We start from the raw sequence: 54172 nt of genomic DNA, 5'->3' as shown, positions 1-54172 counted from the left end.
AGCGTAAAACCTCGACCGCGCCGGAGCCGCAGGCAACGACGAGCCGCCCTTCATCCGCGCCCTCGATCACTTCGCCCGCGGCCGCCGGAGCCGCGCCTTGATCCGTGCCCTGATCCGCGCGCGCGCCCGCCGCCAGACGCGAGGCGAGCAGTTTCACCCGCGCCCCGTCCACCTCCACATAGGCGCCAGGAAAGGGCGAGAGGCCGCGGATTTTCGCATCGACCTCGGCGGCGGGGGCAGTCCAATCAATCGCCGCTTCGGCTTTGTCGATCTTCGCCGCATAGCTCACGCCTTCCTCGGGTTGCACCTGCGCGCTCAGGTCCGGCAAATGCGCCAAGGCCTCGACAATGGCCTCGGCCCCGATCTGCGACAAACGGTCATGCAGCGCGGCGGTGGTGTCCTTTGCGCCGATCGCCGTCTCGCGGCGCAGCAAGACAGGGCCGGTGTCCAATCCGGCCTCCATCTGCATGATGCAAACGCCTGTTTGCGCGTCGCGGGCCATGATGGCGCGGTGGATCGGCGCCGCCCCGCGCCAGCGCGGCAAAAGCGAGGCGTGGATATTGAGGCAGCCATATTTCGGCGCATCCAACAGCGTCTGTGGCAAGATCAGCCCGTAAGCGACGACCACGGCGACATCGGCCTGCAGCGCGGCGAAATCGGCGATATCGGCGGGGTCTTTGAAATTCAGCGGATGGCGCACCGCAAGGCCCATCTCCTGCGCGCGGGCATGAACGGGCGTGGGGCGGTCCTTTTTGCCGCGGCCCGCGGGGCGCGGCGGCTGGCAATAGACGGCGGCGATGTCATGGCCTGCGCCGACCAGCGCCTCCAGAACCGGCACCGAAAACTCCGGCGTGCCCATGAAAATGATCCGCATGACCCGCCCCCTATGCGCGCAGTTTCTTGGCGCGGCGCAGCAACATATCGCGGCGCGTCTTGGTGAGGCGGTCGAAATACATCTTGCCCGCCAGATGGTCGATCTGGTGCTGCACCGAGGTGGCCCAAAGACCGACGAAATCGCGCTCTTCGCTCTCGCCCTGCGCGTTCATGAACCGCACGGTGACGGCGCGGGGCCGCGCGACCAAGGCCGACACGCCAGGCAGGTTGGGGCTGGCCTCCTCATGGGGGCGCAATTGCACCGAGGCGTGCAGGATTTCGGGGTTGGCCATGCGGATCGCCTGCCCGCGCGCCTCGGAGGCATCGACCACCGCGAGGGCCAGCGATACGCCGATTTGCGGCGCTGCCAATCCGACGCCGGGCATGGCCTCCATCGTGTCGATCATATCGGCCCAAAGGGCGCGGATCTCGTCGGTAATCGCCTCGACCGGCTGCGCGGGGCTGCGCAGGATTTTGTTCGGATAGGGCAAGCAGGTCCGCGCGGGCATGTGGATTACTCTTCGCTTCTGGGCAGGAATTGCGGGGTCGGCGCGGCCAAGGCGGGGGTGTTGGAGACCGCGTAAACCGCTTCGAGCTTGGCGCGGCGATCCGCCTGCAGACGGTCGAAGGTGACCAGACCGTCGAGGTGGTCGATCTCGTGCTGGGCACAGCGCGCCTCCATCCCCGACAATCGGCGCACCACGCGCACACCGTCCAGATCGGTATAGGCCAGCGTGATCTCGTCGGGTCGCGTCACGGGGGCCAGAACGCCAGGGATCGACAGGCAGCCCTCCTCCATCACGGAGGTTTCGGGCGCGGCGTCGAGGATTTCGGGATTGAGGCAAACACAAGGATTTTGCGCGCCCTCCTTCCATGTGACATCCATCACAAAGAGCCGCGTCAGCACGCCGATTTGCGGCGCCGCCAATCCGCGCCCCGAGGCCGCATACATCGTGTGCAGAATCCCCAGCGCCAGCGCGACCACCCCGTCAGGGGCGCGGGCACCGGCGGTCAATTCGGCCTCTTTGCACGGTTTGGACAGGCGCGGATCGGGCCATTTGAGCACCTCGAAAGCGGGGGCGCGGCCTTCGGATTGCAAGGCAGAAACAAGGCGCGTGACATGGGCCAATGCCGTCGGAAGGGCCTCTGGCGCGGCGTCTGGCAGGGCGTCTGGCGCGGCGTCGGGGCCTTGGGGGGCGTTCGGATCGCTCATCGGGTCAGGCCCGACTGCGTTCGCGTTTGAATTTCACCATCTTGCGGGTGATCATCTGGCGTTTGAGCGGTTTGAGATGGTCGATGAACAGCGTGCCGTTGAGATGGTCGATCTCATGCTGCACGCAGGTCGCCCAAAGCCCGTCGAAATCGCGCTCCTGCGGGTTGCCGTCCATGTCGATCCAGCCCACGCGCACCTCTTTGGGGCGGGTAACCTCGGCATATTGCTCGGGGATCGACAGGCAGCCCTCCTCATAGACATTGGTGTCGCCTGAGGCGCTGAGAATTTCGGGGTTGAACATTACCAAAGGCGCGGGTGCCTCGCCTTGTTCCTTGACGCAATCGAGGGTGATGAGCCGCTCGAGCACGCCGATCTGCGGCGCCGCCAACCCGATGCCGGGGGCGTCATACATGGTTTCGAGCATGTCTTTGGCCAGCTTGCGGCGCGCGTCGGAGAGATCTTCGACGGGGTCGCACTGCTTTTTGAGGCGCGGATCGGGATGTATCAAAATAGGCCGTATCATGGGCTTCATTTAGGCGATGCGGGCGGCGCATGCAACGGGCGCGGCGCGGCGCGGGTGGCAGGCAACGTGGCGCACAGCCGCGCACAGGCCGAAGCGGCGGGGGGCGCGGCGCGGATCGGAGCCTCCGGCGGGGATATTTTTGGAACCTGCAAATGCCGCAGCGGCGCGATCCTTGCCCTTGCGCCTAGGGGCGGATGGGGTAGATTTTGGGGCAAAGGCGGAGCACTTCTCTGCCCATCACAACGAAGGACACAGGATGAGTAATACTGCCCGCGCCGCGACGCAATTTGACGAGGTTATCGACCGTCATGGCACGCATTCGTCGAAATGGGACCTGATGGAGCCGATTTACGGCGTGCCGGCGGCGGACGGGATTGCCATGTGGGTGGCGGATATGGATTTTCGCCCGCCGCACTGTGTGCAAGAGGCTTTGGAGGGGATGCTCGGCCACGGGGTTTACGGCTATTATGGCGATGATGCCTCCTACCGCGCGGCGATTTGTTGGTGGATGCAAAACCGCCACAACTGGCAGGTCGATCCGGCGGCGATTTTCACCGTGCACGGATTGGTCAACGGCACGGCGCTGTGCGTAGATGCCTTTACCGAGGCGGGCGATGGGGTGGTGTTGATGACGCCGGTCTATCACGCTTTTGCGCGGGTGATCAAAGCGGCGGGGCGCGAGGTGATCGAATGCCAGCTGGCGCTTGAGAATGGCCGCTACCAGATGGATTTCGACGCGTGGGATGCGCAATTGGCGGCCCTTTCGGGGCGGGCGAAAATGATCATCCTGTGCTCGCCGCACAATCCGGGCGGGCGCGTGTGGAGCCGCGCGGAACTGGAAGGCGTGGCGGCGCTGGCGCGCAAGCATGATCTGGTGCTGGTCTCGGATGAGATCCATCATGATATTGTTTTTGCAGGGAATACCCATACGCCCATGGCGCTGATCGAGGGTATCGAGGACCGTTTGGTGATGATGAGCGCGACGACCAAAACCTTCAACATCGCGGGCAGCCATACCGGTAATGTGATCATTGCGGACGCCAAATTGCGCGCGCGTTTTGCGGGGCGGATGGCGGCTTTGGGGATGTCGCCCAACAGCTTTGGACTGGCGATGACCGAGGCGGCCTATAGCCCTGCGGGCGCGGCATGGGTGGATGATCTGGTGGCCTATCTGGACGGCAACCGCGCGGTCTTTGACGCGGGAATTGCGGGCATTGCGGGACTTGCCTCGATGCCTTTGGAGGCGACCTATCTGGCATGGGTGGATTTTTCCGGCACGGGGATGGAGACCGCCGAATACACCCGCCGCGTCGAGAAAGACGCGCGCATCGCCGCCAACCACGGCCCCACCTTTGGCGCGGGCGGCGAAGGCCATATGCGGTTCAACCTCGCCACGCCGCGGGTCTTGGTCGAGCAGGCGGTCGCGCGTTTGGCGCAGGCCTATGGCGATCTGCAATAAGGCGCGCCGCGCAAATGAAAAAGCCCCGCGGAGGATTTCGGCGGGGCTTTGTTTATCTCGGCGGTTGGCGCGGCGTTAGGCCGGACCGCTGAGCAATCCTTTGGGGGCCTCGCGCTCGCGCACGAAATCGACCGGTGCGCTATCGCGTGCGGCGGTGGCGCGTTTGTATTCGAAACGCATCTCGCCGCCCTCCTCTTCGGAGGCGATGATCAGGCATTGGTAGATGTGGCGCGGCCCGTCATAGAGATCGACATTGCCGCGCAGATGCGGCGCGGTCTCGGCGTCCAAGGCAAAGCCGTTTTCCCAGCGGCGCAAAACGCGGTGGGTCTCGCCATCCGCCTCCACATGCAGGCGGGTTTTCGCCGCGCTGGCCAGTTTACGGGCGGCTTGCACGCCTTTGCGCATCTCCTCGGTCAAATAGGTGCTCATTGGGTCTCCTCCGGAGGGTAGCATGCCACCTAATTTAAGCCGGTCAAGTAAACCCTTGATGAAATGCCCAGATTTGCCCCGCGCCTACGACTTTTCGGCAACCTTGGGCCGCAAAACATGGGGCATTTTGGGGTCGTAGAGCGCCGAATCCTTGAAATCACCCACCTCGCCCAGCACTGGACCGACGAGAATCAGCGCCGTGCGGGTGATTTTCTCGGAGCGCACTTTGGCGTGGATATCGGCCAGCGTGCCGCGAATGAACATCTGGTCCGGCCAGCCGACGCGGTAGGCGACCACCACGGGGCAATCGGCGCCGTAATGGGGGGCAAGCTGGCGCTCGATCTCGCGCAGATTGCGAATGCCGAGGTGGATCGCGAGGGTCGCGCCGGTGCGGGCGAAATTCTCCAGCGTCTCTTTGGGCGGCATCGAGGTGGATTTCATCGACACGCGGGTGAGCACGATGGATTGCGCGATCTCCGGCACGGTCAATTCTTGGCCCAAGGCGGCGGCGGCGGCGGCATAGGCGGGCACGCCGGGGATGACCTCATAGGGGATGTTATCGGCGCGCAACCGGCGGATTTGCTCGGCGATCGCACCATAAAGCGAGGGATCGCCCGAATGCACCCGCGCCACATCCTGCCCGCGCGCATGGGCGGCTTGGATCTCGGCGTGGGTGTCATCCAAGGTCATCGGCGCGGTGTCCATCACCCGCGCGCCCGTCGGCGCGCCCGCGACGACCTCTTCGGGCACCAAAGATCCGGCGTAAAGGCAGACAGGGCAAGCGGCGATGAGCCGCTGCGCCTTGAGGGTCAAAAGTTCGGGATCACCGGGGCCGGCGCCAATGAAATAAACGGTCATGTCTTTGTCCTTTCGGGGCCATAGGCGCCCCTGATGTTTAACGCTGCGCCAGATCGCCGTCGATCTTGCGTGCATAGCCGCGCGGGGTGAACATGCGCGGGCCTTCGCCCAATTGCGCAAGGCGGCTGTTGGAGGAGCCGATCAGCACCACGGTCAGCATATCGACCTCATCCACCTGCAATTCGCTGAGTTTGCGATAGCGCACATGCTCTTCGGGGCGGCCAAGCGACGAGGCCAGCATAACAGGCGTGTCGGCGGGGCGATGCTCAAGCAAGATATCGCGCGCCTCGGCCAGCAAGGTGCGGCGGGTTTTCGAGACGGGGTTGTAGAAGGCAATGACGAAATCGCCCTCGGCGGCGGCTTTGAGACGGCGGATGATATCGTCGCGCGGGGTCAGAAGATCGCTCAGGGAGATGGCGCAAAAATCATGGCCCAAGGGCGCACCGGCGCGCGCCGCCGCCCCTTGCAGTGCCGAAACGCCGGGCGAGCATTGCACCTCGACGCGGCGCGCCGCATCCGAGACGCCCATTTGATCGGGGCCACGGTCGAGCAATTCGAACACCAAGGCGCCCATCGCATAAATCCCCGCATCGCCCGAGCACACCAGCGCGACGTTGTGGCCTTTGCCCGCCTGTTCCAGCGCATAGCGGCAGCGGTCCTCTTCGCCGCCCAAGGGGAAATCCGAGCGCAGCTTGCCCGCCGCCAATGGCCCGAGCAGATCGATATAAAGCCCGTAGCCGACCAGTTCCTCGGCCTGCGCCACCAATTGGCTGACCTCCGGCGTGCGCCATGCCGCTTGGCCCGGGCCGATGCCGACAATCGACAGATGGCCGCGCGCGCGTCCGCGCATTTCGGTGATCGGCGCGGGGGCCTCGGCCAAGGCGCAGGTGGTATTGGCGGTCTTGACCTTGGGCGCGCGCAATGACGCCTGCGCACCCGCGGCGGCGAGGGCCGCGCCCTCGCTGACCCCGTGGCATCCGACCTCGGCAAAAACCACCTCCGAAGGGTTGGCCAAACGCGGCGCTTCGGCCTCAAGCTCGGCGGCGGTGAAGACCCGCAAAGGCACGCCCAAGCGCCGCGCCAACATATTCATCGCAGGCTCGTCGGCCTTGAGATCAAGCGTGGCCACCGCCGCCACCGCTCCCGCCGCAACGCCCGCCTCGGCGAGCGTCGTTTGCACCAGATCCCAAAGCTCGCCCGCCTCGGCGCCGCGCGCGCATCCCACGCCCAGAACGTATTTTTGCGGATGATAGACCAGCGCCGTCTCGCTGCCCTGCATCGGCGCATCGGTGACGTGCAAACATACGGCTCCGTCCGTTTCATCCACCGCGCCAAGGCCGAAAATATCGCTGCCCACAGGCACCACCGGCGCGCCCGACAACATGCGTGCCATCGCGCCTTTGGCGTCCTCGGGATTGGCCAAACGGTAGCCCGCAGGCGGCACATCCAGCGCCGCGCCGATCGCCAGATCGCCCGCCGTGGTCACCGCCGCCAAAGCGCCGATGGCCTCAGAGACCTGCCGCGCCAAACGGTTCGCGCCGCGATGCCCGCCCAACAAAGGGATCACCGCCGCCCCGTCATCGGAGACCGACAAAACCGGCGGCTCGACGCGTTTGTCATGCAGCAAAGGCGCCACCGCGCGGATCAAGATGCCCGAGGCGCAGACCCCGATGACCGGCACCCCCGCCGCGAACAGATCGCGCGCATGATCGAGCGCATTGGCGAAAAACGCATCGGCCTTGGCGACGCGGCCTTGGCGGCCGTGCACCGGCAGGCCGAGCGCCTCGGCCAGACGGTGCGCGAGCGGCTCGCCGCTGGCGTTGAGGGCGAGAATGACGGGCGATTGCGGTTGCGTCAAAGCCATGGGTCGGCTCCCTTCGTGAGCAAGATCATCGAAAAATATGGTGCGTTTTCAGGCGCATCCGCCAAGGGGCAGACGACTTCCTCGGGCAAGCTGGCCCGCTCGACATAGACCGCGCGCCCCATCAGCCCAAGGCCGTCGATGACACCGCGAATTTTGGCCAGATGCCGCCCGACCTTCATGATCGCAACGCTTTCGGCGCCTTCGATCCGTGCGCGCAATTCGGCTTCGGGCAAGGGTCCGGGCAATACGGTGAGCCGCTCGTTGCGCGCCGCCAGCGGCATTTTCGCCGCCGCCGCGCAGGTGGTGATCGAGGTCACCCCCGGCACGATCTCGGTGTCGAAACGCTGCGAGAGCCGCGCGAAAAGATACATGAAAGAGCCGTAGAAAAACGGATCGCCCTCGCAAAGGCACACCACGTCATCGCCAGCCTCCAGCGCCTCGGAGATTTGCGCCGCGCCGGTGTCATAGGCGGCCTGCGCGGGGCCGCGCGCGACGGTCATCGGCACGTCCATGACGATTTCCCGCGCGTCTTTGGCGATCACATCCGCCGCGATCGAACGCGCGAAACTCGCCCCGCCCGCCAGCGCCGGATAGGCCACGACCTTGGCCCCCGAGATCAAGCGGTGCGCGCGCAGGGTCATCAATTCGGGATCGCCCGGCCCGAGGCCGACACCATATAGTTTACCGCTCATCTTTTGATCAGGCTCCATTGCGTCACCGCCATGGCGGGGCGCCATCCGCGCGGCCCGCCGCGGCCCTTGCCCAGAGGGCTGGCGCGGCTGACGGCGATTTTCGACAATTCGCCGCCGTATGTTTCTTGCAGTCGGGTCAGGAGCATCTCGCTCTCGATCGTGACCGCATTGGCGACCAGACGGCCCAAGGGTTTGAGCACGCTGTGGCAGATTTCGGCCGCCTCGATGCTCAGCCCGCCGCCGATGAAAACCGCGTCGGGCGCGGGCAATCCGGCCAAGGCCTGCGGCACCTGCCCCGCGCGCAGATCAAGCTGCGGCGCGCCCAAGGCCAGCGCGTTTTGCGCCGCCAAGACGCGGCGGTCATCTCGCGGCTCGATGCCGATGGCGCGGGCGTCGCGGGCGCCGCGCATCCATTCGACACCGACCGATCCGCATCCGCATCCCACGTCCCACAACAGCGCGCCGCGCATCGGCATCAGCTTGGCCATGGTCACCGCGCGCACCTCTTGTTTGGTCATGGTCCCGTCCGAGACGAAACAGCCATCGGGCAGGCCCATTTGCGGCAAGACCGACGCGCCCGCGCTAGCGATACATTCGACGGCCAAACTGTTGAAGGCAGGCACCTTGTGCTCCCACCCTTCAGCGATGCCGTCAAACCGCGCCTCCTGCGCGCCGCCCATCGCTGCCAGAACCGTCAGCTTCGACGCGCCATAGCCGCGCTCGGCCAAAATTCCGGCGATCTGCGCGGGGGTCTCGCTGCCGGTGGTCAGGATCAACAGGCGCGCCGCGGGGGCGATAAAGGGGATCATCTGCTCGACGGGGCGGCCATGCACGGTCAATTGCTCGCAATCGGCCATCGACCAGCCCATGCGCGCGGCGGCATGTTGAAAGGCCGAAAGCTGCGGATGAAAGGTGATCTCGGCTCGGTCAATCGCCCGCCCGATCCGCGCGCCCACCGAATACCAAAGCGGATCGCCCGTGGCCAATACCACCACGCGGCGCCCGCGCAGGGCGCGCAAGCGGTCGATCAAGGCGTCAAAGGGCGAGGGCCATGCGATGCGCTCGGCGCTCACCTCAGGGGTCAGCGCATGATGGCGATCCCCGCCGATCACCACCTCGGCGGCCTCCAGAACCGCGCGGGAGGCAGGCATCAAACCCGCCACGCCCTCTTCGCCGATGCCGATGATATCAAGCCAAGGCCTAGTCATGGCGCGCCCCTGCTTGCAGGTTCCAAAAATATCCGCGCCGCAGGCTCCGGCCATCGCCGCACAGGCGGCGGGGGCGGCTCATGCCTGCTCCTCCGGCAATCCGGCGGCCAATGCATTGACCGCCGCCGAGGCGATGGCCGAGCCGCCGCGCCGTCCGCGCAGGGCGACAAAATCGCATCCGCGCGGGTTGGCGGCCAGTTCGGCCTTACTTTCGGCCGCGCCGACAAAGCCGACCGGAAAGCCCAAGACCAGCGCCGGTTTGGGAAAGCCCGCGTCGATCAGTTCAAGCAGGTGGAACAGCGCCGTGGGCGCATTGCCGATACAGACCACCGCGCCTTCGGCATAGGGTTTCCAAAGCTCGACCGCGGCGGCAGAGCGGGTGTTGCCGATCTGTTTGGCGCGTGCGGGCACCGAAGGATCATTGAGCGTGACGATCACCGGATTATCGCGCGGCAGGTAGCGGCGGATGATCCCCGCCCCCGCCATTTCGCAATCGCACAGCACCGGTGCCCCCGCCTCCAGCGCCGCGCGCCCTGCGGCGTAGGCCTGCGGCGAATAGGCAATGCGGTCGGCCACTTCGACCATGCCGCAGGCGTGGATCAACCGGATCGCGAGGCGCTGCATGCCCTCGTCAAAGCGCTCCAGCCGCGCTTCGCGGCGCACGGTGGCGAAGCTCTCGGCATAGATGGCGGCGGGATCGGTGATATAGGGGCGCAAGGGCGGACCTTCGAGATTTGGGGCCACGGCGGGAGCCTGCGGCGCGGATATTTGGGGAACCAGAAAGGCGGCAGATTTATCCAGCAGGTTTGCGGGCGCTTTCGGGGCCGTGGGGGTGTTTGGCGTGCGGATATTCGGCGTGGTGGTGATCGTGATGGTGGTGGTCATGGCTGTGGCCGTGATCATGGCCATGACCGTGGTCATGATCGTGATCGTGGCTGTGATCATGAGAGTGGCTATGGTCGTGCCCATGATCGTGCCCATGATCGTGCCCATGATCGTGGTGGTGATGGTGCCCCGCCGCGCTTTCCAGACGGCACATGCCGGTGCAAAAAGTCTCGCATAGTTTGCAATCGGCGACATTCGATCCAGGTGCCGAGGCGCCTTGGCCTTCGACGTGGTGGTGGTGGCTTTCTTGCACCGCGCCGACCTCGCTCTCGAAGCCCAGAACCTGCGTGCGGTATTTGCACAAGACGCAGGTGGGCGGCGGCACATCGCCAAAGGCGGGGTGGCCCTTGCCGTTTTGCGCGGCTTTGGCGGCGCGTTCGGCGGGGGTGATTTTTTGCGCGCCGATGCCTTCGATTTCCAAAATTTGCGTGCGGTAGGCGCAGGTGCCGCAATTGGGGATCGGGGCGGCGCCGGTTTGCTCCATCACCCGCTCGGCAAAGGTGGCCAGAACCTGCGGGTGGTCATTGAGGTAGCCGGCTTTGACGAACTGGATATCGGGATGCGCGGCGGCGACCTGATCGGTGAAGCCGTAGATGCGGTCGATCAGGATGCCGGTGAAGAGGAAATAGGGAAAGACGATGATGCGTTTATAGCCCAGCTTTGCCGCATGGGTCAGGCAGGGTTCGACCAGCGGGAAGGTCACGCCCGAATAGCCGACCTCGCACCAGCCAAAGCCGATGCCTTCGTGCAGCATGCGGGCGATTTTGGCGACATTGCCATTGGCATCGGGGTCGGAGGCGCCGCGCCCGATCACCACAAGGCAGGTGTCATGCAGGTCCACCGCGCCATGCTCGGCATTGGCGGCGGCGATGGCCTCCTTGATGCGCGCGCCAGCGGCCCCGATCATTTTCGGATCAACGCCCAATTCGCGCCCGTAGGAGACCTCGATCCCGTGTTTTTCGGCATAAGTGTTGAGCACCGTGGGGATGTCGTTTTTCGAATGCATGGCGGCAAAAAGCATGCCAGGCACGGCGAGGATACGGGTGCAGCCCGCCTCGCGCAGACGGTCCAGCCCGTCGCGGATCACCGGATTGGCGAACTCCAGATAGCCGTATTCCATCATCCAGTCATCGGGCAGATAGGCGGGCAGCTTGTCGGCCAGCACCGAAAATTCATCGACGGCCGATTGGCTGCGCGAGCCGTGGCCGCAGATCATCACGCCGGTTTTCGGTGGGGTGGCTGTTTGGCTGCCCATGGCTTACGCCTCCTGCAAGTCTTCGTCGTCTATTTCGTCGCTTTCGGCCGCCTCGTCGGTGCGCGATTTGCCGCGCAGCCCTTGGGCCAATCCGATGGCGATGGCCGCGCCAATCGCCACACCGGCGAGCCAGTGGCCGTGGCCTGCGACCTCGGCCAGATGGCCGACATGGGCGAAGGCGGCGGCGGGCGCGGTCGCGGCGACGCCAAAAATAGCGAGCGCGATCAGAGGCTTGCCCGCAATGGTATTGAATGTGTTGGTGCGCATGGCACTCTCCCCATCTGTGTCCATTTCGTCAATCGCCAAAGGGAAGGAGCGCCGAGCGGGCCTCGTGCCCCGATCCGGCCTGTCTGGACGCTGCACCCTTTGGCCCCCTGTTTGGGTCGACCCTATGGCGCTCACCTCTCCGGCCCTTGGCGGGCTTCGTCTGCGGGTGGGTATAAGGGCAAGGGCGGGGCCATGCAATCGCGCAAAGCGGCGTAACGGGGCGTAATTGCGTCGCGGGGGGCGGTTTTGGCGCGCGGCGGATTATGGATATTTGAAGAACCAGCAAGGCAGGGGCGGCGCGAACGCGTGGGCGCGCAGGTTTGATGCGCGCGCTGTGCATATGCGCAGGGGCTATGCGCTTTGAGACAGATTGGTCAAATGGGTTTCGCGGGCTAGGTGTGGGGCAAGAAATAAAGGAGTTCGAGATGGGTTTGCTGCAAGACGGGGTCTGGAAGGACCAATGGTATGACACCAAGGAAACCGGCGGGGCGTTCAAGCGGTCGACCGCCTCTTTTCGCAACTGGATCACCAAGGACGGCAGCGCCGGTCCGTCCGGCGAGGACGGGTTTGCCGCCGAAAGCGGGCGCTATCATTTGTATGTCTCGCTGGCCTGTCCTTGGGCGCATCGCACGTTGATTTTCCGCGCCCTCAAGGGGCTGGAGGATCATATTTCGGTCTCGGTCGTGCATCCTGATATGCTCGGCGACGGGTGGACATTTGACACCGGATTTGACGGGGCGACGGGGGATGGGCTCTTCGGGTTTGATTTTTTGCGCGAGGTCTATCTCAAGGTCGATCCGAAGATGTCGGGCCGTGTCACCGTGCCGGTGCTTTGGGACAAGACGCGCGGCACGATTGTGTCGAACGAAAGCTCCGAAATCATCCGCATGTTCAATTCGGCCTTTGACGAGATCACGGGAAATACCAATGATTACTGGCCCTTAGAGATGCGCGGCGAGATCGAAGAGATCAACACCCGCGTCTATGACACCGTCAACAACGGCGTCTATAAGGCCGGTTTCGCCACCTCGCAAGAGGCCTATGACGCCGCCATCGCGCCGCTGTTTGACAGTCTCGACTGGATCGATGATCTGCTGTCGTCGCGCCGCTATCTGGCGGGGGATCGCGTCACCGAGGCCGATTGGCGGCTCTTTACCACGCTGGTGCGGTTCGATCAGGTGTATCACACGCATTTCAAATGCAACCTGCGCCGCATCGTCGATTACCCGCATATCTGGCCCTATCTGCGCGAGCTTTATCAATGGCAGGGCGTGGCCGATACGGTGGCGGCGGATCACTTCATCCGGCACTATTATTACAGCCACGACATGATCAATCCGCACCGGATTTTGCCGATCAGCCCCAAGCCCGATTTCATGGCGCCGCACAATCGCGGATAGCGCGCCGGACCTGCCGCGCCGCACGCAGGTCGGGCGCGCAAGCGGGGCGGTTGTCGCCAAAACCGCCCCTGCGGTATCACGTCGGTATTGCGTCGGTGCGGCGGGCGGCCTGAGGCGGCGCGGCGCAGGGCCTTTGTGCGAATTTGCACATGAGGCGCGATCACCCGCGAAAGCCTCGGTCAAACCCAAGGGGCACGGCGGGCGGGTCAAGGCGGTCGCACGGTGGGCGGATCAAAGCGGCGGCGCGGCAGCGGGTCCAAGCGGCACCGCGGCGCGCCGGTCAGCTGGCGCGCGCGTAATGTTCGACCATGGCGGCAAGATCCTCGGGCGGCGAATCCGATTGCACCAAGGCGCAGGCATTATGCACATGCCGGAAAATCGAGCCGTCGGAGAAAAAGCTGGTGTTGGTGACGAAAATCACCTGTGTCGCGGGATGGCGGTAGGAGGCGAAATCGGCCACGGCAAAGGCGCTGCCTTCGCCCAGCACCAGATCGAGCACAATGATGTCAAACGCATGGATTTGCATGGCCGAGATGGCGTCGTGCTGCCCGTGGGCGCGGTGCACCTCGGCGCCCAAACGCTCCACATGACGCTGCCATAGCGCCCCAAGCTCCGGCTGGCTCTCGACAATGAGAACCCGCAATTGCACTGCACTCTCCATTGCGGCTGTCTCCCTCAAAACATCCTGTTCGTCCAAGCCTGTGGCTCTCCCGATGCGCCTCCTCACGCATTAAGAAAGATTAACCGCTTGTTACTCCCCCTTCATGCGTCGAGAACCCTAACAAATGATTAATTTCGGCGGCGGGCATTCACATCTCGGGCGGCAAGCCGCCGAGGTGCTTGCACCTTGGGCCGAAATCCGCTTGAACCGCTGCACGAATGGCAAAGGGAGCGGCGCGCGATGACAAGCTGGATTACGATCTGTGACACCTGCAAACGCGAGGGATGGGACGCGGCGAGCGGCGTGACCGATGGCGAAGCTTTGGCCGCATTGATCGAGGCCGAGGTCGCACAGGGCGACGGCGCGGTGAAAACGCGGCGAGTGTCGTGTTTGATGGGCTGCACCCACGGATGCAACATCGCGGTGCAGGGCGCGGGCAAACTGGCCTATACTTTGGGCCGATTCGCACCCGTGGCCGAAGATGCCGCCGCCATCGTCGAATATGCCGCCAAACATGCGGCGGCAGAGAATGGCCAAGTGCCGTTTCGTGAATGGCCGCAAGGGGTTAAGGGGCATTTCGTGACCCGCCACCCGCCCCTGCCCGAGGCCGAGACCGATTGAACCATGCGCAGCGCCTCATGACAGACCGCCCTCCCCCCGATCAATACCGGCCAGACGCTGTTCGGCCTGACCAAAACGGGCCAGACACGGGCCGCCCTGCCCCGAAGCCGCCCGAGCAGGCGCAGGCGCAAACCGGCAGCGCCCAGCCCAACCGCGCCCTTGCGCCGCGCGATCACGGCGGCGGGATTGATGCGGCGGCGCTGCGTTTTGGCGGGGCGCGCGCCGATTGGGTCGACCTGTCGACGGGGATCAACCCGCTGCCCTATCCCGTGCCGGATTTTGCCCCCGAGGCGTGGTGCGCCTTGCCCGATGCGGGGGCGCAAGACGCGTTGGAGCAGGCCGCGCGGCAGTTTTGGCAGGTGCCCGAGGGGGCGGCGGTTCTGGCCGCGCCGGGGGCGAGCGCGCTGATCGCGCGGCTTCCGGCGCTGGCGCCTGCGGGGCGCGCCCATATCCCCGCGCCGACCTATAACGAACATGCCGCCGCCTTTATCGGCGCCGGATGGCAGGTCGAGGGCGGGGCCGAGGCACGCGGCGCGCATGACGCCAAAATCGTGGTCCATCCCAACAATCCCACCGGACAGTTCCACAGCGCGGGCGCGCTGGATGCGCCGCTGACGGTGATCGACGAGAGCTTTTGCGACATTGCGCCCGAGCGCAGCCTGATCGCGCAGGCGGGGCGCGAGGGGCGGATCGTGCTCAAGAGTTTTGGCAAATTCTGGGGGCTGGCGGGGCTGCGCCTCGGGTTTGCCATCGGCGATCCGGCGTTGATCGGGCGGCTGGCGATGATGCTTGGCCCTTGGCCGGTGAGCGGTCCGGCGCTGGCGCTGGGGACGGCGGCTCTGCGCGACGCGGCATGGGCGCAGCAGACCCGCATCCGGCTCAACGAGGATGCGGCGCGGCTTGATGCGCTGATGCTGGGCGCGGGGGCGCGGATTTATGATCAGGGCGCGGCGACGGGCGGCACCTCGCTGTTCCGGCTGTATGATGTGCATAGCGCCGCCGCGTGGCAGGACCGTTTGGCGCGGCATCATATCTGGAGCCGGATTTTCCCCTATAGCGCCCATATGCTGCGCCTCGGGCTGCCGCGCCCCGACCAGTTCACGCGGCTTGCCGCCGCTTTGGCCGCACCGCAGGAGCGCGCGTGATGAGCCATGCCAGCGTGATGGCTCTGGCCTTGCTGCTCGACGCCGCCTTTGGCGAGCCGCGCTGGCTGTGGTCGCGTCTGCCGCATCCGGCGGTTCTGATCGGGCGGGCGATCGGCTTTCTCGACCAGCGGCTCAACCGCGAGAGCCGCAGCGCGGCGCAGCGCAAGGCTTTGGGGATGCTCACGGTGGTGATCCTATGCGCTGCGGCCTTGGCGGTCGGGCATCTGCTGGCGGGGTTTGGCGGATTGGTCGAGGCGCTCTGCGCCGCCGTGCTCTTGGCGCAGCGGTCCTTGGCCGAGCACCTGCGCGATGTGACGCGGGCGCTGCGCCTGTCGGCGGGCGAAGGGCGGCGGATGGTGGCGCGGATCGTCGGGCGTGACACCAAAGACATGGACGCCCCCGCCGTCGCCCGCGCCGCGATTGAATCGGGGGCCGAGAATTTCTCGGACGGGGTCTTGGCGCCGCTGTTTTGGGGCCTGATCGGCGGGCTGCCTTTGATGCTGCTCTATAAGGCGGTCAATACGGCGGACAGCATGATCGGATATCGCACCGCGCGCCACGGCGATTTCGGATGGGCGGCGGCGCGGTTTGACGATCTGCTCAACCTGATCCCCGCACGGCTCAGCGCGCTGATGATCGCGCTGTGGCACCGGCAGGGCGGCCAATGGGGCGAAATCGCGCTTGAGGCGCGCGCGCACCGCTCGCCCAATGCCGGATGGCCCGAGGCGGCGATGGCGCGGGCGCTGGGTGTGGCGCTGAGCGGGCCGCGCAGCTATCACGGACAGATGCAGGATTTCGCCTATGTCAACGCCGCAGGCGCGCGCGACATCGGCCCCGCACAGATCGAGGCCGAGATCGCCGTGCTCTGGCGGATTTGGGCGATGGGTCTGGCAGCGGCGCTCGCACTGGCGGCGCTCGGCGCGGCGGTGTAGCGCGATGCGGGCCTGTGCGCGGGGGCCAAAGGAGTTTGTGCATCGCTCGCTGCGCGCCGGAGGGGTCACGAGAGGTTCGCGCCGCAGATGCGCGCAACAGCCATCCCGCGGATCGGGCGCGAGGGCGGGTTTGCGGGATAAACAGTGCCTTCACTTGGAAAGTGAGAAGAGAAAACCGTTACCTGAACTGAGGTACGCATCGCCAGGAATGAACGACATCGTCAACATCATTTTTTTGGCAACAGACTGCTCATAAGGCCCAATTACTGAAGCGAAATACCCATTTTGGGTTCGCACTATTTGATCTGAATACTCTGCGGTTTTCAGAGTTTCAGGCGATGTGCTGCTCTCCAGCACAATCCACCTAAAGCCGCTGGGTAGTTTTAGAGCGATTTCTTTTCCGATAGGTGTCTCGGAGCCATCAGCCTCCAGCATAACAACGTTAATGCCTGCTTGCTGAGCCTTCGCAGCATTTAGCCAATTCATTTCATTCGGCGCCGCCGAAGAAACGAACACAACGGCATCAAAGCCTAAGCCAAGCTCGCTTAAATACGCACCGACAAGTGCGTTTCCAACGCCACTCTCCGATATGCGCCCATTTTTTGTAATATAGGCAGCATGAAATCCGACGAGCGCAGTTGGATCCATGTATCTAGTTTCACCGCCAAGCCAAGCCAGTGCGCACGCCGAAGCACAAGCTGTCCCCGGAGCCACGCCCGTGGAAAAGCCGGACGCACGAATTGCACGTCCGATGACGAGACCTTCGACCAAGTTGCCGCCCGGGCTTTTCAGCAAGACCGCGCCTATCTCTGTGGCCCTAACAGTTTCCAAAAATCGGTCAGAGTCACCTTGAACGATTTTCCCTTCCAGAACCACCAAATCCAACGGTGTACCTGTAGGGACAAGACGGATGTCCGCTGCAATGGCGCAAGAGGCAGTCAGAATAAATGCAGAAGTTAGCATTCTGAGCGGTAGCTTGTTCATGAAAACATCCAAAATAAGCAACTAGGAGAGTATCGGCGCTTAACATTATTCTCAATGGCAACCTTGGGCCTCATAGCCGCCCTTCGCACCATGGGGCAGCCTCGCCCCTGCCCGAAGGCCGGTGCAAACGCACGCATCCCCCGCACACCCGCGTTTGCGCCCTCGCCGCACGGCATCCGCCCACAAGGCTTGCCTCGCCTTCTCGCCCCGCTATGGTGCGCGCAGGTTTATGGATATTGGAAGACCCTATGACGAGATTTTCGCGCGCAATCACCGCTTCGCTCAAACCCCTCGCCCTTGTGGCTGCTTTGGCGCTGCCGGTCTTGGCCCCCGCGCAGTCGGCGGCGCAATGTGGCGGCAATTTCAACGGGTTCGTTGAAGGGCTGGCGCGCGAGGCGCGGCAAATGGGCTATGACGCGGGCACGGTGTCGCGCTTTTTGTCGGGCGCGCGCCAAGACGGCGCAGTGCTCAAGGCCGACCGCGCGCAAGGCGTGTTTCAGATGGATTTCACCAGCTTCGCGCGCAGGCTGATTTCCAACAACCGCCTGCAAACCGGCCTTGCCAAGGCGCGCCAGCACCAAGCGATTTTCGCCAAGATGCAGCGCGATTACGGCGTGCCTTCGGGGGTGCTTTTGGCCTTTTGGGCCTTTGAAACCGATTACGGCGCCTTTCAGGGCGATTTCAACACGCTGAACGCTTTGGTCACGCTGGCCCATGATTGCCGCCGCCCCGAATTGTTCCGCCCGCAGATTTTCGCCGCGCTCAAGCTCTATACCATGGGCGATTTCGATCCGCGCACCACCACGGGAGCATGGGCGGGCGAGATTGGCATGGTGCAGATGTTGCCGCAGGACATTTTGGACAACGGGGTGGATGGCGACGGCGACGGGCATGTGCGGCTGAAAACCTCGGCGGCCGATGCGCTTTTGTCGGGGGCGAAGATGCTGCGCCATATGGGCTGGCAAGCGGGGCAGCCGTGGTTGCAAGAGGTGCGCCTGCCCGCCGATATGGATTGGTCGAATGCTGGTTTGCAGACCAAACTGACCCCCGCCCAATGGCAATCTATGGGCGTGAGCCCGCGCAGCGGCACTTGGGCCGCCGACCTGCCCGCAAGCCTGATTTTGCCGCAAGGGCGCAAGGGTCCGGCCTTTGTCGGCTATCCCAATTTCAACGTTTATTTCGAATGGAACCAAAGCTTTACCTATGTGCTGACCGCCGCCTATTTCGCCAATCGCCTGAGCGGCGCGCCGGTGTTTGACGCGGGCACTCCCGAAGCGGGGCTGGCAGGGGCGCAGATGAAAGCCTTGCAAAAGAAGCTCGCCGCGCGCGGGCATGATGTGGGCAAGATCGACGGGATTTTGGGCGCGGGCACACGCGCGGCGGTGCGCGCCGAGCAACAACGCCTTGGCTTGCCCGCGGATGCATGGCCGACGGCGACCCTGCTCGGCAAGCTGTAAAGCGATCTATTTTCAAAGCGTTACAATTTGGCGCGGCGGCGACGGCGCGCTGGTTTTGGCGCGCGCGCCCATACAAAAATCCGCCTAAGGGCGAAATTTCATGGAACGCTTTGGCGGGGGCGCCGTTGGTAGGGTGACGCGAGAGCGCAGGCCATCGGGGCAAACCCGAGCCTCATGAGCGCTCTTGCCCAACACTCGAAAGGAGCTACACATGAAGACGCTTTTGACATCGACTGCTTTGGCCCTGATCACCTTCACCCCCGCGCTCGCCGAGAGCCATATGGCCGATCCGGCGGCCAATGCGCCAAGCGCCGCGCAAACTGCCCCCGCACCCATGCATCACAGCCCCTTTATCGGCGATCCGGCCGAAGGCACCCATAGCGCCGCGATCATCGATCTGCGCGCCTCCGATCTGATCGGCAAGCGGATCTATACCTCGGACGAGCAATGGGGCGATCAATCTATCAATGACGTCTCGGGCAACTGGAATGACATCGGCGAAGTCAGCGATATCGTTCTGGCCAAAGACGGCAGCAGCGAGGCCGTGCTGCTCGATATCGGCGGGTTCCTCGGCATCGGCGAGCGCACCGTCGCGGTCAAGATCGACGCGCTGGAATTTGTGCGTGATGGCGATGACGAGGGCGATTATTTCGTCGTGCTGACCGCCGACCGCGCCGCATTGGAGGCCGCGCCGGAATTTGACCAAAGCAAGATCGGCGCATGGACCAGCAGCGCCGTGATGGAGACCAAAGCGGCCAGCACCAAGGCCAAACAAAAGGTCGCCGCCGCGCTTGATACGGCCAGCGCCAAAATGCAAACCCCGATGGAGGGTTTTGTCATGGTGGACGGCGATAAAATCACCGCCGAGCAACTGGACGGGCAAGCGGTCTATGACAGCCGCGACGAGCGGATCGGCGAGGTTTCCCAAATCGCCCTGACCGATGACGGCAAGGTCGCGCATGTGATCGTCGATGTGGGCGGATTTTTGGGGCTGGGCGAAAAGCCCGTGGCTCTGGCCTATGACGAAATCAAATTGCAGCGCGCCAAGGAGGGCGACGAATTGCGCGTGAGCGTTGGCGTGAGCAAAGAGGCGCTGGAGGCCCTGCCCGAATACGGAAGCTAAGCCGCCGCAACGCATACTACCGCCCCGCGCCAAATGGGTTTTGGCGCGGGGTATTTTTGTTTCAAGCCAAAGGCTTAGGCGACCATCTGCGCCGCTGCGCGCAGGTCGACCGAGACAAGCTGGCTCACGCCTTGCTCTTGCATGGTGACGCCGAACAAACGGTCCATCCGCGCCATGGTCACCGCGTGGTGGGTGATGATCAAGAACCGCGTTTCGGTGCGTCGGCACATCTCGTCGAGCAGGTCACAAAACCGCGTCACATTGGCATCGTCCAAGGGCGCATCGACCTCGTCGAGCACACAGATCGGCGCCGGATTGGCCAGAAACACCGCAAAGATCAGCGCCAGCGCGGTCAGCGTCTGCTCGCCCCCCGACAAGAGCGACAGGGTCGACAGCTTCTTGCCCGGCGGTTGGCACATGATCTCCAGCCCCGCCTCCAGCGGATCGTCGCTCTCGATCAATTCCAGCTTGGCCTCGCCGCCGCCGAACAGGTGTTGGAACAGCAGCGTGAAGTTGCTGTTGACCTGTTCAAAGGCGGTGAGCAGCCGCTCGCGCCCCTCGCGGTTGAGGCTGGCAATCCCCGCGCGCAGGGTCTTGATCGCCTCTTCGAGATCGGCCTTTTCATTGACCAAAGTGTCGTGCTCGTCCTGAACTTCCTTGCTGTCCTCTTCGGCGCGCAGGTTGACCGCGCCCAAAGCGTCGCGTTGCCGTTTGAGCCGGTTCACATCGCCCTCGATCACATGCGAGGCGGGCATATCCTCGGGCAGCATATCAAGGCTTTCGAGCAGCGCCTGCGGGGCGCATTCCATCTCTTCGCGGATGCGTTCGGCGGCGGCGGCGGCGGTCTCGCGGGCGGCGTCGGCGCGGGCCTCGGCGCGGGCGCGGGCCTCGCGGGCCTCGGAGGCGGCGCGTTCGGCCTCGCGTTCGGCCAAAGCGGCGGCGCGCACCGCGCTCTCGCCCTGCGCAAGCGCATCGGCGGCCTCGGCGCGGCGGCTCTCGGCGGTGGTGATGGCCTCGCTCAGGGTGGAGCGTTTTTGCGCGATCTGCTCGGGCACGGCGGCGGCCTCGGCCAATTCGCCAAGCGAGGCCTCGCGCCGTTCGGCCAGTTCCTTGGTGCGTTTTTCCGCCGTGTCGAGCCGGTGGCGCCAACCGCTCAGCTCCTTGGTGACCTCTTGGCTGCGGCGCACGCGCGCCTCGCCTTCGCGGCGCAATTCGTCATGGCCCGAGCGGCGCGCCATCATCGTCATCCGCGCCGCCTCGACGGTCATTTTCACGTCCTCGGCCTCGGCGCGCGCGGCCTCCAGATCGCCCAGATCGGCCAATCCTTTTTCCGCCTCTTGCACCTGTTTGCGCGCGGCCATGGCCTCTTCCTCGTGGCGGCGCACCGCCATATCGAGGCTTTCAAGCTTGCTTTGCGCGATCGAGCGCTCGCTTTCGGCGCGGTTCACGGCGCGGCTGGCCTCGGCCTGCATCCGGTCGGCGGCCGAGCGCGCGGCGCGGGCCTCTTGGTCGGTGCGGCTGGCCTGCGCAAGGCGCGCGGTCAGCGTTTCATGCGCGGTGCGCGCGCCCTCGGCGCGTTGGCTGGCATGTTCGTGCTCTTGCTTGAGCGTCTCCAGCCGGTTGAGTTGCTGAAGCCGCAGCGCCGCCGCCGACGGCGCATCCTCGGCCCATGCGCGAAACCCGTCCCAGCGCCACAAATCCCCCTCGACCGAGACCAGCCGCTGCCCCGGTTTGAGGGCGGCTTGCAAGGCGGGGCCTTCGTCGGCATCGACAAGCCCGATCTGGTCCATCCGGCGGGCCAGAACATCGGGCACAGAGACATGCGCGCTCAGCGCGGTGACGCCTGCGGGCAAGGGCTGCGGATCGGCATATTGCGGCAAGACCGCCCAACCGGAGGGGCCGTCGGCCTCGACCTCGGGGGCGCGCAGATCATCGGCCAGCGCCGCGCCCAGCGCCTTTTCAAAGCCTTGTTCGACCTGCAGGCGGTCCAAAATCTGCCCGCCCTCGGCGGTGTCGCGTTCGAGCAATTTGGCCAAGGCCGAGACCTCGGCGCGCAGGGCGTTCATCTCGCCCTCGGCCTCCGAGCGTTCGCCGCGCGCATCGGCCTCGCGCGCCTGCGTTTCGGCGCGGGCGGCTTCGGCGGCGGCGAGGGCCTCATCGGCGGATTGCGCGGCCATGGCGGCTTCGGCCTCGGCGGCTTTGGCCTGCTCCAGATCGCCCGCGGATCGGGCCAGCGCGGCTTTGGAGGCGGCGACGGCGTCGCGGGCGCGGGCCGCTTCGGCCTCCGAGCGGCTTTGGGTTTTGCGGCTGTCGCCGAGCAAGCGGGTCGCGGATTGGTGGCGCGCCGCCAGACGGGCGACATCCTCGGTCAGTTGCGACATATCCGCCTCGCGCGTCTGCAAGACCTGCGCGGCCTCGCGGGCGGCCTCGGCGGCGGTTTCGAGCTTTTCGGCGTGGCCCTCGCCCGCCTTGGCCAATTCGCGCGCCTCCCATTCGAGCCGCTCGATGGTCTCGCCCGCATCGCGGTTCAACCCGCCTTCGCGTTCGATATCCTTGGCCAGTTGCTCGATCCGCTGCTCCAGCGTTTCAATCGTCTGGCGCGCTTGGTTTTCTTGGTCGCTCAGGGCGTCGCGCTGCACCGCGAGGCGCTGCAAGATCGCGGCGGCGACCGCCTCTTCCTCGCGCAGCGGCGGCAGGGCCTCATCCTTGGCGGCGCGCTGTTTTTCGGCCTCGCGCGCGGCGCTTTCGGCTTTGGCCGCCTCGGTGGTGCAGCCGCGCAGCGCCTCGGCGGAGGCGGCGCGTGCCTCATCGGCCTCTTTCCAGCGGCGGTAGAGCCACATGCCCTCGGCGCGGCGCAATTCCTCGCCGATGGCGCGATAGCGGGCGGCTTGGCGGGCCTGACGGGCCAGTTGCCCCAATTGCGCCGCCAGTTGTTCGATCACATCATCCACGCGCAGCAGGTTGCTTTCGGCGCCCTTGAGCTTGAGTTCGGCCTCGTGGCGGCGTTGGTAGAGACCGGAAATCCCCGCCGCCTCCTCCAAAATCCGGCGCCGGTTTTTCGGCTTGGCGTTGATCAGTTCGGAAATCTGGCCCTGACGCACCAAGGCGGGCGAATGCGCGCCCGTGGAGGCATCGGCAAAGAGCATCTGCACATCGCGCGCGCGCACATCCTTGCCGCCCACCTTATAGGCGCTGCCCGCATCGCGGGTGATGCGGCGGGTGATCTCCAGCGTATCGCTGTCGTTGAACCCCGCAGGCGCGAGGCGCTCGGAATTGTCCATCTGCAAGACGACTTCGGCAAAGTTGCGCGCGGGGCGGCTGCTGGCTCCGGCAAAGATCACATCCTCCATGCCCGACCCGCGCATCGCCTTGGCGCGGTTCTCGCCCATGACCCAGCGCAAGGCTTCGAGCAGGTTGGATTTGCCACAGCCGTTCGGCCCCACCACCCCCGTCAGCCCTTCGGCGATGATCAGGTCGGTCGGGTCGACAAAGCTTTTGAAGCCGGTCAGTTTGAGCCTGTTAAAGCGCAAGGGGGCAGAATCTCCGCATCTCACATGTCTGGTGGGAAATTTGGCGCTTTGGACGGGCCAGAGTCAACGCCCTACCCCATCATCTGGGGATTTGAGCGAAGTTATCCACAAAATATTGCGAATTTCGGCCTTTTTTGGCCCCGCGCGGCCCCTGCTTGCGGCGCGGCGGCGGGAATCGCCTTGACCCCGCCCTGCCCGCCCGCGCAAATAAGGCCTTGGCGCGGGGCCACCCTCGCGCGCTTGCCAGATTTCGCATTGATGGAGGCCCGGATGGCCCAGAAAATTCCCGCAACCGTTGTCACCGGCTTTCTTGGCGCGGGCAAAACCACATTGATCCGCCATATGTTGCAAAACGCGGGCGGGCGGCGCATCGCCCTGATCATCAACGAGTTTGGCGATCTGGGCGTGGATGGCGATATCCTCAAGGGCTGCGGCGACGAGACCTGCGCCGAAGAGGATGTGATGGAGCTTTCCAACGGCTGTATCTGCTGCACCGTGGCCGAGGATTTCATCCCGACGATGCAAAAGCTGTTGGAGCGCGAGGGCAAGATCGACCATATCGTGATCGAGACTTCGGGGCTGGCGCTGCCGCAACCTTTGGTGCGCGCCTTCAACTGGCCGGAAATCTCGACGCAGGTGACGGTGGACGGCGTTGTCACCGTGGTGGACGGCAAGGCGGTGAGCGAGGGGCGGTTTGCCCATAACGTCGCCGCCGTGGATGCGCAGCGCAAGATGGACGAGAATCTTGATCACGAAACGCCCCTGTCGGAGCTTTTCGAGGATCAGATCGCCTGCGCCGATATGATCGTGGTGAATAAGTCCGACCTCTTGGGCGAGGCCGAAAGTGACGCGCTGGCCGCCACGCTCAAATCCACCAGCCGCGCGGGCGTGCAGGTGGTCAAATCCACCATGGGCGCGCTGCCGGTCGATGTGCTGCTCGGCCAAGGCATCGGCGCCGAAGCCGATCTGGAGGCGCGCGGCGAGGTGCATCACCATCACCACGACGATCATGATCATGACGACGACCACCACGATGACGATCATGACCATCATCATCACCACCACCACGATCACGATGATTTCGAAAGCTTCGTGGTCACCTTGGGCGAGATCGACGATCCGGCGGCCTTTAGCGCCCGCGTGGCCGATGTGATCCGCGCCCATGACATCTTGCGCCTCAAGGGCTTTGCCGCCGTCACCGGCAAACCGATGCGCCTGACCTTGCAAGCGGTCGGCCCGCGGATCGACAGCTATTTCGACGCCCCCTTCGGCGCGATGGCGCGGCAAACCCGCCTCGTGGTGATCGGACAGGCGGGGCTGGACCGCCCTGCCATCGAAGCGGCGCTGCGCGCCTGACCGAAGGAGGCACAAGACCCGCCATGGCGCTTATCGTCGAACAGACCGACCCGCGCAGCCCCGCCGCCACGGCGCTTTTGCACGCAAGCCACGCGCTGATGCAATCGCTCTTCAACCCCGAGGAAAACCATTTCCTCTCGATCGAGGCGCTGTGCGGTGATGACGTGTATTTCTTCACCGCCCGCGACGGCGCCGCGATGATCGCCACGGGCGCGCTTGCCCTGCGCGGCGCGGAACATGCGCGCTACGGCGAAGTCAAATCCATGTTCACCGATGAGGCCGCGCGCGGCAAAGGCGCCGCCGCCGCGATCTTGCGCGCCATCGAGGATCAGGCGCGCGCCCTCGGCCTGCCCGATCTCAAACTCGAAACCGGCAACACATTGCACGCCGCGCACCGGCTCTATGCGCGCCACGGCTTCGGGATCTGCGGCCCCTTTGGCGACTATGCGCCCATGCCCACCTCCGTCTTCATGCACAAACCCCTGCCCCCCTCGGACCCCGCCGCCATTTGACATCTGCCGCCGCGCGCGCTTTTTCTTGGCCCAAATACTTCCGCCGGAGGCTCCTGCCCCCTCCGCCCCCGCAACGCGCCGCCGCAGGCGCGCCGACGCCCGAAAGACATCCCATGCATCTTCTCGCCGCCACACCCGGATCGATTAACGACGGCAAGGAACCCGTCGATTTGGGGCAGACCCCCGCCGATCTGGTGGTCATCTCGGCGGCTGATACCGAATTGGCGGCGCTCTCGGCGGCGCGCGCGGAAATGGAGGGCGCGCCATCGCTGCGCCTCGCCTCGATGATGCATCTGATGCATCCTTTGTCGGTCGATCTGCATATCGAGAATTGCGCCTCCAAATCGCGCATGGTGGTGGCGCGTATTCTGGGCGGGGCGGGCTATTGGAAATACGGGTTCGAGCAATATGCCGCCGCGCTGCACAGCGCGGGCGTGGCCTTTTGCGCCCTGCCCGGCGACGATAAACCCGACGAGGAATTGCGCCGCCTCTCGACGGTCAGTGATGCCGATTACGATGCGCTTTGGGCCTATCTGGTCGAGGGCGGGCCGGAAAATGCCGCCGGTTTCCTCGCCTATGCGCGCGCCATGATCGAAGGCACGAATGACAGCCCGCCGCCGCCGCGGCCCTTGCTCCGCGCGGGCGTCTATTGGCCCGGAGCGGGGCAATCGGACATTGGCGCCGCGCGCGCGGCATGGGCGGCGGGCGCGCCGGTGGTGCCGATTGTGTTCTACCGCGCGCTGGTGCAAGGCGCGGGGCTGCACCCGATCAACCGCATGGTCAAGGCGCTGCTCAAATCAGGGCTGAACCCGCTGCCGGTCTTTGTTGCTTCGCTCAAAGACCCCGTATCGGTCGCCACATTGGAGCAGTTGTTCACCCAAGCGCCCCCCGATGTGATCCTCAATTGCACCGCTTTTGCCACCGGATCGGCCGCTGAGGGCGAACATGACGCAGGCGCCTCGAACCCGTTGATCATGCCCGCCGCCATGGGCGCGCCGGTGTTCCAAACCGTTCTGGCCGGATCATCGGCCGAGGCTTGGGCCGAGGGGCTGACGGGCCTGTCGGGGCGCGACATCGCGATGAATGTCGCCCTGCCCGAAGTCGACGGGCGCATCTTGAGCCGCGCGATTTCCTTCAAGGACGAGGCCTATTTCGACGAGGCCACCGAATGCCCGATTGCCACCTACCGCGCCATGGGCGACCGGATCGAATTTGTCGCCGCGCTGGCCGCCAATTGGGCGCGCCTGCGCCGCACCCCCGCGCCCGAGCGCAAGGCGGCGCTGATCCTTGCCAATTATCCCAATAAGGATGGGCGTTTGGCCAATGGCGTCGGCCTCGACACCCCCGCCGCGACGGTTCTGGCGCTTGAGGCGCTGGCGGGCGCGGGCTACCGGATCGACGGCGCCCCCGAAGACAGCGCCGCATTGATGGAGCAGATCATGGCGGGGCCGACCAATTGGCTGACGGATCGCGCCAGCCGCGCGGGCGGGGTCTGCCTGCCCATGGGCGACTACTTGCGCCACTTCGCCGCCCTGCCCTTCGAGGTGCGCGAGCAGATCACCGAACGCTGGGGCGCGCCCGAGGCCGACCCGTTTTTCGACCCCGAGGCGGGGTTCAAGTTGTCGATCTTTCAGATGGGCCATGCCGCCGTCGCGGTGCAGCCCGCGCGCGGCTATAACATCGACCCCGAAGAGACCTATCATGCGCCCGACCTTGCGCCGCCGCATAACTATCTGGCCTTCTATTTCTACTTGCGCCACACCTTCGGCGCCCATGCGCTTGTGCATATGGGCAAACACGGCAATCTCGAATGGCTACCGGGCAAGGCGCTGGCGCTGTCGCAGGCCTGCCTGCCCGAAGCCGTGATGGGGCCGATGCCGCATATCTACCCGTTTATCGTCAATGACCCCGGTGAGGGCACACAGGCCAAGCGCCGCGCGCAGGCGGTGATCATCGACCATCTGATGCCGCCGCTGACGCGGGCCGAAACCTACGGCCCGCTCAAGGATCTGGAGGCGTTGGTCGATGAATATTACGAGGCGGCGGGGGTCGATCCGCGCCGCATTTCCTATCTGCGCGATCAGATTTTGAGCCTGACGGCGGCGACGGGTCTGGACAAGGACGCGGGGCTTGAGGGCGATGCGGAGGGCGATCTAGCCAAGCTGGACGCCTATCTGTGCGATCTCAAAGAAGCGCAAATCCGCGACGGGCTGCATATTTTCGGGCAGGCGCCGCAGGGGCGCCAAGCGCGTGATCTGGCGATTGCCTTGGCGCGGGTGCCGCGCGGGGCGGGCAAAGGCGGCGATGCGTCACTCATCCGCGCGCTGGCCGAGGATCTCGGGCTGGGGTTTGACCCGCTGGATGCGGATATGGCCGCGCCTTGGGAGGGGCCGCGCCCCGATGTCTTGGCCGCTTTGGACGCGGCCACATGGCGCAGCGCGGGCGATACGATCGAGCGGCTGGAGCTTTTGGCGATTGCCTTGATGGAGGGCGAAGCCGTGCCCGCAGGGGCGGCAAGCGCCGCCGTCATGGCCGAGATCACGGGACGGATCGCGCCGATGGTGGCGCGCTGCGGCCCTGCCGAAACAGAGGGGCTTCTCACCGCCCTCTCGGGGCAGTTCGTCGCCCCCGCGCCCTCGGGCGCGCCGACCCGCGGGCGTTTGGACGTGCTGCCGACGGGGCGCAATTTCTATTCGGTGGACAGCCGCGCCGTGCCGACGCCGACCGCATGGGCCTTGGGGTGGAAATCGGCCAATCTGCTGATTGAAAAACACCTGCAAACCCATGGAGATTGGCCGCGCACGATGCTTTTGACCGCATGGGGCACGGCGAATATGCGCACCGGCGGCGACGATATCGCGCAGGCTTTGGCGCTGATGGGGGTGAAGCCCACATGGGACGCCGCGAACCGGAGGGTGACGGGCTTTGAGGTGCTGCCGCAAGGCGTGTTGGGGCGCCCGCGCGTCGATGTGACCTTGCGGATTTCGGGGTTTTTCCGCGATGCCTTCCCGCAGCTCATCGCCTTGGTCGATAGCGCCGCCAAAGCGGTGATGGCGATGGAGGAGAGCGATGAGGTCAACCCCGCCGCCGCCCGCGCGCGTGCGGGCGAGGATGCGGCGCGGGTGTTCGGCGCCAAACCGGGCGCATATGGTGCGGGGCTGCAGGCGATGATCGACGAGCGGCTTTGGGACGATAAGGCCGATCTGGCCGAGGCCTATCTAGAGTGGGGCAGCTATGCCTATGGCAAGGGCGAGGACGGGCGCAAGGCGCGCGGGGCCTTCGAGGCGCGGCTCAAGCAGACCGAGGCCATCGTGCAAAACCAAGACAACCGCGAGCATGATATCCTCGACAGCGATGATTACTACCAGTTCGAGGGCGGGGCGGCGGCGGCGGTCAGCACCTTGCAAGGCGCGGATCGCCCGATCTATCACAACGATCATTCGCGCCCCGAACGCCCCGTCATTCGCACGCTGGACGAGGAAATCGGCCGCGTGGTGCGGGCGCGGGCGGTGAACCCCAAATGGATCGAAGGGGTGAAGCGGCACGGGTATAAGGGCGCCTTCGAGATGGCCGCGACGGTGGATTATCTGTTCGCCTTTGCCGCGACCACGGGGGCGGTGCAAAACCATCACTTCGATCTGGTTCATGCGGCCTATCTGGAGGATGACGAGACGCGCGAATTTATCGGCGATGTGAATGCCCCTGCCCTGCGCGAGATCGCGCAGCGGCTCGGCGAAGCCATCGAGCGCGGACTTTGGGTGCCGCGGTCCAATTCGGCGCGCGCCCTGATCGAGAGCCTGTCGCAAGAGCCGTGAGCGGCGCGCGCGCGGCAGCGGGCGGAGTTGGATATTTATGGAACCTGCAAAGCGGGGGTGCAGGTGAAATTATTCGGCGTCAGACAAAGCTTCGGCCAAGGCACCCATATTCGTGCATCAACGAAACATCGGGCGCGCTGCGCTCAAGGGTTTGAGTGTCGTTGTGCTCGCCCGACACATTCTGGATTGGTTACCCGTTTTCCAAGACCGCAGGCGTGATCAACGCCTAGAGTTGGTCAGAACCATCTTTCACGGCTGGATTGTTGCTCTTTGACGATGTCGTCGGTTTTGCCTTCGGGCGCGGCTGATCCTTCGGTGCCGCGTCTTCTGACATGATCCACATATGACTTGATTGACGAGCGCTTGATCCGAAGATTTCTATAGTTCACTCCGTTCATCGTAAAGAAGAACTCACCGCTGGATAGGGACTTTTGGTAAGCCGTTATGTCATCGTCGATCTTGAGAAGCCGCTCGGGCGTCGAGCCGTTTTCCGGCACGCCCCAAAGCTCCATTTTGCCTTCGTTCACGGCCACTTCGACAATAAAACGAAAGCCATTGGCCACGGAGCCGGCTGTGGGCGGATCCCGATGGGGGACGACATTGTGTCAAAGATGCGTATATCGCGATCTCGCCCATACCCAGACAACAAGTCCCGATAATACCGGCCACCGGCCTCAAGATCAGCCCATTGCCAGTCGCGAGAAAACTGCAACACCTTGGGCCAGTTTTCATAGCAAAGAAAGACCATCAAGAGCGCTGCCGAGAGCACGAATACGATCAGCAGGTGTTCCTGGATCCAGAAGGGAGCGATCAAGAAGCCCACAATCAATAGGAACAGTTCAGTGAGAAACCAGATGATCGAACCGCGAAGCATGTGAAAATCATCTCACGACTTCTGACCAGTGTCTAGGGACGCGCACAACCGAGGCCGTCACAGCATGCAAAATCTGGGAACGCGTCGCAGCGCAGCGCCTATTCCGCGTCGCAGATCATGGTTTTGTTGTGCCGTCCAAGGATCAGCCCGCCGTAGCTGTCGCCGCTGCGGCAGCGGTAGGGGCTGGGGGCGAGCGGGCCTTTGGCGGAGCATTTGAGCCGCGCGTGGATCAAGGCCTGATCGCCAGACAGAGCGGTGACGTGGCACCCGCTGGCGCGTTCGATGGCCCAAACGGCGCGGGGCGCGACGCCTTCGAGGCGGGGGGCGTATTCGGAGCTGATCCGGATGGCTTCGGCCTCGCGGCCGCGCACGCGCACGTCAAAGACGCTGTTTTCCACTCCGATGCGGGTGGCGGGGACGCCGCGAAAGGCCGGTGTGGGGGTATCGCAACCGGCAAGCCCGAGTGCCAGCGCGGCGGCGCAGAGCGCGGCGCGATTGCGGCGGGCGAGGCGCGGAGCCTTCGGGCCGCGCACGGGGGCTGACATGGGGGCAGGCATCGGGGCGGGCATCGGGGCGGGGGCGTCGGCTTTGGGCATGGGGCGAGCTTGCGGCGAACATGGTTAACAAATGGTTAGGAGGCGCGGAGTGCCGCCGCGTCCGGCGCGGGCGCGGGCGCGGGGCGGGAAGGATGCACGACGGATGCGGGCGGGATGCGACATCTTATCCATTGCATTCCATTTTTTGAATGTTACTATATTCCAGAAATTGAATTTAAAAGGAGACCGTCATGTCCACTGCTCTCGGCGCCGACGCGCGCCCGATAGACCGCCCCGCCGATCGCCCCGCTGATCGTTATGTGCCGCTGTATTTTCTCGCCTCGCTCGGCGCGGGAGGATTGGCGGTGACGTTTTTCATGTATCTGATGTTTTGGGTGCCCCATCCGGGTCGCCCTGTGCCGGTCTTCGAGGATATCACCGCCGCCTTTGCCAATGGCAGCGCGGGGATGCAAAGCGCCATTGTGATCGCGGTTCTGGGGATTGCGGTTTTCGCCTTTTTGAACGTCAAATCATTGCTGTGGAACCTTGCCTCTCTGGCGCGGTTCAAGCGCAGCGAGGCCTATCAGACCCTGCGCAATTCCAACGGCGAGACGACGCTTCTGGCCGCGCCTTTAGCCATGGCGATGACCGTGAATGCGATGTTTATCGTCGGGCTGGTGTTTGTGCCGAACCTGTGGAGCGTGGTGGAATATCTGTTTCCGCTGGCGGTGATCGCCTTTTTGGCCATCGGGGTTTGGGCCTTTCGGATCATCGGCGATTTTCTGGGCCGCGTGTTGACCAAAGGCGGGATTTTCGACGTCACCGCGCATAACTCCTTTGCGCAGCTATTGCCCGCCTTTGCCATTGCGATGGTTGGCGTCGGCCTGTCGGCCCCTGCGGCGATGAGCACCAATACCGCCACGGTTGGCGCCTCTCTTGTGCTCTCGACCTTCTTTGTGGTGGCGGCGGTGCTGTATACGGTTGTGGCACTGATCACCGCGTTCAATTCGATGCTGCACCACGGCACGGCGCGCGAGGCGGGGCCGACCTTGATGGTGATCGTGCCGATCATGACCGTTCTGGGCATCGCGCTTTTGCGTCAGGACCACGGGCTGCACACGACATTCGAGGTCCATAGTACCGCAGGCGAGACCATGGTTTTGCTGGCGCGGCTCTTGGCGGTGCAGGTGTTGTTTGTGCTGCTCGGGCTGACGGTTTTGCGCCGTCAGGGCTATTTCAAGGACTTCGTCTTTGGCGGCCAAACCTCGCCTGGCTCCTATGCTTTGGTCTGCCCCGGTGTGGCGCTGTCGGTGATGATCCAGTTCTTCGTCAACAAGGGCCTTGTGGGCGCAGGGGTGATCGCCAAATTCGGTCTGGTCTATTGGGGGATCACCGGCATCGCCTTGGCCGCGCAGGTCTTGATGATCCTTCTGGTCATCCGCCTTGGCCGCCAGCATTTCGGCCGCGCCGCCGCCCAAGCGGTGCCTGCCGAATAGAGCCCTCGATAGGTCCCACGGCCAAAACCCGCGCAATCAGGGCGCCCCTTTGCACACCGCGAAGGGGCGCTTTGGCCTCTGTACTCCCCTATGCCCTATGCCCTGCGCAATCCCCTGCCCTGCGCAATCTCCTGCCCCGCGCCCTGCCCTATGCCGTGCCCGCCAGCGCCGCGCGTTTTTCGGCCAGAAACGCGGCGCTGTCGTCGATCAACACCTCGGCCACGATGGGAAAATGATCCGATATCTGGTTCTTGCGCCACGGGTGTTTGTAATAGCTGAGCAGCGCCGCATCATCCCCCGCCAGATCGCGCGCGCCGGTATAATCGGCCAGCATCTCATCGCGGTAAAGCGCCACATCCGCCTCGCGGTATACATGGTCAAAGGGGTTGAACACCGCGCCGCTGTCGCCGCCCGCTGCGGTTTGCGCCATGCGAAAATAATCGCCCGTGCGAAAGAACATCCGGTCATAGGCCTCGCTCAGCGAGGCATTGGTATCGCGCCCCGCAAGCCCGCCGTTCTCGCGGTATCCGGCGGCCTTGATCCGCGCCACCGTGGCATCGTCATGGGCGCCGTAAAGGTTCATATCCCCCACCAGAACAAGGTTATCCGACCACAGACCTTTGCGCTTTTCCTCCAGCGCGCGCAGCAGCAACCGCATCTCTTCGCCGCGCAGGGCCACGTCATCCGCGCCCTTGCCCGGATGCAGGTGCAGGTTCACCATGGCAAAACGTTTCCACCCCGCGACAAACCCCGTCATATAGGGCGCGCGTTTGAGCTGTTTGAGGCCAAGCGGGCTGTCGCTCGTGATCTCGTCCCACAGGCCGACCTCGCCCGCCAATCCCGAGGGCCGCAAGCGCCGCGTGTTGTAGATATAGCCCGAGCGCTCGGAATTGCCCGCCGCGCCTTCGGTGATGTCATTGATCAAATAGCGCCAGTTCGGCCCCAACAGCCGCATCACGATATCAAGGTCTTTGAGGCCCGATTTGATCTCCTGCACCGCGATCAAATCGAACGCGGCCATGATTTCCGCGATGTAGAAATAGGCCTCGGGCAGGCGCTGGGTCGTATGGCCGAACTCCTTGAGGTTCCAACTGGCCACCAGCAGGTTCGCCTCGCTGCGCCTTTGCGGCAGTTGCGCCTGCAGCGCCGGTTTGAGCCGCAAGAGCCCGTCAATGGCGCGCAACCGCTCGGGCGTGGTCAGCTGCGGAAAAACCCGCGCGTAATCGCGGGCGGAAAAATCGGCATCGGGGCGCAAATCGTTGTAAAACGGCATGGGGTATCCTTTGGGCTTAAATGAGATCGCTTTGAAATGCCGCCAGTCTAGCACAAAGCCGCCGCGCCGCGAAATCCGCCGCCGCCGCATGATCCGCCCTTGCCCCGCGCCGCTTTGACAGGCACTCTACCGCTCCCGAATGCCCGCATGTTTCAAGGAGCGCGATGATGAGCGAAGATACCGAACGCCACGCGATGAAAATGGCCAAGAAAAAGGCCGCCCGCGATAAAATCATGGCCACCAAGACCGACGAAAAGGGCCTGATCATCGTGCATACGGGCAAGGGCAAGGGCAAAAGCTCCGCCGCCTTCGGCATGATCTTCCGCTGCATCGCCCATGATATGAAATGCGCCGTGGTGCAATTCATCAAAGGTGGCATGTCGACGGGCGAGCGCGACCTGATCATGCGCAATTTCTCGGATAAATGCGCCTTTCACACCATGGGCGAAGGCTTCACATGGGAAACCCAAGACCGCGAGCGCGACATACAGATGGCGCAGGCCGCATGGGAAAAGGCCAAGGAATTGATCCGCGATCCGGCCAATAAAATGGTGCTTCTGGACGAGATCAACATCGCCCTGCGCTATGATTACATCGACATCAACGATGTGGTCAGCTTCCTCGCCGAGGAAAAACCCCATATGACCCATGTGGTCCTGACCGGCCGCAACGCCAAGGACGACCTGATCGAGATCGCCGATCTGGTCACCGAAATGGAACTGGTCAAACACCCGTTCCGCTCCGGCATCAAGGCGCAGATCGGCGTCGAATTCTAGGCCACCACTGCCGCAATACCCGCCGCATTACCCCCTGTCGCATCGGCGCGGCGCGGCCTCGCACCTGCCGCCCCGATGCCCCCGCCAGACCCGCGCCCCTCATCGCGCAGCGCTGGCGCGACTGAAACCGCGCCCGCTTTGCAGGTTCCGCAAATATCCCCGCCGGAGGCATCCGCCCGCGCCCAAGGCGCCGCCGCGCGCGGTCTGGGCTGCCACGGCTTGCGCCCTGCCCCGTGCGGTCATATATTTTGACCACTTCGCATAAGGACGCCCCATGCCCTTCCAAAAGGTCCAGCCCGAAAAACTCTCCGGCGCCGTGACGCGGCAGATCGAATTGCTGATCTTGCGCGGCATCTTGCGCCCCGGCGAGCGGCTCCCGGCTGAGCGCGAACTTTCCGAACGCCTCGGCGTCTCGCGGCCCTCCTTGCGCGAATCCATCGCCGATCTGCAACAGCGCGGCCTGCTCGACACCCGCGCCGGTGCGGGCATCTATGTCGCCGATGTGCTGGGCAGCGCCTTCTCCCCCGCCCTCACCAAACTCTTTGCCAGCCACGACGAGGCGGTCTTCGACTACATCTCCTTTCGCCGCGATATGGAGGGATTGGCCGCCGAACGCGCCGCGCGCCTTGGCTCGGACACCGACCTCAAGGTCATCGCGGCGATCTTTGCCAAGATGGAAACGGCCCATAGCAAACGCGACCCCTCGGACGAGGCCGCGCTTGACGCCGCCTTCCACCTCGCGATTTTCGAGGCCTCCCATAATGTGGTGATGCTGCATATGATGCGCTCGATGTATCAATTGCTGCGCGAAGGGGTGTTCTATAACCGCTCGGTGATGTTCAAACAGCGCACCTCGCGCGGCGATCTTCTGGAGCAGCACCGCGCCATCAACAGCGCCTTGCAAGAGCGCGACCCCGCCGCCGCCCGCGCCGCCATCGAGCGCCATCTCGACTATGTCGCACAGGCCTTGGGCGCGCAGCAAAAAGCCGAGCAAAACGAGGAAATTGCCCGCCAGCGCTTCGAACACGAATCAAGCAGGTAAATTTACCGCATATTTCTCAACGGACTGATAACCTTAACCGATCCTAAACTTTTCAGCGCGTAGGCTAACCCTGCGTTAGAAACAGGATCCAACATGAATGCCCCTTTCCCTCAAATAACCGAGCTGACCAACCGCCTCGAAGCGATGCCCATCGACTTGGCGCAGGTAGACTTCTTTTGCACGCTCGTCACCGAACTTGCCCAACTGATCGAAGAGACCGTAGGCTTGAAACAGGCCGAAGGTTTCATCACTTCGGTCGGCCTGCGTATGGGCAAGGTGATTGGCGATAAATATGCCGGTCAGGCGATAGACAGCGTCGAACGCCTCGAAGCCTTGGCGGCCGTCTTGATCGATCTCAAACGCCGGATCATGGGCGAGTTCTACGTGATCGAGATTGCCGACAGCCATATCTTGCTCGGCAACACGCGTTGCCCGTTTGGCGATGCGGTCGAGGGGCGCAAATCCTTGTGCATGATGACCACCAATGTGTTCGGGCGCATTGCCGCTGACACCGGCGGATACGCACGCGTGGCCGTGCTCGAATCCATCGCTGCGGGAAGCGACAAGTGCCGCGTTCTGATCGATCTGTCATTGGAGAGCGAGCCTGCGCTTGAAGGCACGAGACCGCTCCATAGCGGCGAGTTTTTCGCAACGTAAGAGGACACGATGACCAATGTAGACCTGAGCACCTATGTCGATGCGACCGCCGATCCGATGATAGTCGTGTCGGACGACGGACGTATTGCAGCGGCCAACCGGCCCGCGCGCGACACGCTCGGGATGCAGGTCGGAAGCCTTTTCGACTACTATTGCCACGATGCGAGCGAAGCGCAGCGTCTGAGCGGTGAGTTTCGCGGCACGACCTCGGAATGCATACGCAAGCTTCGCCTAGAGGACGGCAACACGGTGATGATCACGGGGCGGCGGCTTGGCCAGAACATGCGCCATGCCAATCTCGTCTCGATCCGCTTTGATGCGCGGACGCGGCTGGCTTCGGCCTTTATGTCGCTGACGCTGCGCTTGCAAGAAAACCGGCGGCGCCTGCGCGAGCTTGAAGAAGAGCGCCAATGGTTGCGCGCCGAGAATGAAAGCCTGACCCACCGCGCCTTTCATGATGGCCTCACCGGATTGCTCAACCGAGCCGGTTTTGAAGAGCGGCTTTCAACATTGGACTCTGAATCGACGCCAGACGCGCCGAGCGATTATGCCATCCTTTTCCTCGATCTGGACGGGCTTAAATCCGTCAATGACCGCTTTGGTCACGCCGCCGGTGACGAGATGTTAAAACGCTTTGGCCGGATCATCGCAGGGGCCGTGCGCCGTTCGGATGTGGCGGCACGTTTGGGCGGCGACGAATTTGCCATCATGTTGGACGGGGCGCAGACCCGCGACGAGGTGTGCCATGTCACCGACCGGATCGCCTCACAGCTGAGCTTTCCGATGCCATTTCATCTGAAGGACCGCAAAGAGCCGCAATTCGTCGCGCAATCGGTCAGCATCGGTGTGGTGCTGCGCTCGGAGGTCAGCGGGCCGCCGCTGGAGCTTTTGGAACTCGCTGATCGCGCGATGTATCACATCAAGGCGCGCGGCGGCGGGGTTTGCTTTCACGAAAGCGGCCCTGAATTGCGCGCTGCGAATTAACCGCGCGACTGCCGCGCGCCCTGCACAAGCCGCAAATGCCCGACCGGCCATAGCCCAAAGAAAAACCCCGATCCGCAAAGGCGGTCGGGGTTTAAACCTTGGCAGTCGCGATGCAGCTTAGTGCAGCTTGGTTTCCACCTCTGCGATGGCATCGGCAATCAGGTCATTGCCCGATTTCGCGGTCATCTGCGCGGTGATCACGTCACGTGCGGCGGCCACGGCAACAGCGACGGCTTGGTCGCGCACCTCTTTGACCGCTGCGGCTTCGGCCGATGCGATCTGCTCTTCGGCGGCGGCCAGACGGCGCGCGATCGAGGACTTAAGGTCTTCTTTGGCTTGCTCGGCGGCGGCGGCGGCATCTTTTTTGGCGGTTGCCACGATGCGGTCGGCCTGCGCTTGCACTTCTTTTTGCTTGCGCTCGTAATCGGCCAGAAGCGTTTGCGCTTCCTCGCGCAGGGCGCGGGCTTCATCGATTTCCGACTTGATGCCTTCGGCGCGTTTGTCGAGCAACCCGCCGATCATCGAGGGCACTTTGAAGTAGAAGAGCACCGCGATGAAGAGCAAGAAGGCCAGCGTCACAACGAAGTTGGTGTTGCTCAGCGACACGAAGGGACCGGAGGCCGCCAGAGCCGGCGAGGCCGCCGTTACGGCGATAAGAGTGGCCAGAATGCGCATGGCGTTATCCCTTCATTCGGGCGGTCACAGCCGCGGTCACGGTTTTGGCGTCGGCCTTGGCACCCATCGAAGCGATGAGGTCTTTGGCGACGTCTTTGGACACGGCCTTGACCGCATCGGTGGCCGAGGCGCGGATTTCGGCGATGGCTTTTTCGCCCTCGGCGGTTTTCGCGGCAATCTCGGTGTCGGCTTTTGCAATGGCTTTGTCGAGTTCGGCCTGAATTTCGACTTTGGTTGCCGCAATGATATTGCTGGCGTCCACGCGGGCATCGGCGAGCGCTTGGTTATACGCGGCCTCGGCCTCGACGGCCTTCGCCTTCAGCTCTTCGGCTGCGGCGATGTCATTTGTGATGGTCCCCTGACGTTCGGCCAGAACCGCCGCAATGCGGGGCAGCGCGAAACGCGACAGGATGATGTAGATCACAACAAGCGCGACCAGAAGCCAGAAGATCTGGTTGCTAAAGGTCGTAAAATCGAGCTGGGGCATGCCAGGTGCGGCATCGGCAGCGTTGTGAGTAGCAGCAGCGGCCCCGTCCGTGGCGGCACTGTGGGTCGTGGCTTCGTGCGTTTCAGTCGCCATTTGGTCGTCCTCTCGAAGTGAGAAATCAGAAGGGGAAAGCTTGCCTACAACGGGCAGGCCCGAAGGCCCACCCGCGCGTAAGGATGTATTTCCGTTCTTCTTAGACGGCGAACATCAACAGCAGAGCGACGAGGAACGAGAAGATCCCCAGAGCTTCTGCAAAGGCGATGCCGATGAAGAGCGTTGCAGTCTGCGAAGCAGCTGCCGAAGGGTTGCGAAGTGCGCCGGACAGGTAGTTACCAGCAACATTGCCCACACCGACAGCCGCGCCGCCCATGCCCATGCATGCCAGACCTGCGCCGATGTATGCGCCCATTTGTACGATATCGCCTTCCATGAGATGTCTCCTTACGTTGGAATTGGCTTGAAATTTCTGACCCTGAAACGTGCGCAGGATTAGTGTGCGGGATGCAACGCGTCCTTGAGATACACACAGGTCAGGATGGTGAACACATAGGCCTGGATAAAGGACACCAGAACCTCAAGCCCATACATCGCGGTGATCGCGACGATGGACAGCGGGGCGATGGCCGTGATGGCCGCGAAACCCGCGAAAACTTTGATAACGGCGTGACCGGCCATCATGTTACCCGCAAGACGGATAGAGTGGCTAACGGGACGCACGAAGTAGGAAATCACCTCGATCAGCGCCAGAATGGGGCGCAGGGCCAAGGGCGCGCTCGACACCCAGAAGAGGCCGAGGAAAGCCGCGCCGTTCTTGACGAAGCCGAGGATCGTCACGGCGAGGAACACCATCATCGCCATAACGGCGGTGACCGCAATATGCGATGTGGTGGTGAAGGACATCGGCAGCAGGCCGAGGAAGTTGGCGAAGACGATGAACATGAACAGGGTCATGATATAGGGGAAGTATTTCACCCCGTCCTTGCCGGTCACATCTTCGACCATCTTATAGACAAAGCCGTAGGCCAATTCGCCGATCGACTGGGTGCGGGTCGGGATGACCGCGCGGCGGCGGGTGCCCAGAACCAGCAAAGCAAAGATCGCCACGATGGTCAGCGCCATCCAAAGCGTCACATTGGTGATGGTGAACATGCCCACAGGACCGTCGCCAAACAGCGGCTTGACGATAAATTGGTCCATCGGGTGAAAGACCAGACCTGCCTCTTCGCTATGCGCTTCGCTTGCCATTTCAAGCTCCCTCATCCTTGCCCGAGCGGGCCTTATCATCATCTGCAGCGGCCTTGGCCATCTGCTTGCTTTGGACCTCTTGGGCGCTGCGCATCATGGTTTTGACACCGGCGGCAAAGCCCAGAAGTATAAAGATCACCAGAAACAACGGCATGGTGCCGAAGAGAGCGTCCAGCCCGTATCCGATGCCGAAGCCGATCCCGAGACCGGCGACGAGTTCCGTTACCATCCGCCACGCATGTTGCGCTTGGGAGTAGTGTTCTTCCGTGTGGGGCTTGGGCGTATCCGCGCCCTTCGCTGCTGCGATCTTGGCCTCCAGCGCCGCCAGTCGTGCAGCTTTGTCGGGATCGGTCACGGCGTTTTGCCCCCTTTGGACAGTTGGCGCATTGCTAGTGGCGGGGGGGATCAGAGTCAAGCGCCGCGACCCGCCCCGAGGCACCCGCGCCAATGTATTGATTTATTTGCTAAAAGACTGACTCCAGAACCGCGATAGAGGGGCACGCCCGCGCGCCGCTCGGGGCGGATCGCGCGGCTTTGGCCGATGTCGCCATATTCAACCATCTGGTTGACGATTGCTTGTTCAACCAGATGGTTGACGATTACTTGACGCCTTGGCCGCCGCCGCGATAGGACCGCCCTATGCCTGCTGCGACCGCTCCCACTCTTGATACGGTGTTTGCCGCCCTTGCCGATCCGACGCGGCGGGCGATCCTGTCGATGCTGCTTGAGGATGATATGGCGGTGACCGATGTGGCCGAGCCTTTCGAGATGTCCTTGGCGGCGATTTCCAAACATCTGGTGATCCTGACCCGTGCGGGATTCATCAGCCAAGAAAAGCGCGGCCGCGTGAAATGGTGCAAGCTGGAGCCGGACGCCCTGCGCGCCGCCAGCGTCTGGATGCAGGGGTTTGGGCAGTTCGAGGCGGTGAACCTCGACGCATTCGAGCGGTTCTTGGCGGTGGAGCTGGACACGCCCAAGCCCGAATGATCCGCCGCGCGCGGGCGGGCCTTGGCGCTATTCCTCCTTGAGCAAAAGCATCAAGGCCGCCACCGTCATCGCCACGCCAAGCAGCACGATCACCGGCGGCACGCCATGGCCCAATGCGGCCTCCAAAGCGATCACCCATGAGGGCGTCAGGTAGGTATAGGCCATGACTTTCGAACTGGGCAGATGCAGCGCGGCATATTGCAACAAGGTAAAGGTCGCGGCGCTGGCGATCACGGCGATATAGGCCAAGGTGACCCACACAATCGCGGGCAAAGCCGCCCAATCGGTCTGCGCAATGGCGCTGCGCCCGTAGAGCGCGATCAATATTGCGCCCGCGACCAATGTGCCAAAGGTAAAGACCACGGGTCGCTCGCCGCGATTGAGCAGCCGCACCAAAGGCGTATAGAGCGCATGGGCCGCGCATCCGGCGAAATACACCGCCTCGCCGCGCCCGACCTCAAGGCGCATCAAGGCGCCCAGATCGCCGCGAAAGATCACCCAAACCGCCCCCGCCGCGCCGATCATGAGCGCCAGCGCGATGCGCCGCGTCAGGCGCTGGCGCAAGAGCACAAAGCCGAACCCCGCCGCCATCAAAGGCGTGAGCGTGAAGACCGCCGAAGCCGAAACCGCAGGGGCGGTCTTTAGCCCTTCGAACATCAACACGAAATAGCTGCCGAAAATAGCGCCCAAAACCGCGTAGCGCCACGGCGCGCGAAAGGCGCTGCGCTCGATGCCGCCCGTCGCCATGGCCGCCGCCCCGACGATAACGGCTGCAATGGCAAAGCGCGCGGCATTCATCGCCGCAGGCGCGATATGGGGCGCGGCCATGACGCCAAAGGAAAAGCTGCCCGCGACCAAGGCCGAAAACAGCAGCATCGCGAGATGCCCGCGCAGCGCGCCGAGCGGCAAGGAAGAGAGCAAAGGGATCATCGAAGCGCGGGCCCGCGTCACACGTCCCATGCTTTGGCGGCGGGGCGCAGCACCTCCAAAAACGCCTGCACCTTGGCGGTGCGGTGCAAATCCATATGGGTGACGACCCAGATCGGCGCGCTCCATTCGTCCAAAACCGCCCCGACGGGCACGAGGTTGCCTTGCTGTCGCGCCTGCAAAAGCGGCAAGAACCCGATCCCCGCCCCCGCAAGAACTGCCTCGCTTTGCGCGCGCATGTCACTGGCGCGAAAGATGATTTGCTCCTCGGGCACGATGCGGCGCAGCCATTTGCCAAAGGGCGCGCGATTGTCCGCATCATCATAGCCGACATAGGAATGGCCCTTATGGTCGGTCTCGTCCTTGGGCATGCCATTGGCCTCGATATAGGATTTGGCGGCAAAGAGGCCGAAGCGCTGGTCAAAGAGTTTGCGCACCACATTGTCGGGTTGATCGGGCGCTGTGCCCGCGCGGATCGCCACATGGGCCTCGCCATATTCGAGCCGGAACAGCCGCGTCGAGGTCAGGTAGCGCACAATCAATCCGGGGTGGTCGGCTTGGAATTTGGCCAGAACCGGCACCAGCATATGGCTCATCCCGCCCAAGGAGGTGACCACCAATTCGCCGGTCACGCCGCTGCCTTGGCCTTTCAGGCGGCCTTGCAGCTGGGCGAATTGATCATCGGTGGTTTGCGCCACGCGCAGCAGATCCTGCCCCGCTTCGGTCGCCGTATAGCCGCGCGCGTGACGCTGGAAAAGCCGCACGCCGAGCCGCCCTTCGAGCGCGTCGATATGGCGGATGACGGTCGCGTGGTGCACGCCCAAAACCTCTGCCGCGCCCGACACTGTGCCCATGCGCGCGACCTGAAAGGCGGTGCGGATTTCGTCCCAATTGTCCATTGTCGTCGCTCCTTGGGGCCGGATGTTGCCGCCTTGCGTGATCATCCTGTGCACAAACACACATCTATTGCGCATTTTCGCCAATTTGGTTCAGGAGCGCAAGAACAGATGACATGAGCGCCACGCCCCGCCGCGCAATGGCGCGCGCCTGCGGCTGGGGACTTGCCCGAAATCCGCGCGGCAGCTATGGCAGGCGCGATCACCCTCGGGCATCGCGCCCTGTTCCAGTTCAAGACCGTTAAGCCAAAAGGCAAAGCCGAGAGATGAAAATCACCCGCGACACCCCCGAGCAAATGATCCTCGAAAAACGCCCCGTGGCGCGGGCGGTGCTTGTGGCGCTGTTCGGTTTGGCCTTCGCGCTCTTTGCGCTGGTGCTGCCAAAGGATGCGGGCGCGCTCAAACTGACGCTCTATCTGGTTGCGGCGGGGTTTGGCGCGGGCAGCCTGCTGACGCTGGAGCGGGTGCAAATGGTGATGGACCGCAGCAGCGGCGCGGCGCGGATGAGCCGGCGCACATGGCGCGGGCTGGAGGTGGCGGAATTTGCGCTGCAGGATTTGCAAAGCTTTCGCCTTGATCCCTATGTCGACAAGAACACCCCGCGCCACATGCATTTCGCCGTGACCGGCGGCGAGACGGCGGGCAGCTATGTGTTTTGCCTGTGGAACCCGATGCTGGAGAAAAAGGCCGCAGCGCAGATCAACCGGATCAACGCATGGATCGGGCGCGCGCATCTGAGCGAACGCGCGCCTGCTGCATCTGAGCAGACAGAAGAGCAGTCGGCAGAACAGACGGCAGCGCAACCCGCGGAGCAGGCAGATGAGCAGAACGGCGAGCACACGGCCGAGCCTATGACCCCCGAAGGCCCCGCCTTTGAAGACGAACGCATTGCCTTTGAAGAGACCGCCACGGCGCAAGAGCAGCCCGAGGCGTCCGAGAGGCAGGCTGCGCGCGAGCCAAGCGGCCCCAGCGACGAGCCATTGACCGATGCCGAAGCCGAGACCGAAGCCGCGCGCTGAGCCGCGCCTGCGATGTCATCCCCCTGTTTTATAACCCGCGCAGCCCTTGACTCGGCCCGCCCGCGCGCGTAATTGGGCCGCAATACCCCGGAAGTTTACTCTTCCGGTCCCTTGGGATGTTCCCGGGATCGCCACCAGTCAGCGCGTTGCGCCCACTGGTGCGCTTATGCTTTGTGCGCCCCTCTTCGGGCGTTTCGGATTTGCCCCGCGAGGGGTTTGGAAATGAACCGCGCGGCCCCATATCGGCCTTGCAACGTGATGGAACAGACCGGCTCGGGAGGCCGACAGGCATGTTTGAAAATCTTTCCGAACGTCTTGGCGGCGTCTTTGACCGGCTCACGAAACAAGGGGCGCTGTCCGACGAGGATGTCAAAACCGCCCTGCGCGAAGTGCGCGTCGCCTTGCTTGAGGCCGACGTCTCGCTGCCCGTGGCGCGCGAATTTGTCAAAGCGGTCCAAGAGAAGGCCACCGGCCAAGCGGTCACCAAATCGGTCACACCGGGCCAGCAGGTCGTCAAGATCGTGCATGACGAATTGGTGCATGTGCTGACCGGCGCCGAAGACCCCGGCAGCCTCAAAATCGACAACCCGCCTGCGCCGATCCTGATGGTCGGTCTGCAGGGCGGCGGTAAAACCACCACCACCGGCAAGCTTGCCAAGCGTTTGAAAGAGCGCGAGGGCAAAAAGGTCCTGATGGCCTCGCTCGATATCTACCGCCCTGCGGCGATGGAGCAATTGGCGATCCTTGGCACGCAAATCGGCGTCGACACCTTGCCGATCGTGGCGGGGCAAAAGCCCGTGGACATCGCCAAACGCGCCAAGCAACAGGCGATGATGGGCGGCTATGACGTCTATATGCTCGATACGGCGGGCCGTTTGCAGATCGACGAAGTGCTCATGCAAGAGGTCGAGGATGTGCGCGACGCGGTGAACCCGCGCGAGACGCTTTTGGTCGTCGATGGTTTGACCGGTCAGGTCGCCGTCGAAGTGGCCGAAGAGTTTGACGCCAAAATCGGCATCTCCGGCGTGGTGCTGACCCGTATGGACGGCGACGGGCGCGGCGGCGCGGCCCTGTCGATGCGCGCCGTGACGGGCAAACCCATCCGCTTTGTCGGTCTGGGCGAGAAAATGGACGCGCTGGAGACCTTCGAGCCGGAACGCGTTGCGGGCCGTATTTTGGGCATGGGCGATATCGTTGCCCTTGTGGAAAAGGCCCAAGACACGCTGGAGGCCGAACAGGCCGAGCGCATGATGAAGCGCTTCCAGAAGGGTCAGTTCAACATGAACGACCTCAAAATGCAGCTTGAACAGATGATCAAGATGGGCGGCATGGAAGGCGTGATGGGCATGATGCCCGGCATGGGGAAAATGGCCAAACAGGTGCAAGAGGCCGGTTTTGACGACAAGGTTCTGAAGCGCCAGATCGCCTTGATCCAATCCATGACCAAGAAAGAGCGCGCCAATCCGCAGCTTTTGCAAGCCAGCCGCAAAAAGCGCATCGCCAAGGGCGCGGGCCTCGAAGTGTCGGAGCTTAACAAGCTTCTCAAAATGCAGCGCCAGATGGGCGACATGATGAAAAAGATGGGCAAAATGGGCAAAGGCGGCATGCTCAAACAGGCGATGAAAGGCATGTTCGGCAAGGGCGGCGGCATGCCTGCGGGGATGGACCCCGCCTCGATGGACCCTGCGCAGCTTGAAGCGGCGGCCAAGGCGATGGGCGGCAAATTGCCTGGCGGTTTGGGCGGCATGGGCGGTCTGGGCGGCGGCATGGGATTGCCCGGTGGCCTGTCCGGTTTCGGAAAGAAGAAATGATGCGCGCGCCTTTCATCATAGCGGCGCGCGGCGCGGTGGGTGTGTAACCTGCCATGAGCCTCGCCCCCCTCACCCAAGCCCCGACGCTGGAAAGCCAGCGGCTCGTCTTGCGCGGACCTAAGCGGTCCGACGCAGAGCCGCTGATTGCATTCCTGTGCGATCTGGAGCGTGCGGCGGGGTTTGGCGGCTTTGACAACCGCCATGATGCGTGGCGCTGGTTTGGCCTCAATGTCGGGCATTGGCATATCCACGGCTACGGCTATTTCACCATCGAGGACAAGGCCACGGGCAAGCCTGCGGGCATCTGCGGCATCTGGAACCCCGACGGCTGGCCCGAGCCGGAGCTTGGCTGGGTGGTGTTTGACGGGTTTGAGGGCAAGGGCGTGGCCTATGAGGCGGCCCTGCGCGCGCGCGAATGGGCCTATAGCGATCTGGGCTTTACCACGCTGACCTCGAACATCGTGCCGGACAATGCCCGTTCGATCAAACTGGCCGAACGCCTTGGCGCGACCTATGAGCGGACCTATCACAACGTCAATATGGGCGAGGACCTGCTCTATCGTCACCCCTCTCCCGATGCTTTGGACAGCGACGGATCGGTGGAGGCCTATGCATGACCACCTTTAGCGTCGATATCCCCGAGGTCGAAACCGACCGCCTGATCTTGCGTCCCGTCACATTGGACGATCTCGATGAGGTGGCCGCCTTTTATGCCTCCGAGCGGTCGCAGTTCGTCGGCGGCCCCGCCGAGCGCCCCGATGTCTGGCGCATCATCGCCTATTTGAACGGGCATTGGTTGCTGCGCGGGTTTGGCTATTGGGCGATCGAAGAGAAAGCCACGGGCGCATGCGTTGGCATGTGCGGTTTCATCTTCCGCGAGGGTTGGTCCGAGCCGGAGCTTGGCTGGCAGGTTTTTGAGGCCGCCGAGGGCAAGAGCATCGCCTTTGAGGCGGCGCAGGCGGCGCGCGCCTATGGGGCCGCGCATTTCGGCCTTGAGGGTGTGATCTCGCATATCGACCCCGCCAATGCGCGCTCTGCGGCTTTGGCCGAACGGCTGGGCGCGCGTTTCGAACGCCACGGCGAACTTTTGGGCAAGCCTTGCGATATATACCGCCACCCTTTGAGCGGCGAGGTCCGCGCATGACCGACCATAGACGCGCCACCGACATCCCCGTGATCGAGACCGAACGCTTGGTCCTGCGCGGTCCCGAGGCCGAGGATTACCCGAATTTCAAGGCGACCTTCACCTCCTATCGCGCGCGGTTCATGGGCGGGCCGCTCAACCCCTACGAGACGTGGATGCTCTATGCCGCCGAGATCGGCCATTGGAACATTCGCGGTTACGGCATGTGGATGATCCACGACAAGGCGACCGACGAAACCCTTGGCATGGCGGGCGGATGGAAACCCGCCGCTTGGCCCGAGGCCGAGATCGCTTGGATCATCTGGCCCGATAAGGCGGGCAAAGGCTATGCGCTGGAGGCGACCAATGCGGCGCGCAATTACCTCTATCGCACCCTCGGGTGGGAGACGGCGGTGAGCTATCTCGACCCCAAGAACCTCGACAGCATCCGCCTTGCCGAGCGGCTGGGCGCCAAGCGCGACGACGCGGCCAAAACCATTGACGGATCGGACGCCGTTTATCGCCACCCCGCGCCTGTCGCGCTGGACGGCACGCAGCTTGCGCATGGGATCGCCATGGAGATCAGCCACTATGCCGATCCGCTGTTCAAACCGAAAGGATGGGCCATTGACTGACCTACGCTCCGACACCGCCGCCCGCGCGGCCGACATCCTCAAAGAACACCGCGAGAGCATCGACCGGCTCGACGCGATCCTCGTCTATACATTGGGCGAGCGGTTCAAACACACGCAGGCCGTGGGAAAGCTCAAGGCGGAGCATGATTTGCCCCCCTCCGACCCCGACCGCGAAGCGCGCCAGATCGCGCGCCTAGAAGATCTTGCAAAACGGGCCGATCTCGACCCCGAATTTGCCAAGAATTTCCTGAACTTCATCATTCAGGAAGTCATCCAGCACCACAAGAAACACCAAGAATAACAGGCCCCTTGCCTGTCCAAAGCCAACCTTAGGAGAATGACACCATGGCTATGAAAATTCGTCTCGCCCGCGGCGGTTCCAAAAAGCGCCCCTTCTACCGGATCGTTGCGGCAGACAGCCGTATGCCCCGCGATGGCCGCTTCATCGAGAAGCTGGGCACCTACAACCCGCTGCTCGCCAAAGACAACGAAGAGCGCGTGAAAATGAACGTCGAGCGCATCCAATACTGGCTCGGTGAAGGCGCCCAAGCGACCGACCGCGTGCAGCGTATGCTCGAAGCGGCTGGCGTTTTGGAGAAAAAAGAGCGCAACAACCCCAAGCGCGGCACCCCGGGCAAAAAAGCCGTCGAGCGCGCCGAAGAGAAAGCGGCCAAAGTCGCGGCAGCAGCCGAAGCCGCTGCGGCCCCTGCCGAAGAAGCACCCGCCGAGGAAGCTGCTGCGGAAGAAACCGCAGAGTAATCGGTTTTGGATCCGGTCATTTCCGCCTTTCCGGAAGACTTCCGGCAGCAGTTTGACCAACTGATGTGGTTGCGGCGCGATGTGCGCCGCTTCCGCACCGATCCCGTTGAGGGGGCGGCCTTGCAGCGCGCCTTGCGCAGCTTTGCTGCCGCCCCCTCGGTCGGCCTGTCGCAGCCATGGCGTATCGTCAATGTGGCCTCGGCCCCTGCCCGCGCCAAAGCCTTGGCCAATTTCAAAGCCGCCAATGCGCAGGCCCTCGCCGGATATAGCGGCGAAAAATCCAAAATTTACGCCGGCTTGAAGCTTTCGGGCATGCGCGATGCGCCCGAACAATTCGCCGTGTTTTGCGACGACACCACCGCCAAAGGCGCAGGGCTGGGCGCAGGGACCATGCCCGAAATGCGCCGCTATTCCGTCGTCGCTGCCGTGACGCAATTCTGGCTGGCGGCGCGCGCCGAAGGGCTTGGCGTGGGCTGGGTGTCGATCCTTGATCCGCTGCGGCTTTGCGCCGATCTGGACGTGCCCGAGGGCTGGTCGCTTGTCGCGTATCTTTGCGTCGGCACGCCCGAAGAGTTCACGGGCAGCCCCGAATTGGAGCGCGCCGGATGGGAAACCCGTTGCACCGACGTGCCGGTTGAGACACGCTAGACCCGATGTTTCGCCCGATCCGCACATTGATCCTGTTGATGGTTGCCTTTTTGGCCGGTCTTCTGTTTGAACGGTCGGAGCAAAGCAAAAAATGCGCGGCATTGGGCGGAGAATTTACCGCAGGCCTGTGCAAAGGAGGCGCGCAATGACGGAAGACACCGCGGCGGAACTGGTCTGTGTCGGAACGATTTCGGGCTCTTACGGGGTCAAGGGCGAGGTGCGCCTGAAGAGCTTCACCGCCCAGCCCGAGGATATCGCGCTTTACAACCCGTTGACCGACGAGACCGGCGCGCAGCAGTTTATCGTCGGCATCACGCGGGCGGTCAAAAACGGCTTTGCGGGGCGCGTCGACGGGGTGCAAACCAAAGAGCAAGCCGACGCCCTGCGCGGGACGAAACTTTATGCGCGGCGCGATCAATTGCCCTCGCTGCCCGACGACGAGTTTTACCATGCGGACCTCATCGGGCTGGAGGTGGTGGACACCGGCGGCGCGGTCTTGGGCCGCGTCAAACAGGTGATGAACCACGGCGCGGGCGATCTGTTGGAAATCCACGGCGCGGGGCTTGAGGCCACGGTGCTTTTGCCTTTCACGCGCGAGGCGGTGCCGACCGTCGATCTGGCCGCTGGGCGCATCATCGTCGATCCGCCCGAGGGATTGTTTTAACCCATGCGCATGGTGCTGCATTGCGGGTTTCACAAGACCGGCACCTCCAGCGTGCAGCGCATGTTAGAGCGCGACCGCGCGCTTTTATCCGCCGAAATGCAAATCGCGCTCAAGGCCGAAATCCGCACGGCGGCCCTTGCGGCGCGCGCGTGGTCGGCCAGCGGCGATCCCGCGAAAATGAGTGCCTATATCTATGATCTTGCGCTGTTTTTCGAAAGCCTTGATGCGGATGATCCGCGCCCGCTTTGTCTGTCGAGCGAAGACCTGTGCGGCCTCATGCCCGGGCGCAAGGCCCTGCGCGATTACCGCGCGGCGGCGGCGCTTTTGCCCGCGCTGGCCAATGTCGCTTGTGAAGTGTTTCCAAGCGCCGATCTGACCTTTTATTTCTCCACCCGCGCGCCGGAGCCTTGGGTCAAAAGCTGCTATGCGCAGCATCTGCGCGCCTCGGGCATTCGCGACGATTTTGCCACTTATCGGGCGCAATATCTGCCCTTGGCCGATCTGGATGCGGATATTGCCCGCATCAACGAGGCCATGCCGCAGCACCGCGTGCGGCAGGCCGCATTGGAGAGCATGACGGGGCGACTTGGCCCGCTTGACCCGTTGCTCGATCTGGTCGGGATCAGCGCGGGTTTGCGCGCCCAAATCGCGCCGCTGCCGCCTGCGAATACCTCCTTGCCGCAAGAGGTGCGCGACGCGCTCTTGGCGCTCAACCGCCGCAAGATGGACAGCGGCGAGAGGGCGGCCCGCAAGCAAGAGATCGTGCGCGCCGCGCGCAAAGAGCAAAAACAATCGAGCGCGCCCAAGCCCCTCAAAGGGTGAAGAACTCCGGCGTGATCTGTTGTAGGCGCGACCAGACATAGGCGCGCCGCGCAGTGCGGTCCGCCCCCCTCGCAGGCTGCGCCGCCCAAAGGCCCAGAAGCTTCGCCCCGACAAAAAACCGCAAAGCCGCCGCATCCACCGCCCCGCCAGCGCCACTATAGCCGCGCAGCAACGGCGCCTGCGCGTCCAGATCAATCGCCCCGCCCGCCCCGAACCAGATCGCATCATCGGCCACAAGCCCCGCCAGATCGCGCATCGCGGGGGCCGCTTCGGCGTTTTCGAAATCAATGCCGCAGACACGCAAATCCGGCGTCACCAAGAGGTTTTGCAAGGTCATATCGCCGTGGATCACCGCATGGGGGGTGGGGTTTTGCGCCTGCTGCCCGAGCGTTTCGAGCGCGCCGAGCGCGGCGCAATAGGCCTGCGGCTGCGGCAGATCGCGCGCCTTGGCCAAACGGCGCAAGCGGCGCAGCGGGCCACCGGTTTGCAGCGCCTCGGCGCCCCGCGCTGCACCCTTGTGAAACCGGCCAAGCCACGCCCCCGCCGCAATCAACATATCCGCAGACCCCGCACCGTCGGCGCGTTGCGACAAGGCCTCCCAAACCGGTTCGCCTTGCACGCATGAGAGCAGCAAAGCGCCATGCGCCTCGCAGGCGGCCAAAGCCGCAGGCACGCCGTCGGGCAAAGCGCGCGCCGCCGCCGCGTGGCCTGCGCGCATCGCCTCGAAGCGCGCAGGCTCGACCGGCAGGTGCAGCTTCACGATGACCGAAGGCAGGTTTTCGCCCTGTCCCTGCGCGGGGTCCGCGCGCAACACCCCGCGCGCGCCTTGCCCCTCGCGCCGCGCCGACAGGAGCGTCACCTGCCAGCCGCCTTGCGGCAGCCCCGCCATAGGGGCCAAAACGCGCAGCGCCGCGCGCCCTGCCTGCATGACTTGGGTTCTCTGGCCTGTCATTTTGCGCCTTGCTCTTGCCTTTGGCGCAAGCCTAGGGCGCGCAGAAAGGATTTTCAATCGCGCGCGGATCGCATATCAGGCCCCTTATGAGCAACACACCCAAATCCCCCGCCCGCTCGCACGGGCGCAAATCCATCTCGGCCACGCTGCGCCCGCGCGATTTGATGGGCGAGCCGCCGCGTCTGGCGCGGGTCTGGACCGCACGGGTGATCACGCTCTTTCCCGAAGCCTTTCCAGGCGTTTTGGGCGAAAGCCTGACGGGCAAGGCGCTCAAGGAAGAGGCTTGGGCACTGGAGACGATCGACCTGCGCCCCTTCGGGATCGGCAAACACAAGAATGTCGACGACACACCTGCGGGCGGCGGCGCGGGCATGGTGATCCGCGCCGATGTGCTTGGCCCCGCGATTGACGAGGCCTTGGCCCGCGCCAAGGGGCAAACGCGGCTCGTCTATTTGTCGCCGCGCGGCCAGCGGTTTGATCAGGCCATGGCGCGCGATTGGGCGCAAAGCGGCGGCGTGACGCTGATTTGCGGGCGGTTTGAGGGGATCGACGAGCGGGTGATCGAGGAATACGGCATCGAAGAGGTGTCTTTGGGCGATTTTGTCCTCACCGGCGGCGAGATCGCGGCGCAGGCGATGCTGGATGCCGCCGTGCGCCTCTTGCCCGGAGTTTTGGGCAATGCCGACAGCATCGAAGAGGAAAGCCATTCGGCGGGCCTGTTGGAGCATCCGCAATATACCCGCCCCGCCGAATGGAAAGGCCGCGAGATCCCGCCAGTGTTAATGTCGGGCCACCACGGCAAAATCGCCCAATGGCGCCGCGCCAGCGCCGAAGACCTCACCCGCCAGCGCCGCCCCGATATGTGGGCGCGCTATGCGGCCAAGTCGCAAGAAAGCTGACGCCCATCGCCCGCGGCGCAGCGCCCCGCTGCTGCGCCGGCTCGCGCGTTAGAAAAAAGGGCGCGCGATGTATATCGCCGCTTGATTTTACCCCCTATCCCCCTTATCAGCGGCTCGTTCGGGGTCGGAATCGGCCATCGGACCTGTTTGCTATGCCAATGTCGCGCCTTCTTCGGTGCATTGCAGGGCGCGGACAGACCCGAATAAGAAACGTTGACCTAACCTCTCGCGGGCGCGCCACATGGGCACGGACCCGATGAAGACGAAGAGCTCTGAGGCCGCGCAACCTTCGTGGAAAAACCACGAGCATGTATAGGAGACTGGCGATGAACCTGATCGCTCAACTCGAAGCGGAACAAGTGGCCGCTCTGGGGAAAGACATCCCCGATTTCAAAGCTGGCGATACCATTCGCGTCGGCTACAAAGTGACCGAAGGCACGCGCTCGCGTGTGCAGAACTACGAAGGCGTTTGCATCGGCCGTAAGAACGGCAAAGGCATCGCGGGTTCGTTCACGGTCCGTAAGATTTCCTTTGGTGAAGGTGTGGAACGTGTGTTCCCGCTGCACTCGACCAATATCGAGAGCATCGAAGTTGTGCGCCGTGGCCGTGTGCGCCGCGCGAAACTTTACTATCTTCGCTCGCGTCGCGGCAAATCCGCCCGTATCGCAGAAGTCACCAACTACAAGCCGCTTTCGGGCGCCAACGCATAAGGATCGGCGAGATGAAAAAAGAAATTCACCCCGATTACCACTTCATCAACGTCAAAATGACCGATGGTACCATGCTCACGATGCGCTCCACTTGGGGCAAAGAAGGCGACACCATGTCGCTCGACATCGACCCGACCGTGCACCCTGCATGGACCGGTGGTGGCACCCGTTTGATGGATGCCGGCGGCCGCGTGTCGAAGTTCAAAAACAAATATGCAGGTCTTGGCTTCTAAACGCCTCTACCATTGCGCAATACTAAAACGCCGCTCCTTTGGGGGCGGCGTTTTTGGTTTTTACCTGCCCTGTCAGGGCGGAGATCAGTCGTCAAAGCCGATAAAGCGCGCGGTTTCGGCGACGCTGCGGCGGGTCGAAACCACTCCATTGGCCTCGAAGCTCTCGTCGGGCCACCCCATCGCGACGCAGGTCATGATGACCTGATCCTCGGGGATTTGCGCATGTTCGCGCACCACGGGCGATTGCATGATGCCTTGGCCGTTGATCACCGTGCCAAGGCCGCGGTCCCATGCCGCCAGCACCAGACCATAGGTTACCGCGCCCAGATCGAAATGCCCGATCGTGCCGTGGTTTTCGACCGATTTGTCAAAGGTCACAACGATCGAGACCGGCGCATCGAATTGCCGAAATCCGCGCATCACCCAATCCTGACGGCGTTCCTTGTCGTCGCGCTCGATCCCCATGGCGGCGAAAAGCTGTTTGGCGATCCCCACTTGGCGGTCGCGGTGCACGCCCTCATAGGCGCCGTGATCGGGGATTTCGCGTTGCGGCGGCACGCCGCTGAGCATCCGCTCGGAATTGCCCTTGCGCACGGCCTCCAAGGGGGCGCCGGTGAGCACATGGAAATGCCACGGTTGGGTGTTCATCGACGAGGGCGCGCGGCTGGCCAAAGCGATGATCTCTTCGAGCATCTCGCGCGGCACCGGATCGGGTTTATAGCCGCGAATGCTGCGCCGTCCCTCTATCGCCTGTTTCAATTCCATCTACGGGCCTCCTCTTCGCGCCAAGTGTCAGGAAGGTTGACCGCCCGATGCACAAGGTCAAGCCCGCGCGCGCGGATCGGCGATATGCGTTGCGTCACTTTGCGCGGGCACGCCGCAAGCCGAGCGATGCAGAATTGCCGCCCTTGCGCGCGCAATCTGCCTTGGCGCGCCTGCAAACTTCCCATATGACGCGCACATACATATAGTGTAACAAAGACCAAAGCCCGCTAGTTGTCGAAACAGACACATCAGTTGCGGGTAAAACGGGCGATCGGCAGAGGACACAGACCATGGCGCATATCATTGTTGTCGGGAACGAAAAGGGCGGTGCGGGCAAATCCACCGTCTCTATCCATGTGGCGACCGCTTTGGCGCGCATGGGGCATCGGGTGGCGGTTCTGGACCTCGATTTGCGCCAAAAAACCTTTGCCCGCTACACCGAAAACCGCAAACGCTTCATGCAAGAGGCGGGGCTTGATCTGCCCTTCCCCTCCTATCACGATCTGCCCGAGATCGACCCCGAAAGCCTCCAACCTGGTGAGAATATCTATGACCATCGCCTGTCCTCGGCGGTGGCGTCGCTGGAGCCGGATAATGATTTCATCTTGATCGATTGCCCCGGATCGCACACGCGGCTGAGCCAAGTGGCGCATTCGCTGGCCGATACGCTGATCACCCCGCTCAACGACAGCTTCATCGATTTCGACCTTTTGGCCCGTATCGATGGCGACGGCGAGAAAATCCTCGGCCCCTCGGTCTATTCCGAAATGGTGTGGAACGCGCGGCAATTGCGTGCGCAGGCCGGATTGAAGCCGATTGACTGGCTGGTGCTGCGCAACCGTTTGGGCGCGCAAAACATGGTCAACAAAGCCAAGATGGAAAAAGCCGTTGAGCGGCTTGCCAAACGCATCGGCTTTCGCGTGGCGCCCGGCTTTAACGAACGGGTGATCTTTCGCGAATTGTTCCCGCGCGGTCTGACCTTGCTCGATCTGCGCGACATCGGTGTGAAGGGCCTCAACATCTCCAACGTCGCCGCCCGCCAAGAGCTGCGCGAGTTGATGAAATCCCTGAACCTTCCGGGCGTCGAGATCGATTTTTAATGTGATGCGCGCCGCTGAGACGCGGCGCACTCCAAGCTTGCCTTAACGCGCCTGCGCTGCCACGCTCGCTTTGCCCGTAACCGCAAGGAGAGCGCCGATGCCAGCCCCAAAAAAC

Annotated in this window: 59 protein-coding genes (2 of these 59 cut by a window edge); 31 read left to right on the top strand and 28 right to left on the bottom strand. The window is 63.7% G+C overall.

The features are described 5' to 3' along the window. The 4 genes in view from fmt to def (ABWV64_RS10390) are tightly spaced (at most 10 nt apart) and all read right to left on the bottom strand, a layout consistent with a single transcriptional unit that may run on beyond the window. Positions 1-874 carry the 5' portion of a methionyl-tRNA formyltransferase gene (fmt, locus tag ABWV64_RS10405; RefSeq protein WP_353344921.1) on the bottom strand. Its footprint begins 80 nt before the window's first position, so 874 of the gene's 954 nt are visible here — the first part of the coding sequence; it begins with the start codon at positions 872-874; the stop codon falls past the left edge of the window. 10 nt (positions 875-884) lie between these two features. Then, a complete protein-coding gene (def, locus tag ABWV64_RS10400) occupies positions 885-1382 on the bottom strand; it encodes a peptide deformylase (RefSeq protein WP_353344919.1) in 498 nt (165 codons plus the stop codon). A 5-nt stretch (positions 1383-1387) separates the two neighbouring features. After that, on the bottom strand, positions 1388-2086 hold the full coding sequence (gene def, locus ABWV64_RS10395) for a peptide deformylase (RefSeq protein ID WP_353344917.1): 699 nt from the start codon (positions 2084-2086) through the stop codon (positions 1388-1390). Between the two features lie 4 nt (positions 2087-2090). Beyond that, positions 2091-2609 (bottom strand): peptide deformylase, encoded by a 519-nt coding sequence (gene def / locus ABWV64_RS10390; RefSeq protein ID WP_353344915.1) that lies wholly within the window; start codon positions 2607-2609, stop codon positions 2091-2093. Between the two features lie 256 nt (positions 2610-2865). Between def (ABWV64_RS10390) and ABWV64_RS10385 the strand changes: the two genes are divergently transcribed. Continuing rightward, positions 2866-4068, top strand: a complete 1203-nt coding sequence (locus ABWV64_RS10385) for a MalY/PatB family protein (protein WP_353344913.1) — start codon at positions 2866-2868, stop codon at positions 4066-4068. 75 nt (positions 4069-4143) lie between these two features. Here the strand turns inward: ABWV64_RS10385 and ABWV64_RS10380 are convergent, their stop codons facing one another. From ABWV64_RS10380 to ABWV64_RS10345, 8 genes are all read right to left on the bottom strand, one after another. Then, positions 4144-4497, bottom strand: coding sequence for a hypothetical protein (locus ABWV64_RS10380; RefSeq protein WP_353344911.1), 354 nt, complete (start codon positions 4495-4497; stop codon positions 4144-4146). 84 nt (positions 4498-4581) lie between these two features. Continuing rightward, a complete protein-coding gene (cobM, locus tag ABWV64_RS10375) occupies positions 4582-5355 on the bottom strand; it encodes a precorrin-4 C(11)-methyltransferase (protein ID WP_353344909.1) in 774 nt (257 codons plus the stop codon). Between the two features lie 37 nt (positions 5356-5392). Next, entirely contained in the window at positions 5393-7219 is a 1827-nt protein-coding gene (cobJ, locus tag ABWV64_RS10370; protein ID WP_353344907.1) for a precorrin-3B C(17)-methyltransferase, read from the bottom strand. Beyond that, positions 7210-7911, bottom strand: coding sequence for a precorrin-2 C(20)-methyltransferase (cobI, locus tag ABWV64_RS10365; protein ID WP_353344905.1), 702 nt, complete (start codon positions 7909-7911; stop codon positions 7210-7212). The genes cobJ and cobI overlap by 10 nt, the downstream gene beginning before the upstream one ends. After that, entirely contained in the window at positions 7908-9119 is a 1212-nt protein-coding gene (gene cbiE, locus ABWV64_RS10360) for a precorrin-6y C5,15-methyltransferase (decarboxylating) subunit CbiE (RefSeq protein WP_353344903.1), read from the bottom strand. The genes cobI and cbiE overlap by 4 nt, the downstream gene beginning before the upstream one ends. Positions 9120-9197: 78 nt before the next feature. Next, a complete protein-coding gene (locus ABWV64_RS10355) occupies positions 9198-9836 on the bottom strand; it encodes a precorrin-8X methylmutase (protein ID WP_353345911.1) in 639 nt (212 codons plus the stop codon). 76 nt (positions 9837-9912) lie between these two features. Then, on the bottom strand, positions 9913-11259 hold the full coding sequence (locus tag ABWV64_RS10350; protein WP_353344901.1) for a sirohydrochlorin chelatase: 1347 nt from the start codon (positions 11257-11259) through the stop codon (positions 9913-9915). Between the two features lie 3 nt (positions 11260-11262). Beyond that, positions 11263-11526: a DUF6732 family protein gene (locus ABWV64_RS10345; RefSeq protein WP_353344899.1), complete on the bottom strand. Its 264-nt coding sequence runs from the start codon at positions 11524-11526 to the stop codon at positions 11263-11265. Between the two features lie 425 nt (positions 11527-11951). On the opposite strand from ABWV64_RS10345, the gene ABWV64_RS10340 reads away from it, so the two are divergent. Then, positions 11952-12926 (top strand): glutathione S-transferase family protein, encoded by a 975-nt coding sequence (locus ABWV64_RS10340; protein ID WP_353344897.1) that lies wholly within the window; start codon positions 11952-11954, stop codon positions 12924-12926. Positions 12927-13206: 280 nt separating this feature from the next. Here the strand turns inward: ABWV64_RS10340 and ABWV64_RS10335 are convergent, their stop codons facing one another. Further along, positions 13207-13569, bottom strand: a complete 363-nt coding sequence (locus ABWV64_RS10335; protein WP_353345909.1) for a response regulator transcription factor — start codon at positions 13567-13569, stop codon at positions 13207-13209. A gap of 258 nt (positions 13570-13827) precedes the next feature. Between ABWV64_RS10335 and ABWV64_RS10330 the strand changes: the two genes are divergently transcribed. The 3 genes from ABWV64_RS10330 to cbiB are packed head-to-tail and all read left to right on the top strand — an operon-like array spanning position 13828 to position 16285. Continuing rightward, complete coding sequence (locus ABWV64_RS10330) at positions 13828-14208, top strand: DUF1636 family protein (protein ID WP_353344895.1); 381 nt, start codon at positions 13828-13830, stop codon at positions 14206-14208. Positions 14209-14225: 17 nt separating this feature from the next. After that, positions 14226-15353 (top strand): threonine-phosphate decarboxylase, encoded by a 1128-nt coding sequence (locus ABWV64_RS10325; RefSeq protein ID WP_353344893.1) that lies wholly within the window; start codon positions 14226-14228, stop codon positions 15351-15353. Continuing rightward, a complete protein-coding gene (gene cbiB, locus ABWV64_RS10320) occupies positions 15353-16285 on the top strand; it encodes an adenosylcobinamide-phosphate synthase CbiB (protein WP_353344891.1) in 933 nt (310 codons plus the stop codon). Before ABWV64_RS10325 ends, cbiB begins: the two co-directional genes overlap by 1 nt. Before the next feature lie 150 nt (positions 16286-16435). Here cbiB and ABWV64_RS10315 read toward each other — a convergent pair whose 3' ends face one another. Further along, entirely contained in the window at positions 16436-17269 is an 834-nt protein-coding gene (locus ABWV64_RS10315) for a COG3904 family protein (protein ID WP_353344889.1), read from the bottom strand. Between the two features lie 248 nt (positions 17270-17517). On the opposite strand from ABWV64_RS10315, the gene ABWV64_RS10310 reads away from it, so the two are divergent. Then, complete coding sequence (locus ABWV64_RS10310; protein ID WP_353344887.1) at positions 17518-18726, top strand: lytic murein transglycosylase; 1209 nt, start codon at positions 17518-17520, stop codon at positions 18724-18726. Positions 18727-18937: 211 nt separating this feature from the next. After that, the gene (locus ABWV64_RS10305) at positions 18938-19849 is read left to right on the top strand and encodes a PRC-barrel domain-containing protein (protein ID WP_353344885.1); all 912 of its coding nucleotides are present in this window, start codon (positions 18938-18940) and stop codon (positions 19847-19849) included. 74 nt (positions 19850-19923) lie between these two features. On the opposite strand, the gene smc is transcribed toward ABWV64_RS10305, so the two are convergent. Continuing rightward, positions 19924-23379 (bottom strand): chromosome segregation protein SMC, encoded by a 3456-nt coding sequence (gene smc, locus ABWV64_RS10300; protein WP_353344883.1) that lies wholly within the window; start codon positions 23377-23379, stop codon positions 19924-19926. 270 nt (positions 23380-23649) lie between these two features. On the opposite strand from smc, the gene cobW reads away from it, so the two are divergent. The 3 genes from cobW (at position 23650) to cobN (ending at position 29062) form a co-directional block, all read left to right on the top strand. Then, positions 23650-24735 (top strand): cobalamin biosynthesis protein CobW, encoded by a 1086-nt coding sequence (cobW, locus tag ABWV64_RS10295; protein WP_353344881.1) that lies wholly within the window; start codon positions 23650-23652, stop codon positions 24733-24735. Positions 24736-24758: 23 nt separating this feature from the next. Then, on the top strand, positions 24759-25247 hold the full coding sequence (locus tag ABWV64_RS10290; protein ID WP_353344879.1) for a GNAT family N-acetyltransferase: 489 nt from the start codon (positions 24759-24761) through the stop codon (positions 25245-25247). Between the two features lie 113 nt (positions 25248-25360). Next, positions 25361-29062, top strand: a complete 3702-nt coding sequence (cobN, locus tag ABWV64_RS10285; protein WP_353344877.1) for a cobaltochelatase subunit CobN — start codon at positions 25361-25363, stop codon at positions 29060-29062. Between the two features lie 236 nt (positions 29063-29298). On the opposite strand, the gene ABWV64_RS10280 is transcribed toward cobN, so the two are convergent. The 3 genes from ABWV64_RS10280 to ABWV64_RS10270 form a co-directional block, all read right to left on the bottom strand. Next, positions 29299-29589, bottom strand: coding sequence for a hypothetical protein (locus ABWV64_RS10280; RefSeq protein ID WP_353344875.1), 291 nt, complete (start codon positions 29587-29589; stop codon positions 29299-29301). After that, positions 29586-29936, bottom strand: coding sequence for a hypothetical protein (locus ABWV64_RS10275; protein WP_353344873.1), 351 nt, complete (start codon positions 29934-29936; stop codon positions 29586-29588). Before ABWV64_RS10275 ends, ABWV64_RS10280 begins: the two co-directional genes overlap by 4 nt. A 98-nt stretch (positions 29937-30034) precedes the next feature. Continuing rightward, complete coding sequence (locus ABWV64_RS10270) at positions 30035-30532, bottom strand: hypothetical protein (RefSeq protein WP_353344871.1); 498 nt, start codon at positions 30530-30532, stop codon at positions 30035-30037. A 191-nt stretch (positions 30533-30723) separates the two neighbouring features. Between ABWV64_RS10270 and ABWV64_RS10265 the strand changes: the two genes are divergently transcribed. Further along, positions 30724-31968, top strand: coding sequence for a TsoY family (seleno)protein (locus tag ABWV64_RS10265; RefSeq protein ID WP_353344869.1), 1245 nt, complete (start codon positions 30724-30726; stop codon positions 31966-31968). Between the two features lie 148 nt (positions 31969-32116). On the opposite strand, the gene ABWV64_RS10260 is transcribed toward ABWV64_RS10265, so the two are convergent. Further along, positions 32117-33241 carry an endonuclease/exonuclease/phosphatase family protein gene (locus ABWV64_RS10260; RefSeq protein ID WP_353344867.1) on the bottom strand — a complete coding sequence of 375 codons (1125 nt, stop codon included), beginning with the start codon at positions 33239-33241 and terminating at the stop codon, positions 32117-32119. Between the two features lie 167 nt (positions 33242-33408). Between ABWV64_RS10260 and cobO the strand changes: the two genes are divergently transcribed. The 4 genes from cobO to ABWV64_RS10240 all read left to right on the top strand — a co-directional run bounded on the left by cobO (position 33409) and on the right by ABWV64_RS10240 (position 36700). Then, on the top strand, positions 33409-34017 hold the full coding sequence (gene cobO, locus ABWV64_RS10255) for a cob(I)yrinic acid a,c-diamide adenosyltransferase (RefSeq protein ID WP_353344865.1): 609 nt from the start codon (positions 33409-33411) through the stop codon (positions 34015-34017). 274 nt (positions 34018-34291) lie between these two features. Further along, complete coding sequence (locus ABWV64_RS10250) at positions 34292-35059, top strand: FadR/GntR family transcriptional regulator (RefSeq protein ID WP_353344863.1); 768 nt, start codon at positions 34292-34294, stop codon at positions 35057-35059. A 93-nt stretch (positions 35060-35152) separates the two neighbouring features. Beyond that, the gene (locus tag ABWV64_RS10245) at positions 35153-35716 is read left to right on the top strand and encodes a methanogen output domain 1-containing protein (RefSeq protein WP_353344861.1); all 564 of its coding nucleotides are present in this window, start codon (positions 35153-35155) and stop codon (positions 35714-35716) included. 9 nt (positions 35717-35725) lie between these two features. After that, entirely contained in the window at positions 35726-36700 is a 975-nt protein-coding gene (locus tag ABWV64_RS10240; protein ID WP_353344859.1) for a GGDEF domain-containing protein, read from the top strand. Positions 36701-36817: 117 nt separating this feature from the next. On the opposite strand, the gene ABWV64_RS10235 is transcribed toward ABWV64_RS10240, so the two are convergent. The 5 genes from ABWV64_RS10235 to ABWV64_RS10215 form a co-directional block, all read right to left on the bottom strand. Next, entirely contained in the window at positions 36818-37375 is a 558-nt protein-coding gene (locus ABWV64_RS10235; RefSeq protein ID WP_353344857.1) for a F0F1 ATP synthase subunit B, read from the bottom strand. Positions 37376-37379: 4 nt separating this feature from the next. Beyond that, entirely contained in the window at positions 37380-37955 is a 576-nt protein-coding gene (locus tag ABWV64_RS10230) for a F0F1 ATP synthase subunit B' (RefSeq protein ID WP_353344855.1), read from the bottom strand. 100 nt (positions 37956-38055) lie between these two features. Next, positions 38056-38292 carry a F0F1 ATP synthase subunit C gene (locus tag ABWV64_RS10225; protein WP_353344853.1) on the bottom strand — a complete coding sequence of 79 codons (237 nt, stop codon included), beginning with the start codon at positions 38290-38292 and terminating at the stop codon, positions 38056-38058. 59 nt (positions 38293-38351) lie between these two features. Then, a complete protein-coding gene (locus ABWV64_RS10220) occupies positions 38352-39107 on the bottom strand; it encodes a F0F1 ATP synthase subunit A (RefSeq protein ID WP_353344851.1) in 756 nt (251 codons plus the stop codon). 1 nt (position 39108) lies between these two features. Continuing rightward, positions 39109-39462 carry an AtpZ/AtpI family protein gene (locus ABWV64_RS10215; protein WP_353344849.1) on the bottom strand — a complete coding sequence of 118 codons (354 nt, stop codon included), beginning with the start codon at positions 39460-39462 and terminating at the stop codon, positions 39109-39111. A 284-nt stretch (positions 39463-39746) separates the two neighbouring features. Between ABWV64_RS10215 and ABWV64_RS10210 the strand changes: the two genes are divergently transcribed. Continuing rightward, complete coding sequence (locus ABWV64_RS10210; RefSeq protein ID WP_353344847.1) at positions 39747-40094, top strand: ArsR/SmtB family transcription factor; 348 nt, start codon at positions 39747-39749, stop codon at positions 40092-40094. A 27-nt stretch (positions 40095-40121) separates the two neighbouring features. Here ABWV64_RS10210 and ABWV64_RS10205 read toward each other — a convergent pair whose 3' ends face one another. Both ABWV64_RS10205 and ABWV64_RS10200 read right to left on the bottom strand, forming a co-directional pair. Beyond that, the gene (locus tag ABWV64_RS10205; protein WP_353345907.1) at positions 40122-41024 is read right to left on the bottom strand and encodes a DMT family transporter; all 903 of its coding nucleotides are present in this window, start codon (positions 41022-41024) and stop codon (positions 40122-40124) included. Between the two features lie 17 nt (positions 41025-41041). Further along, positions 41042-41920 carry a LysR family transcriptional regulator gene (locus ABWV64_RS10200; protein ID WP_353344845.1) on the bottom strand — a complete coding sequence of 293 codons (879 nt, stop codon included), beginning with the start codon at positions 41918-41920 and terminating at the stop codon, positions 41042-41044. A gap of 263 nt (positions 41921-42183) precedes the next feature. On the opposite strand from ABWV64_RS10200, the gene ABWV64_RS10195 reads away from it, so the two are divergent. The 10 genes from ABWV64_RS10195 (at position 42184) to ABWV64_RS10150 (ending at position 49398) form a co-directional block, all read left to right on the top strand. Beyond that, a complete protein-coding gene (locus tag ABWV64_RS10195; RefSeq protein ID WP_353344843.1) occupies positions 42184-42936 on the top strand; it encodes a hypothetical protein in 753 nt (250 codons plus the stop codon). 290 nt (positions 42937-43226) lie between these two features. Then, a complete protein-coding gene (gene ffh / locus ABWV64_RS10190; RefSeq protein WP_353344841.1) occupies positions 43227-44747 on the top strand; it encodes a signal recognition particle protein in 1521 nt (506 codons plus the stop codon). 53 nt (positions 44748-44800) lie between these two features. Further along, entirely contained in the window at positions 44801-45364 is a 564-nt protein-coding gene (locus tag ABWV64_RS10185) for a GNAT family N-acetyltransferase (protein WP_353344839.1), read from the top strand. After that, a complete protein-coding gene (locus ABWV64_RS10180; protein ID WP_353344837.1) occupies positions 45361-45891 on the top strand; it encodes a GNAT family N-acetyltransferase in 531 nt (176 codons plus the stop codon). Before ABWV64_RS10185 ends, ABWV64_RS10180 begins: the two co-directional genes overlap by 4 nt. Next, positions 45888-46505 (top strand): GNAT family N-acetyltransferase, encoded by a 618-nt coding sequence (locus ABWV64_RS10175; protein WP_353344835.1) that lies wholly within the window; start codon positions 45888-45890, stop codon positions 46503-46505. The genes ABWV64_RS10180 and ABWV64_RS10175 overlap by 4 nt, the downstream gene beginning before the upstream one ends. Next, positions 46498-46806, top strand: a complete 309-nt coding sequence (locus tag ABWV64_RS10170) for a chorismate mutase (RefSeq protein WP_353344833.1) — start codon at positions 46498-46500, stop codon at positions 46804-46806. Before ABWV64_RS10175 ends, ABWV64_RS10170 begins: the two co-directional genes overlap by 8 nt. Positions 46807-46850: 44 nt before the next feature. Further along, positions 46851-47264 carry a 30S ribosomal protein S16 gene (gene rpsP, locus ABWV64_RS10165; protein ID WP_353344831.1) on the top strand — a complete coding sequence of 138 codons (414 nt, stop codon included), beginning with the start codon at positions 46851-46853 and terminating at the stop codon, positions 47262-47264. Positions 47265-47270: 6 nt separating this feature from the next. Next, entirely contained in the window at positions 47271-47912 is a 642-nt protein-coding gene (gene bluB / locus ABWV64_RS10160; RefSeq protein WP_353344829.1) for a 5,6-dimethylbenzimidazole synthase, read from the top strand. A 145-nt stretch (positions 47913-48057) separates the two neighbouring features. Then, positions 48058-48576, top strand: a complete 519-nt coding sequence (gene rimM / locus ABWV64_RS10155; RefSeq protein ID WP_353344826.1) for a ribosome maturation factor RimM — start codon at positions 48058-48060, stop codon at positions 48574-48576. A 3-nt stretch (positions 48577-48579) separates the two neighbouring features. Then, positions 48580-49398, top strand: a complete 819-nt coding sequence (locus ABWV64_RS10150) for a hypothetical protein (protein WP_353344824.1) — start codon at positions 48580-48582, stop codon at positions 49396-49398. Here the strand turns inward: ABWV64_RS10150 and ABWV64_RS10145 are convergent. Then, the gene (locus ABWV64_RS10145; RefSeq protein WP_353344822.1) at positions 49388-50350 is read right to left on the bottom strand and encodes a phosphotransferase; all 963 of its coding nucleotides are present in this window, start codon (positions 50348-50350) and stop codon (positions 49388-49390) included. The two genes, ABWV64_RS10150 and ABWV64_RS10145, sit on opposite strands and share 11 nt — an antisense overlap. An 86-nt stretch (positions 50351-50436) precedes the next feature. On the opposite strand from ABWV64_RS10145, the gene trmD reads away from it, so the two are divergent. The 3 genes from trmD (at position 50437) to rpmE (ending at position 52192) form a co-directional block, all read left to right on the top strand. Then, positions 50437-51249: a tRNA (guanosine(37)-N1)-methyltransferase TrmD gene (gene trmD, locus ABWV64_RS10140; RefSeq protein WP_353344820.1), complete on the top strand. Its 813-nt coding sequence runs from the start codon at positions 50437-50439 to the stop codon at positions 51247-51249. A 326-nt stretch (positions 51250-51575) separates the two neighbouring features. Further along, on the top strand, positions 51576-51959 hold the full coding sequence (gene rplS, locus ABWV64_RS10135) for a 50S ribosomal protein L19 (protein ID WP_353344818.1): 384 nt from the start codon (positions 51576-51578) through the stop codon (positions 51957-51959). Positions 51960-51970: 11 nt separating this feature from the next. Beyond that, positions 51971-52192, top strand: coding sequence for a 50S ribosomal protein L31 (rpmE, locus tag ABWV64_RS10130; RefSeq protein WP_353344816.1), 222 nt, complete (start codon positions 51971-51973; stop codon positions 52190-52192). An 84-nt stretch (positions 52193-52276) separates the two neighbouring features. Here rpmE and ABWV64_RS10125 read toward each other — a convergent pair whose 3' ends face one another. Beyond that, on the bottom strand, positions 52277-52957 hold the full coding sequence (locus ABWV64_RS10125) for a nitroreductase (RefSeq protein ID WP_353344814.1): 681 nt from the start codon (positions 52955-52957) through the stop codon (positions 52277-52279). Positions 52958-53247: 290 nt separating this feature from the next. Between ABWV64_RS10125 and ABWV64_RS10120 the strand changes: the two genes are divergently transcribed. After that, a complete protein-coding gene (locus ABWV64_RS10120) occupies positions 53248-54057 on the top strand; it encodes a division plane positioning ATPase MipZ (RefSeq protein WP_353344812.1) in 810 nt (269 codons plus the stop codon). A 97-nt stretch (positions 54058-54154) separates the two neighbouring features. Then, on the top strand, positions 54155-54172 hold the 5' portion of the coding sequence (locus ABWV64_RS10115) for an aldolase/citrate lyase family protein (protein ID WP_353344810.1). The gene runs 750 nt beyond the window's last position; the window shows 18 of its 768 coding nt (coding positions 1-18); the start codon lies at positions 54155-54157; its stop codon lies off the right edge, out of view.

Source organism: Litorivita sp. NS0012-18 (genome assembly GCF_040371945.1).
In the GTDB taxonomy this organism is placed as follows: Bacteria; Pseudomonadota; Alphaproteobacteria; order Rhodobacterales; family Rhodobacteraceae; genus Litorivita.
Note: the sequence above shows the minus strand (reverse complement) of the source record. Positions and strands in the feature narration are given on the sequence as shown.

Bases quoted from the DNA above. Each gene is read 5' to 3' on its own strand.
- ABWV64_RS10120 (WP_353344812.1), top strand. From the start codon at position 53,248: ATGGCGCATATCATTGTTGTCGGGAACGAAAAGGGCGGTGCGGGCAAA.
- cobW (WP_353344881.1), top strand. From the start codon at position 23,650: ATGGCCCAGAAAATTCCCGCAACCGTTGTCACCGGCTTTCTTGGCGCG.
- ABWV64_RS10200 (WP_353344845.1), bottom strand. From the start codon at position 41,920: ATGGACAATTGGGACGAAATCCGCACCGCCTTTCAGGTCGCGCGCATG.
- ABWV64_RS10290 (WP_353344879.1), top strand. From the start codon at position 24,759: ATGGCGCTTATCGTCGAACAGACCGACCCGCGCAGCCCCGCCGCCACG.
- ABWV64_RS10245 (WP_353344861.1), top strand. From the start codon at position 35,153: ATGAATGCCCCTTTCCCTCAAATAACCGAGCTGACCAACCGCCTCGAA.
- ABWV64_RS10350 (WP_353344901.1), bottom strand. From the start codon at position 11,259: ATGGGCAGCCAAACAGCCACCCCACCGAAAACCGGCGTGATGATCTGC.
- ABWV64_RS10210 (WP_353344847.1), top strand. From the start codon at position 39,747: ATGCCTGCTGCGACCGCTCCCACTCTTGATACGGTGTTTGCCGCCCTT.
- ABWV64_RS10175 (WP_353344835.1), top strand. From the start codon at position 45,888: ATGACCGACCATAGACGCGCCACCGACATCCCCGTGATCGAGACCGAA.
- ABWV64_RS10330 (WP_353344895.1), top strand. From the start codon at position 13,828: ATGACAAGCTGGATTACGATCTGTGACACCTGCAAACGCGAGGGATGG.
- cobO (WP_353344865.1), top strand. From the start codon at position 33,409: ATGAGCGAAGATACCGAACGCCACGCGATGAAAATGGCCAAGAAAAAG.
- ABWV64_RS10270 (WP_353344871.1), bottom strand. From the start codon at position 30,532: ATGCCCAAAGCCGACGCCCCCGCCCCGATGCCCGCCCCGATGCCTGCC.
- rimM (WP_353344826.1), top strand. From the start codon at position 48,058: ATGACGGAAGACACCGCGGCGGAACTGGTCTGTGTCGGAACGATTTCG.
- ABWV64_RS10275 (WP_353344873.1), bottom strand. From the start codon at position 29,936: ATGCTTCGCGGTTCGATCATCTGGTTTCTCACTGAACTGTTCCTATTG.
- ABWV64_RS10240 (WP_353344859.1), top strand. From the start codon at position 35,726: ATGACCAATGTAGACCTGAGCACCTATGTCGATGCGACCGCCGATCCG.
- ABWV64_RS10380 (WP_353344911.1), bottom strand. From the start codon at position 4,497: ATGAGCACCTATTTGACCGAGGAGATGCGCAAAGGCGTGCAAGCCGCC.
- cobN (WP_353344877.1), top strand. From the start codon at position 25,361: ATGCATCTTCTCGCCGCCACACCCGGATCGATTAACGACGGCAAGGAA.
- ABWV64_RS10305 (WP_353344885.1), top strand. From the start codon at position 18,938: ATGAAGACGCTTTTGACATCGACTGCTTTGGCCCTGATCACCTTCACC.
- ABWV64_RS10225 (WP_353344853.1), bottom strand. From the start codon at position 38,292: ATGGAAGGCGATATCGTACAAATGGGCGCATACATCGGCGCAGGTCTG.
- def (WP_353344915.1), bottom strand. From the start codon at position 2,609: ATGATACGGCCTATTTTGATACATCCCGATCCGCGCCTCAAAAAGCAG.
- cobM (WP_353344909.1), bottom strand. From the start codon at position 5,355: ATGACCGTTTATTTCATTGGCGCCGGCCCCGGTGATCCCGAACTTTTG.
- ABWV64_RS10345 (WP_353344899.1), bottom strand. From the start codon at position 11,526: ATGCGCACCAACACATTCAATACCATTGCGGGCAAGCCTCTGATCGCG.
- ffh (WP_353344841.1), top strand. From the start codon at position 43,227: ATGTTTGAAAATCTTTCCGAACGTCTTGGCGGCGTCTTTGACCGGCTC.
- ABWV64_RS10235 (WP_353344857.1), bottom strand. From the start codon at position 37,375: ATGCGCATTCTGGCCACTCTTATCGCCGTAACGGCGGCCTCGCCGGCT.
- cobJ (WP_353344907.1), bottom strand. From the start codon at position 7,219: ATGGCTTTGACGCAACCGCAATCGCCCGTCATTCTCGCCCTCAACGCC.
- ABWV64_RS10310 (WP_353344887.1), top strand. From the start codon at position 17,518: ATGACGAGATTTTCGCGCGCAATCACCGCTTCGCTCAAACCCCTCGCC.
- ABWV64_RS10220 (WP_353344851.1), bottom strand. From the start codon at position 39,107: ATGGCAAGCGAAGCGCATAGCGAAGAGGCAGGTCTGGTCTTTCACCCG.
- cobI (WP_353344905.1), bottom strand. From the start codon at position 7,911: ATGAGCGGTAAACTATATGGTGTCGGCCTCGGGCCGGGCGATCCCGAA.
- ABWV64_RS10125 (WP_353344814.1), bottom strand. From the start codon at position 52,957: ATGGAATTGAAACAGGCGATAGAGGGACGGCGCAGCATTCGCGGCTAT.
- ABWV64_RS10205 (WP_353345907.1), bottom strand. From the start codon at position 41,024: ATGATCCCTTTGCTCTCTTCCTTGCCGCTCGGCGCGCTGCGCGGGCAT.
- ABWV64_RS10265 (WP_353344869.1), top strand. From the start codon at position 30,724: ATGTCCACTGCTCTCGGCGCCGACGCGCGCCCGATAGACCGCCCCGCC.
- ABWV64_RS10195 (WP_353344843.1), top strand. From the start codon at position 42,184: ATGAAAATCACCCGCGACACCCCCGAGCAAATGATCCTCGAAAAACGC.
- ABWV64_RS10250 (WP_353344863.1), top strand. From the start codon at position 34,292: ATGCCCTTCCAAAAGGTCCAGCCCGAAAAACTCTCCGGCGCCGTGACG.
- cbiB (WP_353344891.1), top strand. From the start codon at position 15,353: ATGAGCCATGCCAGCGTGATGGCTCTGGCCTTGCTGCTCGACGCCGCC.
- ABWV64_RS10180 (WP_353344837.1), top strand. From the start codon at position 45,361: ATGACCACCTTTAGCGTCGATATCCCCGAGGTCGAAACCGACCGCCTG.
- ABWV64_RS10340 (WP_353344897.1), top strand. From the start codon at position 11,952: ATGGGTTTGCTGCAAGACGGGGTCTGGAAGGACCAATGGTATGACACC.
- ABWV64_RS10230 (WP_353344855.1), bottom strand. From the start codon at position 37,955: ATGGCGACTGAAACGCACGAAGCCACGACCCACAGTGCCGCCACGGAC.
- ABWV64_RS10150 (WP_353344824.1), top strand. From the start codon at position 48,580: ATGCGCATGGTGCTGCATTGCGGGTTTCACAAGACCGGCACCTCCAGC.
- def (WP_353344919.1), bottom strand. From the start codon at position 1,382: ATGCCCGCGCGGACCTGCTTGCCCTATCCGAACAAAATCCTGCGCAGC.
- cbiE (WP_353344903.1), bottom strand. From the start codon at position 9,119: ATGACTAGGCCTTGGCTTGATATCATCGGCATCGGCGAAGAGGGCGTG.
- rpmE (WP_353344816.1), top strand. From the start codon at position 51,971: ATGAAAAAAGAAATTCACCCCGATTACCACTTCATCAACGTCAAAATG.
- ABWV64_RS10315 (WP_353344889.1), bottom strand. From the start codon at position 17,269: ATGAACAAGCTACCGCTCAGAATGCTAACTTCTGCATTTATTCTGACT.
- trmD (WP_353344820.1), top strand. From the start codon at position 50,437: ATGAGCAACACACCCAAATCCCCCGCCCGCTCGCACGGGCGCAAATCC.
- ABWV64_RS10185 (WP_353344839.1), top strand. From the start codon at position 44,801: ATGAGCCTCGCCCCCCTCACCCAAGCCCCGACGCTGGAAAGCCAGCGG.
- def (WP_353344917.1), bottom strand. From the start codon at position 2,086: ATGAGCGATCCGAACGCCCCCCAAGGCCCCGACGCCGCGCCAGACGCC.
- ABWV64_RS10325 (WP_353344893.1), top strand. From the start codon at position 14,226: ATGACAGACCGCCCTCCCCCCGATCAATACCGGCCAGACGCTGTTCGG.
- ABWV64_RS10145 (WP_353344822.1), bottom strand. From the start codon at position 50,350: ATGACAGGCCAGAGAACCCAAGTCATGCAGGCAGGGCGCGCGGCGCTG.
- rplS (WP_353344818.1), top strand. From the start codon at position 51,576: ATGAACCTGATCGCTCAACTCGAAGCGGAACAAGTGGCCGCTCTGGGG.
- ABWV64_RS10260 (WP_353344867.1), bottom strand. From the start codon at position 33,241: ATGCCGTTTTACAACGATTTGCGCCCCGATGCCGATTTTTCCGCCCGC.
- rpsP (WP_353344831.1), top strand. From the start codon at position 46,851: ATGGCTATGAAAATTCGTCTCGCCCGCGGCGGTTCCAAAAAGCGCCCC.
- ABWV64_RS10385 (WP_353344913.1), top strand. From the start codon at position 2,866: ATGAGTAATACTGCCCGCGCCGCGACGCAATTTGACGAGGTTATCGAC.